General features: G+C 66.3%; 44 protein-coding genes, 6 tRNA genes and 3 pseudogenes (2 of these 53 cut by a window edge). 25 read left to right on the top strand and 28 right to left on the bottom strand.

Annotation, left to right across the window (positions count from 1 at the left end; translation table 11 throughout):
* The 13 genes and pseudogenes from recO to MA09_RS04395 all read left to right on the top strand — a co-directional run.
* Positions 1-276: the end of a DNA repair protein RecO gene (gene recO / locus MA09_RS04455; RefSeq protein WP_036245743.1), read on the top strand. 525 nt of this gene lie to the left of the window's left edge; 276 of the gene's 801 nt are visible here — the last part of the coding sequence; the start codon falls outside the window, past its left edge; it ends in the stop codon at positions 274-276.
* Positions 277-291: 15 nt separating this feature from the next.
* Positions 292-1,071, top strand: a complete 780-nt coding sequence (locus MA09_RS04450) for a pyridoxine 5'-phosphate synthase (protein WP_036245742.1) — start codon at positions 292-294, stop codon at positions 1,069-1,071.
* 24 nt (positions 1,072-1,095) lie between these two features.
* The gene (acpS, locus tag MA09_RS04445; protein ID WP_036245741.1) at positions 1,096-1,509 is read left to right on the top strand and encodes a holo-ACP synthase; all 414 of its coding nucleotides are present in this window, start codon (positions 1,096-1,098) and stop codon (positions 1,507-1,509) included.
* Entirely contained in the window at positions 1,509-3,596 is a 2,088-nt protein-coding gene (gene uvrC, locus MA09_RS04440) for an excinuclease ABC subunit UvrC (protein ID WP_229440557.1), read from the top strand. The genes acpS and uvrC overlap by 1 nt, the downstream gene beginning before the upstream one ends.
* 184 nt (positions 3,597-3,780) lie before the next feature.
* Positions 3,781-4,422 (top strand): PEP-CTERM sorting domain-containing protein, encoded by a 642-nt coding sequence (locus MA09_RS24995; RefSeq protein WP_081897422.1) that lies wholly within the window; start codon positions 3,781-3,783, stop codon positions 4,420-4,422.
* Between the two features lie 153 nt (positions 4,423-4,575).
* Positions 4,576-5,154 (top strand): CDP-diacylglycerol--glycerol-3-phosphate 3-phosphatidyltransferase, encoded by a 579-nt coding sequence (gene pgsA / locus MA09_RS04430; protein ID WP_036245739.1) that lies wholly within the window; start codon positions 4,576-4,578, stop codon positions 5,152-5,154.
* 100 nt (positions 5,155-5,254) lie between these two features.
* Positions 5,255-5,330 (top strand) — tRNA-Gly (locus MA09_RS04425).
* 82 nt (positions 5,331-5,412) lie between these two features.
* Positions 5,413-5,488, top strand: a tRNA-Gly gene (locus MA09_RS04420).
* Between the two features lie 47 nt (positions 5,489-5,535).
* Positions 5,536-5,611 (top strand) — tRNA-Gly (locus MA09_RS04415).
* Positions 5,612-5,651: 40 nt separating this feature from the next.
* Positions 5,652-5,727, top strand: a tRNA-Gly gene (locus MA09_RS04410).
* Positions 5,728-5,801: 74 nt separating this feature from the next.
* A tRNA-Cys gene (locus tag MA09_RS04405) sits at positions 5,802-5,875 on the top strand.
* A 153-nt stretch (positions 5,876-6,028) separates the two neighbouring features.
* Positions 6,029-6,099: transfer RNA gene (locus tag MA09_RS04400), tRNA-Cys, on the top strand.
* Between the two features lie 150 nt (positions 6,100-6,249).
* Positions 6,250-6,992: pseudogene (locus tag MA09_RS04395) on the top strand (YeeE/YedE thiosulfate transporter family protein); the annotation flags it as partial.
* Between the two features lie 11 nt (positions 6,993-7,003).
* Here the strand turns inward: MA09_RS04395 and MA09_RS04390 are convergent.
* A complete protein-coding gene (locus MA09_RS04390; RefSeq protein ID WP_036245738.1) occupies positions 7,004-7,864 on the bottom strand; it encodes an alpha/beta fold hydrolase in 861 nt (286 codons plus the stop codon).
* Positions 7,865-7,995: 131 nt separating this feature from the next.
* Here MA09_RS04390 and MA09_RS04385 point away from each other — a divergent pair, with 131 nt between their 5' ends.
* Positions 7,996-8,817, top strand: coding sequence for a LysR substrate-binding domain-containing protein (locus tag MA09_RS04385; RefSeq protein WP_200883027.1), 822 nt, complete (start codon positions 7,996-7,998; stop codon positions 8,815-8,817).
* A gap of 88 nt (positions 8,818-8,905) precedes the next feature.
* On the top strand, positions 8,906-10,234 hold the full coding sequence (locus tag MA09_RS04380; protein WP_036245737.1) for a hemolysin family protein: 1,329 nt from the start codon (positions 8,906-8,908) through the stop codon (positions 10,232-10,234).
* Positions 10,235-10,260: 26 nt separating this feature from the next.
* Here the strand turns inward: MA09_RS04380 and MA09_RS04375 are convergent, their stop codons facing one another.
* The 15 genes and pseudogenes from MA09_RS04375 to MA09_RS23585 all read right to left on the bottom strand — a co-directional run bounded on the left by MA09_RS04375 (position 10,261) and on the right by MA09_RS23585 (position 25,951).
* Positions 10,261-11,286, bottom strand: a complete 1,026-nt coding sequence (locus MA09_RS04375) for an AAA domain-containing protein (RefSeq protein WP_036245736.1) — start codon at positions 11,284-11,286, stop codon at positions 10,261-10,263.
* Between the two features lie 3 nt (positions 11,287-11,289).
* A pseudogene (locus tag MA09_RS25565) lies at positions 11,290-11,424 on the bottom strand (PAS domain-containing protein); the annotation flags it as partial.
* A 130-nt stretch (positions 11,425-11,554) separates the two neighbouring features.
* Positions 11,555-12,568 (bottom strand): methyl-accepting chemotaxis protein, encoded by a 1,014-nt coding sequence (locus MA09_RS04370; protein WP_036245735.1) that lies wholly within the window; start codon positions 12,566-12,568, stop codon positions 11,555-11,557.
* A gap of 1 nt (position 12,569) precedes the next feature.
* Positions 12,570-12,944 (bottom strand): response regulator, encoded by a 375-nt coding sequence (locus MA09_RS04365; RefSeq protein ID WP_036245734.1) that lies wholly within the window; start codon positions 12,942-12,944, stop codon positions 12,570-12,572.
* Positions 12,941-13,237, bottom strand: coding sequence for a hypothetical protein (locus MA09_RS04360; RefSeq protein WP_051933164.1), 297 nt, complete (start codon positions 13,235-13,237; stop codon positions 12,941-12,943). Before MA09_RS04360 ends, MA09_RS04365 begins: the two co-directional genes overlap by 4 nt.
* Positions 13,234-15,624, bottom strand: coding sequence for a chemotaxis protein CheA (locus MA09_RS04355; RefSeq protein ID WP_036245733.1), 2,391 nt, complete (start codon positions 15,622-15,624; stop codon positions 13,234-13,236). Before MA09_RS04355 ends, MA09_RS04360 begins: the two co-directional genes overlap by 4 nt.
* Entirely contained in the window at positions 15,621-16,013 is a 393-nt protein-coding gene (locus MA09_RS04350; RefSeq protein WP_036245732.1) for a response regulator, read from the bottom strand. Before MA09_RS04350 ends, MA09_RS04355 begins: the two co-directional genes overlap by 4 nt.
* Positions 16,010-16,852, bottom strand: coding sequence for a protein-glutamate O-methyltransferase CheR (locus MA09_RS04345; protein ID WP_036245731.1), 843 nt, complete (start codon positions 16,850-16,852; stop codon positions 16,010-16,012). The genes MA09_RS04350 and MA09_RS04345 overlap by 4 nt, the downstream gene beginning before the upstream one ends.
* Before the next feature lie 3 nt (positions 16,853-16,855).
* On the bottom strand, positions 16,856-17,470 hold the full coding sequence (locus MA09_RS04340; protein WP_036245730.1) for a HEAT repeat domain-containing protein: 615 nt from the start codon (positions 17,468-17,470) through the stop codon (positions 16,856-16,858).
* Between the two features lies 1 nt (position 17,471).
* On the bottom strand, positions 17,472-18,584 hold the full coding sequence (cheB, locus tag MA09_RS04335; RefSeq protein ID WP_036245728.1) for a chemotaxis-specific protein-glutamate methyltransferase CheB: 1,113 nt from the start codon (positions 18,582-18,584) through the stop codon (positions 17,472-17,474).
* 10 nt (positions 18,585-18,594) lie between these two features.
* Complete coding sequence (locus MA09_RS04330) at positions 18,595-20,157, bottom strand: chemotaxis protein CheW (protein WP_036245726.1); 1,563 nt, start codon at positions 20,155-20,157, stop codon at positions 18,595-18,597.
* 14 nt (positions 20,158-20,171) lie between these two features.
* Positions 20,172-22,088: a methyl-accepting chemotaxis protein gene (locus MA09_RS04325; protein WP_036245724.1), complete on the bottom strand. Its 1,917-nt coding sequence runs from the start codon at positions 22,086-22,088 to the stop codon at positions 20,172-20,174.
* Positions 22,089-22,475: 387 nt separating this feature from the next.
* A complete protein-coding gene (locus tag MA09_RS24000) occupies positions 22,476-24,143 on the bottom strand; it encodes a GAF domain-containing sensor histidine kinase (RefSeq protein ID WP_081897421.1) in 1,668 nt (555 codons plus the stop codon).
* A 13-nt stretch (positions 24,144-24,156) separates the two neighbouring features.
* Positions 24,157-24,801 (bottom strand): response regulator transcription factor, encoded by a 645-nt coding sequence (locus MA09_RS04310; protein ID WP_036245720.1) that lies wholly within the window; start codon positions 24,799-24,801, stop codon positions 24,157-24,159.
* Positions 24,779-25,951, bottom strand: coding sequence for a sensor histidine kinase (locus MA09_RS23585; protein ID WP_152594558.1), 1,173 nt, complete (start codon positions 25,949-25,951; stop codon positions 24,779-24,781). The genes MA09_RS04310 and MA09_RS23585 overlap by 23 nt, the downstream gene beginning before the upstream one ends.
* Before the next feature lie 264 nt (positions 25,952-26,215).
* Between MA09_RS23585 and MA09_RS23580 the strand changes: the two genes are divergently transcribed.
* Positions 26,216-29,110, top strand: coding sequence for a diguanylate cyclase domain-containing protein (locus MA09_RS23580; protein WP_081897420.1), 2,895 nt, complete (start codon positions 26,216-26,218; stop codon positions 29,108-29,110).
* Here MA09_RS23580 and MA09_RS04295 read toward each other — a convergent pair.
* Genes MA09_RS04295 through MA09_RS04280 form a run of 4 tightly spaced genes read right to left on the bottom strand, consistent with a single transcriptional unit; the run spans position 29,107 to position 34,745 of the window.
* The gene (locus MA09_RS04295; protein WP_229440556.1) at positions 29,107-30,498 is read right to left on the bottom strand and encodes a DUF3526 domain-containing protein; all 1,392 of its coding nucleotides are present in this window, start codon (positions 30,496-30,498) and stop codon (positions 29,107-29,109) included. The two genes, MA09_RS23580 and MA09_RS04295, sit on opposite strands and share 4 nt — an antisense overlap.
* A complete protein-coding gene (locus tag MA09_RS04290) occupies positions 30,495-31,931 on the bottom strand; it encodes a DUF3526 domain-containing protein (protein ID WP_036245718.1) in 1,437 nt (478 codons plus the stop codon). Before MA09_RS04290 ends, MA09_RS04295 begins: the two co-directional genes overlap by 4 nt.
* Positions 31,928-32,671: an ABC transporter ATP-binding protein gene (locus MA09_RS04285; RefSeq protein ID WP_229440555.1), complete on the bottom strand. Its 744-nt coding sequence runs from the start codon at positions 32,669-32,671 to the stop codon at positions 31,928-31,930. The genes MA09_RS04290 and MA09_RS04285 overlap by 4 nt, the downstream gene beginning before the upstream one ends.
* A gap of 19 nt (positions 32,672-32,690) precedes the next feature.
* The gene (locus MA09_RS04280) at positions 32,691-34,745 is read right to left on the bottom strand and encodes a TonB-dependent receptor (protein WP_036245714.1); all 2,055 of its coding nucleotides are present in this window, start codon (positions 34,743-34,745) and stop codon (positions 32,691-32,693) included.
* A 274-nt stretch (positions 34,746-35,019) separates the two neighbouring features.
* Between MA09_RS04280 and MA09_RS23575 the strand changes: the two genes are divergently transcribed.
* On the top strand, positions 35,020-36,264 hold the full coding sequence (locus MA09_RS23575) for a hypothetical protein (protein ID WP_051933160.1): 1,245 nt from the start codon (positions 35,020-35,022) through the stop codon (positions 36,262-36,264).
* A gap of 25 nt (positions 36,265-36,289) precedes the next feature.
* A pseudogene (locus MA09_RS04265) lies at positions 36,290-36,451 on the top strand (LysR family transcriptional regulator); the annotation flags it as partial.
* Between the two features lie 255 nt (positions 36,452-36,706).
* Here the strand turns inward: MA09_RS04265 and MA09_RS04260 are convergent.
* A complete protein-coding gene (locus tag MA09_RS04260; RefSeq protein WP_036245709.1) occupies positions 36,707-37,765 on the bottom strand; it encodes an AI-2E family transporter in 1,059 nt (352 codons plus the stop codon).
* Positions 37,766-37,923: 158 nt separating this feature from the next.
* Here MA09_RS04260 and MA09_RS04255 point away from each other — a divergent pair, with 158 nt between their 5' ends.
* Positions 37,924-39,903 (top strand): TonB-dependent receptor, encoded by a 1,980-nt coding sequence (locus MA09_RS04255; RefSeq protein ID WP_051933159.1) that lies wholly within the window; start codon positions 37,924-37,926, stop codon positions 39,901-39,903.
* Between the two features lie 59 nt (positions 39,904-39,962).
* Here MA09_RS04255 and MA09_RS04250 read toward each other — a convergent pair whose 3' ends face one another.
* Entirely contained in the window at positions 39,963-41,420 is a 1,458-nt protein-coding gene (locus MA09_RS04250; RefSeq protein ID WP_051933158.1) for a Gfo/Idh/MocA family protein, read from the bottom strand.
* Positions 41,421-41,863: 443 nt separating this feature from the next.
* Here MA09_RS04250 and MA09_RS04245 point away from each other — a divergent pair, with 443 nt between their 5' ends.
* Both MA09_RS04245 and MA09_RS24780 read left to right on the top strand, forming a co-directional pair.
* Positions 41,864-44,782 carry a TonB-dependent receptor domain-containing protein gene (locus MA09_RS04245; protein WP_081897419.1) on the top strand — a complete coding sequence of 973 codons (2,919 nt, stop codon included), beginning with the start codon at positions 41,864-41,866 and terminating at the stop codon, positions 44,780-44,782.
* Between the two features lie 35 nt (positions 44,783-44,817).
* Positions 44,818-44,967 carry a hypothetical protein gene (locus MA09_RS24780; RefSeq protein WP_161783194.1) on the top strand — a complete coding sequence of 50 codons (150 nt, stop codon included), beginning with the start codon at positions 44,818-44,820 and terminating at the stop codon, positions 44,965-44,967.
* 29 nt (positions 44,968-44,996) lie between these two features.
* On the opposite strand, the gene MA09_RS04240 is transcribed toward MA09_RS24780, so the two are convergent.
* The gene (locus MA09_RS04240) at positions 44,997-46,562 is read right to left on the bottom strand and encodes a sensor domain-containing diguanylate cyclase (protein WP_081897418.1); all 1,566 of its coding nucleotides are present in this window, start codon (positions 46,560-46,562) and stop codon (positions 44,997-44,999) included.
* Positions 46,563-46,870: 308 nt separating this feature from the next.
* On the opposite strand from MA09_RS04240, the gene MA09_RS04235 reads away from it, so the two are divergent.
* Complete coding sequence (locus MA09_RS04235; RefSeq protein ID WP_051933156.1) at positions 46,871-48,679, top strand: bifunctional diguanylate cyclase/phosphodiesterase; 1,809 nt, start codon at positions 46,871-46,873, stop codon at positions 48,677-48,679.
* A gap of 94 nt (positions 48,680-48,773) precedes the next feature.
* On the opposite strand, the gene MA09_RS04230 is transcribed toward MA09_RS04235, so the two are convergent.
* Positions 48,774-49,241, bottom strand: a complete 468-nt coding sequence (locus MA09_RS04230) for an Lrp/AsnC family transcriptional regulator (protein WP_036245706.1) — start codon at positions 49,239-49,241, stop codon at positions 48,774-48,776.
* 136 nt (positions 49,242-49,377) lie between these two features.
* On the opposite strand from MA09_RS04230, the gene MA09_RS04225 reads away from it, so the two are divergent.
* Together MA09_RS04225 and MA09_RS04220 are read left to right on the top strand one after the other, a co-directional pair.
* Positions 49,378-52,941 (top strand): indolepyruvate ferredoxin oxidoreductase family protein, encoded by a 3,564-nt coding sequence (locus MA09_RS04225; protein WP_229440554.1) that lies wholly within the window; start codon positions 49,378-49,380, stop codon positions 52,939-52,941.
* A 175-nt stretch (positions 52,942-53,116) separates the two neighbouring features.
* Positions 53,117-53,368, top strand: coding sequence for a hypothetical protein (locus tag MA09_RS04220; protein ID WP_036245705.1), 252 nt, complete (start codon positions 53,117-53,119; stop codon positions 53,366-53,368).
* A gap of 18 nt (positions 53,369-53,386) precedes the next feature.
* Here the strand turns inward: MA09_RS04220 and MA09_RS04215 are convergent, their stop codons facing one another.
* Positions 53,387-54,538 carry a PHB depolymerase family esterase gene (locus tag MA09_RS04215; protein ID WP_081897416.1) on the bottom strand — a complete coding sequence of 384 codons (1,152 nt, stop codon included), beginning with the start codon at positions 54,536-54,538 and terminating at the stop codon, positions 53,387-53,389.
* A 375-nt stretch (positions 54,539-54,913) separates the two neighbouring features.
* On the bottom strand, positions 54,914-55,321 hold the full coding sequence (locus MA09_RS23995; protein WP_081897415.1) for a lysozyme inhibitor LprI family protein: 408 nt from the start codon (positions 55,319-55,321) through the stop codon (positions 54,914-54,916).
* 251 nt (positions 55,322-55,572) lie between these two features.
* On the opposite strand from MA09_RS23995, the gene MA09_RS04210 reads away from it, so the two are divergent.
* Positions 55,573-56,496, top strand: a complete 924-nt coding sequence (locus MA09_RS04210; RefSeq protein ID WP_036245703.1) for an SMP-30/gluconolactonase/LRE family protein — start codon at positions 55,573-55,575, stop codon at positions 56,494-56,496.
* A 17-nt stretch (positions 56,497-56,513) separates the two neighbouring features.
* On the opposite strand, the gene MA09_RS04205 is transcribed toward MA09_RS04210, so the two are convergent.
* Both MA09_RS04205 and MA09_RS04200 read right to left on the bottom strand, forming a co-directional pair.
* Positions 56,514-57,413, bottom strand: coding sequence for an alpha/beta fold hydrolase (locus MA09_RS04205; RefSeq protein ID WP_036245702.1), 900 nt, complete (start codon positions 57,411-57,413; stop codon positions 56,514-56,516).
* Between the two features lie 96 nt (positions 57,414-57,509).
* Positions 57,510-57,671, bottom strand: partial view of a redoxin domain-containing protein gene (locus MA09_RS04200; RefSeq protein WP_036245700.1) — the final stretch only. It continues 444 nt past the right edge of the window; 162 of the gene's 606 nt are visible here — the last part of the coding sequence; the start codon falls outside the window, past its right edge; it ends in the stop codon at positions 57,510-57,512.

Genomic DNA, 57,671 nt, shown 5'->3' with positions numbered 1-57,671 from the left:
GCGGCAGACCTCGGGCGCTCGACCACGACACGCGGCCCGGTGGACCCGGCGCGCGACTACGTGGTCGACCCGGAAAAGGGTGCGCGCGAAGCCGTGCCCGCCGACGGCTGGCCGGTGGTGAGCGGCAAGACCCTGCTCGACATGGAGCGCGAGGACTACGGCGACCCGGTCACGCAGGCGCAGAGCAAGCAGCTGATGCGCTTCCTGCTGGCGCACCACCTGGGCGGCGCGCCGCTGAATACGCGCCAGATTTTGATCGACCTGATGCAGTTATAAGAAACGAGTACACACATGAGCTTCCTGCAACCCCTTGGCTCCGTCATCGACCTGGGCGTCAACATCGACCACGTTGCCACCGTGCGCAATGCCCGCGGCACCACGTATCCGGACCCGATCCGCGCGGCCCTGCTGGCCGAGCAGGCCGGCGCCGACCTGATCACGCTGCACCTGCGCGAAGACCGCCGCCACATCAAGGATGCGGACGTGATCGCGCTGCGCCCGCAGCTCGCGACCCGCATGAACCTGGAAGCGGCCGTCACGCGCGAGATGATCGACTTCGCCTGCCAGGTCAAGCCGCAGGACGTATGCCTGGTGCCGGAGCGGCGCGAGGAAGTCACCACCGAGGGCGGCCTCGACGTGATCCGCTACTATAATGAAGTGGAAGCGGCAGTGAAGCAACTGAAGGAAGAGGGCATCCGCGTGTCGCTGTTCATCGACGCGGACGAGCGCCAGATCGAAGCGGCAGCCGCCGTGGGCGCCACCGTGATCGAACTGCATACTGGCCGCTATGCCGAGGCCGAGGGCGACGAAGCCCTGCGCGAGATCGAGCGCATCCAGGCCGGCGTGCATGCGGGCGCGACGCGCGGCCTGCGCGTGAATGCGGGCCACGGCCTGCACTACACCAATGTTCAGCCGATCGCGGCGATCGCCGACATCCACGAGCTGAACATCGGCCATGCGATCGTCGCCCACGCGCTCTTCGCGGGCTGGGAGAACGCGGTGCGCGAGATGAAGGCCATCATGGTGGCGGCCCGACTTGGGACCTCCCTGGGCACGTCGTACCGGAACTAGACACTTGAAACGCGGGGAGCAGGCATGATCTACGGCATCGGTACCGACATTGTCCAGATTTCCCGTGTCGAGGCCGCGCTCGCACGCAGCGGCCCGCGCTTTGCCGAGAAGATCCTCGGTCCCCAGGAGCTGGAAAAATACCATGCGCGCAGCGCCAGGAGTGCGGTGCGCGGGCTGCGCTTCCTGGCCACCCGGTTTTCGGCCAAGGAAGCGTTCTCGAAGGCGATCGGGCTGGGCATGCGCATGCCCATGACCTGGCGCTCGATGCAGCTGCTGAACGCCCCGAGCGGCAAGCCGACCATCGTGTGCAGCGGCGCCCTCCAACAATTCATGCAAGAACACCGGCTCAGCGCCCAGGTGACGATCAGCGACGAGGCCGACTACGGGGTCGCCTTCGTGATCGTCACCCAGGCGCCGGGCGACACCATGGCAGAGTGATGTCCGAAGCAAAACCCGAAGACAAGCAAACCCCCGAAGTGGCGGAAGCGCCTGCCGCCTACGTGGCGGCAGCGGGCGCGGCCATGCCGGCGCCAGCCCCCGTCGCCGAAAAGCCCGCGCGCACCCGCATGGCCAAACCGAAGGCAAAGGCCGAGGCGCCGGCGCCGCGTCCTCGCCCGGACGGCTGGCAGGCCATGAAGGAAGAACTGAAAGCCACCCTGCAGGGCGATGCGCGCGAGCCGGTCAAGCCGGACGGCGAGGCGCGCGAGCAGGTGCAGGCCACGGTCGCCAAGCTGCCCGGGCTGCCGGGCGTGTACCGCTACTTCGACGCCAACGGCAACGTGCTCTACGTCGGCAAGGCGCGCAACCTCAAGAACCGCGTGTCGAGCTACTTCCAGAAGACCCTGTCGAGCCCGCGCATCGCGATGATGGTCTCGCAGATCGCCAGGCTGGAAACGACCGTGACCAACAGCGAGGCCGAAGCGCTGATCCTGGAAAACAACCTGATCAAGTCGCTCAAGCCGCGCTACAACATCCTGTTCCGCGACGATAAAAGCTACCCCTACATCAAGATTTCCAGCGGCGAGGCGCCGCGCCTGGGCTACTACCGCGGCGCGCTCGACAAGAAGAACCAGTACTTCGGTCCTTTTCCTTCCGCCTGGGCGGCCAAGGAATCGATCCAGTTGCTGCAGCGGGTCTTCCTGCTGCGTACCTGCGAGGACAGCGTGTACAGCAACCGCACGCGTCCCTGCCTGCTGCACCAGATCGGCCGCTGCAGCGCGCCCTGCGTCGACCTGATCACGCCGGACGACTACAAGCGCGACGTCGACAATGCTGCGCGCTTCCTGCGCGGGCGCCAGAGCGAGGTGCTGGAAGACCTCGAGCAGAAGATGCAGGCCTATGCGATGGAGCTCAAGTTCGAGCAGGCCGCCAGCGTGCGCAACCAGATCCAGGCCCTGTCGAAAGTGCTGCACGCGCAGAGCATGGAGACCACCGGCGACGCCGACGTCGACGTAATCGCCGTGGTGGTGCAGGGCGGCCGGGCCTGCGTCAACCTGGCGATGGTGCGCGGCGGGCGCCACCTGGGCGACCGCGCCTACTTCCCGACCCACGTCGGCGAATCGCTGGGTGAGTGCCCGATCGAGGTCGAGGTGCTGTGCGCCTTCCTGGCCCAGCACTATGCGGGCCAGTTCATCCCGGGCACCCTGATCCTGAACATCGAGTTCGACCAGCCGGAACTGATGATGGCCTTGAGCGAGCAGTGCGGCCACCGCATCAACCTGATCTACCAGCCGCAGGGACAGCGCCGCCAGTGGCTGGAGCTGGCCTGCAAGAACGCCGAGATTTCGCTGGCGCGCCTGCTGTCCGAGCAGGGTTCGCAGCAGGCGCGCACGCGCGCGCTGGCCGACGTGCTCGGGCTGGATGCCGAGACGCTCGACGAGCTGCGCATCGAATGCTTCGACATCAGCCATACGGCCGGCGAGGCGACCCAGGCTTCCTGCGTCGTGTTCCACCACCACGCGATGCAGAACGGCGAGTACCGCCGCTTCAACATCAACGGCATCACGCCCGGCGACGACTACGCCGCGATGCGCCAGGTCCTGCAGCGCCGTTACGAAAAGGTGGCCAACGGCGACGGCATCATGCCGGACATCGTGCTGGTCGACGGCGGCAAGGGCCAGGTCGAGATGGCGCGCCAGGTATTCGAGGAACTGGGCCTGGACATTGCGATGATCGTCGGCGTGGCCAAGGGCGAGGGGCGCCGCGTCGGCCTGGAGACCCTGATCTTCGCCGACGGCCGCGCCCCCCAGGAGCTGGGCAAGGAATCGGCGGCACTGATGCTGGTGGCCATGATCCGCGACGAGGCACACCGATTCGCGATTACCGGCATGCGCGCCAAGCGCGCCAAGGCCCGCCAGGCCTCGCGCCTCGAAGAGATCGAAGGCATCGGCGCCAAGCGCCGCCAGCGCCTGCTGGCGCGCTTCGGCGGGCTGCGCGGGGTGATCGACGCCAGTATCGAAGACCTGATGTCGGTAGAGGGTATCTCGAGTACCCTCGCTGAAGAGATTTATCGGCAGCTGCATTGACACAGTGTTGGCGTGTGAGAATGCGGCATGCGCTTCACGTAACTGTCGGTAAACTTTACATTACAACTCCAGATCGGATAGTTGAAGCTTTGTAAGTCTTTGTATTGACAGGAATCCTGGCTCTTGGCACGTTTTATGCATTAGGTGAGACGCACCATCCACCATAACCAGCTAGGGGTCCTGTATGAAAATTTCACTTCGCAAATGTGTCACGACTACCGTGCTCGCCGCAGCAGCCATGGTTTCAACTGCCGCCATGGCAACGCCATTCTCCATCACCTCAGTCAGCTTCTCGCACGAAGGTGGGTACGCGAATTCAAACGCCAATAACGATGGCTATCTTGGCATGCAATTCTTGAATAACGGCTTTACTACGAAGAATTTCGAGTTGAACACGGCTGGACAATACTATGAGTTCGTGTTCGGTACCGCCGAACTGATCGAGGCGAACGCCGGTATCGATGAAAATGAAACCGACCTTCTCAAAGTTTTCGCAAACTTCACCTTTGCCGCGCCCGGCGGCGTTGACCGCACGATCACTGCGACAGCCACGCCGACTCTCGGCGCAATCAACGATGACGCCGTCGACTTGCGACTGACATGGACGCCGCTCACGTTCAACTTCGGCACCACAGGGTCTTACCAGATATCGCTGAACGACCTCGTTTTCGATCAGCGCGAGCTGCTCACCGCAACCGCACGGATCACGTTGATCAACGTTGACACAACTGAAGGCGGAAGCAACGACGTACCGGAACCCGGCACCCTCGCCCTCGCGGGGCTCGGTCTGGCCGCCGCGGGCATCGCTCGTCGTCGCAAGCGCTGAGCGTTACACACACTTCCTCGAACGGGCTGCCTTGGCAGCCCGTTTTCTTTGGCGCCACGATCGCCCGCATACAGACGAGTCACCTAGTCCAAATTGCAATACCCATGTAGACTGTCGCCCAAACTTTTCAATCCCGTAACCAGTGCTTTCCCTATGCCTTTCAACATCCCGATTCTCCTGACTTGGTTACGTGTAGCGCTGATTCCCCTGGTTGTAGGCGTCTTCTATCTCCCGACCCATTGGTTGCCGCTGGCCGACCGCAACCTGGCCGCGACCCTGGTCTTCATCATCGCCGCCGTCACCGACTGGTTCGACGGTTTCCTGGCGCGGCGCTGGAACCAGACCTCGGCCTTCGGCGCCTTCCTCGACCCGGTCGCCGACAAGCTGATGGTGGCCGGCGCGCTGCTGGTGCTGGTGCAGCTGGGCCGCGTGAACGCCATCATCGCCTTCATCATCATCGGCCGCGAGATCACCATCTCCGCGCTGCGTGAGTGGATGGCCCAGATCGGCGCGACCAAGTCGGTGGCCGTGAGCTCGCTCGGCAAGATCAAGACCGCTGCCCAGATGACGGCCATCCCGATGCTGCTGTTCCATGACGTACTGCTCGGGATCGACACCCACTACTGGGGCGAGTACTTCCTGTGGGTCGCCGGCGTGCTGACGGTCTGGTCGATGTTCTACTATCTGCGCCGTGCCTGGCCGCTTATCAAGGAAAAGGCAGGGACACTTTGATTCGCTTGCAAGAAATGTTCAGTGTCATCCTTGACGTACGGAATAGAATCTCTATAATGCCTGCCTGTTGCGACAACAACGCAGCAGAATGAAAGACAAAGCGGGAGTAGCTCAGTTGGTAGAGCGCAACCTTGCCAAGGTTGAGGTCGAGAGTTCGAGACTCTTCTCCCGCTCCAGTTTTTCAAGTGACACGATCAGTTGTACGATTGAGAAAACTTGAGAAAATGTCAAAGTTCTGCGATAATCGTTGTTCTGTACGCGGGAGTAGCTCAGTTGGTAGAGCGCAACCTTGCCAAGGTTGAGGTCGAGAGTTCGAGACTCTTCTCCCGCTCCAGTTATCTTCGGACGGCTGGGTGCGACAGGCGTAAGTAAGACTCCAATGCGGGAGTAGCTCAGTTGGTAGAGCGCAACCTTGCCAAGGTTGAGGTCGAGAGTTCGAGACTCTTCTCCCGCTCCAAAGGTTTTACGGCACGCGTCTGCGTGTGTTTCACTCCTAAGCGGGAGTAGCTCAGTTGGTAGAGCGCAACCTTGCCAAGGTTGAGGTCGAGAGTTCGAGACTCTTCTCCCGCTCCAAATTCAGAGAAGAAAGTTCTTCTCGGTTGATACGGCACATAACCCGCCGGGTCAGCCCTCCTAAGATTACCTCTGGCGAGGTAGCAAAGCGGTTATGCAGCGGCCTGCAAAGCCGTCTAGACGGGTTCGACTCCCGTCCTCGCCTCCAGATCTTTTCAAGCACGGGCCCTGATGGGGCCCGTCTGCTTTTCCGGCCCGGCTTGCTGCCAACCCAGTACGGTGTCAGTTCCTGTCATGACAAGTGTGCACAGCCTTGCGGCAGCGCATAACCGAATGGCGCCATTGGCATAAGATTGGTTCTGGCGAGGTAGCAAAGAGGTTATGCAGCGGCCTGCAAAGCCGTCGAGACAGGTTCGATTCCTGTCCTCGCCTCAAGACTTCTTCAAAAACGGGCCCTTCGGGCCCGTTTGCTTCTTGGGCGGCATGGGTCCTGGCCGATGGCGCCGGACCTGGGGCCATTCCAGGACCGTCCGCCGCCAAGCACTGCAGGAACCGCCAAAACGCGCGAGAATAGCGGGTTACGCCGGCGCGGTGATCGCCACGGCGCATACGCGGTCTGGACCGCCCAGCCGCAGCTGAAGCCGCTGTCGCTGGTGAATGCCTTGGGGCTCGCGCCCGCGCTCGCCCTGAACCTGGCCGTGTTCGCGCTGATTGCCGCGATGACCGTGGCAGTCGAAAAGCGCCGCCATGGGCGCTTGGTCGCCCCGCAGTTGCAGCCGGTGGAGGGGCCGCGCTGGCTGCACGGTCCCTGGCCACTGGTGGCTGGTGCCATCGCCTTGGTCGTGCTGAACTTTGCGACCTTGGCGCTGGCAGGACGGCCGTGGGGCGTGACCTCGGCCTTCGCGCTATGGGGCGCCAAGACGGCATCGCTGCATGGCGTCGACATTGCGAGCTGGCCCTACTGGACCACCAAGGCCAATGCCGCCGCCCTGGCTGCGCCTATCTCGCGCGACGTGACCTCGGTGATGGATATCGGGCTCGTGTTCGGCGCCATGCTCGCCGCGGCGCTCGCCGGGCGCTACGCACCCGTATGGCGCCTGCCGCTGCGTTCACTTGTTGCGGCAGTGGTCGGCGGACTGCTGCTCGGCTATGGCGCCCGCCTTGCCTACGGATGCAACATCGGTGCCTACTTCAGCGGCATCCTCTCCGGTAGCGTGCACGGCTGGCTCTGGCTTGTCGCAGCGGTTGCCGGCAACGTATTCGGCACGCGCCTGCGTCCCCTGTTCGGCCTGGAAGTCGAACGCATGAAACCGACAGCCTGTTGAATCCGCCAGGCTCATGCAGCCTGGTCTCCCAGAAAGGCGCGGAGCAGGCGGTTGAACGCCGCCGCATGCGTGACGTTCATTCCGTGCGACGCCCCCGCCATGGTGCGCTTGTCCACGTGTCCCATCCAGCCTGCCAGGTGTTCGACGTTATCGCGGTACATGCGCGGGCTGCGTTCTCCTGCGACGAGCAGGGTCCTGCAGCGCACCTCGGCCGCGCTCGCGCGGGTGTAGGCGGGCAGGGGATCGCGGAACTGCTTCGGCAGCGTTGCGGCATTGGCCAGCGCCATCGTACGGAACGAGGCCGGGCTCTTGCGCCAGATGCCGGGCATGCTCACCGAGTCGACGAACAGCTCCAGGCCCGCGTCGAGCTCACCTTGCCCGATCAGGTCGGCAACACGCTCGCGAACGGCTTCGGAAGATGAAGGCAGCGGCGCCGCCGCCGCTGCGCCGGTCTGCAGCGGACCGGCGGGGTCCGCCAGGCTCAAGGTTTTCACCAGTTCGGGATAGCCGCGCGCCAGGTTGAACGCGACGGAGGCGCCGCGCGAGTGGCCGACCAGGTGTACCGGGCCGAGGTGCATCGCCCGGATGAACTCGGCCAGTTCCGCGACGTGCTGCCGCCAGCTGAAGGCACTTTGTGCGACGGCCTCGTCGACCGGCCAGTAGTGGCTGAGGCTGACCGAGAAGCAGGAAAAGTGCTGCGACAAGGCGTCCGTCTGGCTGTTCCAGTAGCGGTAGTCGCACAGCGAGCCGTGCACGAACAGCAGCGCTTCGCCGGTCCCGGATGCCACGTAAGGAATACGTACGCCGGAAGGGACGGTGGCGAAGCAAAGCTCGGGGACTGCGAAGATGCGTGGATCGGTGGGTGCGTTCATGTCTGGCCTCCTTTCCAGCACTATGCACCATGGCGCGCATTAAGAAAATCGCATAATATTGAAGGTATCTATCTGGTTTTCTGATACCTGAGCGGAGTCCCGTGAAAGCACTCGACCTGGATGTCCTGGCCATGATCGTGGCGGTGGCCGATACCGGCAACATCAGCCGCGCGGCGGAAGTCGTCCACCGCTCGCAATCGGCGGTGAGCATGCAGATCAAGACGCTCGAGACCGCGCTCGGCAAGCCGCTGTTCGTGCGCAGGTCGCGCAGCGTCACGCCGACGCAGGACGGCGAGGTCCTGCTTACCTACGCGCGGCGCATGCTGGCCCTGCGCGACGAGGCCTGGGCCGCGGTGGTCCGGCCCGACGTCACCGGGAGGGTCGTCCTCGGCGTGCCCGACGACTACGCGTCTTCGCTGCTGCCGCCGATCCTGAAGAAGTTTTCCGCCACCTATCCGAAGGTCGAGATCCAGGTGGTCGGGCTGCCGAGCGTGGCGCTCGCGCCCATGGTGAAGGACGGCTCGGTCGACCTGGTGTGTGCGACGCGCGTCAAGGGCTTGTCGGGAGAGTTCGTGCGCTTCGAACCGATGGTCTGGGCCGCCTCGCCGAGCGTGCACGAGATCTGGCGCGAGCGGCCGCTGCCGATCGCCGTTTTCCTGCCCGGCAGCGTGGCGAGGGAGAACGCGATCCGCAGCCTGGAGCGGGCGAGGATCCCGTACCGGACTTCTTACGAAAGCCCGAGCCTGATGGGACTGCTCAGCATGGTCGAAGCGGGCCTGGCGATCGCGCCGCTGGCACGCTGCGCGGTGCCGGCGCACCTGAGCCAGCTCGGGCAGGCCCAGGGCCTGCCGGAGCCCGATGCGCTGGAGGTCATCCTCGCGCGCAGCAGCAAATCGCGGCGCCCGCCCTGCGACTTCATGGCCGAGAACATCATGTCGGAGTTGCGGCGCTAGCGGCGCAGGCGCGCCTCGTTGCTGCAAACAATTGCTAAACTTATACTAACCAGGGCGGCATGTCGCCCGTGATCAATTCAGGTGTACCGTGAGCTTGTTTCAACATATCGTATTGATGATGCTTCTGGTGCTGGCCGCAGGTTTCCTGTCCCTGACGGAGATCGCATTCGCCGGGGCACGCAAGATCAAGCTCAAGCTGCTGGCGGAAGCCGGTGACGAACGGGCATTGAGGGTCATGGCGCTCCAGGAGCATTCGGCGGAGTTTTTCGCCGCGTCCCAGATCGGCCTGAACGCGATCGCGATCCTGGGCGGCATCCTGGGCGAGGGCGCGCTGCGGCCATTTTTCATCGCATGGATCTCGACGGTCTACGATGGGCCCGCGCTCGAGAACATCGGCTTCGTCCTGTCCTTCCTGTTCGTTACCTTCCTGTTCATCCTGTTTTCGGACCTCATGCCCAAGCGCGTGGCGATGATCGCACCCGAGCGCATCGCGGTCGCCGTGATCAAGCCGGTGCTGGTCTTCATCCGCGTTTGCAAGCCGCTGTCGTGGGCCCTCAACCTGATCGCGAACCTGATCTTCCGTATTTTCAAGGTCGACACGACGCGCGAAGACAACATTACCTTCGACGAGATTTCCGCCGCCGTGGAGGCAGGCGCCCAGGCCGGCGTGCTGCAGAAGCAGGAACAGCACTTCATCGAGAACGTGTTCGAGCTGGAGTCGCGCTCGGTCGCATCGGCCATGACCAATCGCGACAGCGTGGTGTATTTCACCTTGAACGAGACCGAGGAAAGCATCCGCCAGAAGATTGCCACGCATTCGAAATTCCCTGTCTGTGACGGCACGATCGACCGGGTGATCGGCTACGTGGATACGCGCGACATCCTCGTGCGGCTGCTGAACAAGCAATCGCTGCTGCAGTTGAACGAATCGAGCATCCGTACCGTCCTGATCATCCCGGACACGCTCACGCTGTCGGAACTGCTCGACAAGTTCCGCGCCACCAAGGAAACCTTTGCCGTCGTGATCAACGAGTACGCCCTGGTCATGGGTGTGATCACCCTGAGCGACATCATGTTGACCGTCATGGGGAGCTGGGGCAGTCCCCTCGACGAGGACGAGCAGATCATGCAGCGCGAGGACGGCTCGTGGCTGATCGACGGCAGTACGCCGGTCGGCGACGTGAAGCGCACCATCGGGCTCGAGAGCCTGCCGGACGAAGAGAACTACGAGACCGCGGCCGGCTTCATGATGTACATGCTGCGCAAGGTCCCCAAGCGTACCGACAGCGTGGAGTACCAGGGCGTCAAGTTCGAGGTGCTCGATGTCGATCACTACCGGATCGACCAGCTGCTCGTGAGGCACCTGGTGCCGGGAGAGGCGGAGAAAGCCGGCCATTCGGCCGCGCGCACCGGCTGATGCAGACCGGCGGCTTCACCCAGTCACTACACGGCAGGCGCACGCGTGTCGTCGGCGTCGCCGGCGACGGCCTCGTCGAGCATGCCTCCCACAGCGTCGTCGCGTCCTGCCAGCGCTTCCCGTCCCCACTCACGGTACTCGACCAGCGACGGGATGCGCTCCAGCGCCCCGAGCGGCTCGATCCCCATGTTGCTCAGTTGGGGGAGCAGCTCGGCCAGCACCGTTTCGCGCTGCAGCGACCAGGTGGAGGCGAAGCAGCGCCAGAATGTCCATCCGGCCCGTTCCAGCACGCGCTGGCGGCCCATGTCGGCTGCCCACCGGTCCGGCCCGTGGAACTCGTCGCCATCGAGCTCGATCGCAAGACGGCGGTCGTCCGCGCCCTCGACCACCATGTCGATGCGGTAACCTGCCGCCGGCACCTGCAGGATGACGCGGTAGCCACGGTTGAACAGCTCGGTGTAAACGTCGCGCTCGAAACCGGACTCGCACAGGGCGATCAGGCTGCCCGCTTCGTCGTTGCTCTCGACAGGCTTGGCAAAGTGTTCCACTAATGTGCGCCGCAGGTCGAGCGTGGACAGTTCTTCCAGCCGCACCGAGCGCACCAGATACATGCGGTCGCGCGCGCGGGATGCGGCCACGTTGAAGCGCTGGTCATACTGCAGGCCCGACAGCGCATGGTGGTTGCGGCTGTCCGCCACCATGCGCAGGAAGACGATATCGCGCTCGCTGCCCTGGAAGATGCGGGCGTCGCCACAGGCGAAGTTGCGGCGCGCAAGCTCCGCCGCCTCGACGCGGGAACGTACCAGCTTGTCGATCGACAGGGCCTGTTCCGGTCCGAGCAGGGATACGACGCCGAGCGTGCGATGGCGCATCGCCGGGTCGCGGATGATCGCTTCGATTTCGGCTGCGATGAACTCGGCTTCCGGCGGATTCTGGGACTTGGCTGTCCGGTAGCCGTTGGCGACAAACACATCGACTAGCGGCGGGTCGAGCCGCTCGAGATGCAGTTTCGACTGCTTGCGTTCGGTGAGGTCCGAGAGACCACCCACCATCCGGACGAGGGCACCAGCCGCATCGCGGAGGATGAAGGCGCGGCTCAGTACATCGGCATAACTGCCATCCTCGCGCTGGAGCCGGTATTCGGCCGACCATTCGTTTTCCTTGCCGGCGAGCGCGGCCGTGACGCTGGATCGGACCCAGGACTGGCAAGGTGGCGGTCATTTCGGTGGCGAAAAGGAAGCGTGTGGAACAAAAGGACCGCTGACGCATGGCAGCGGGCTGTACGCGCATCGTACGATGCGTGGGCCGCCTTCATCGGTGCTAGAACAGCTCGATCAAGGGCATGCTGCTCGAACCGGCGGCACTGTCGCCGTGCAGTTGCTCGGTGGACAGGTAGTTCGCGGTAATGTCGGCGATCCGCTGTGCGGCGACGTCCGGCCGGCCCGCCGCATTCCCCGAACATTCCTCGCTCAGGGCCGCGTTGCGTTGCGCAAGTGCCTGCTGCAAGCGCTCGACGCACTGGCGCACCACGTCCTGGTATTGCAACTGACCGAGGACGTCGGCACTGGCATGCGCCAGCGCTTCGCCGTGTGCAAGCATCTCGGCCAGCCGCGCATGGTAGTTGCCGCTGACCTGGTCGAAACTCGACTGCAGCGCCGCGACGGTCTCGGACGCCAGGGTGATCTGCGCCAGGTCGTCGGAGGAGTCGGCCGCATTCTGCTCGAGGCCTTCCCTGAGCATGCTGCGGATGCGCTGCAGGCTGCCGCCGATGCGGGCGGCGGCGGCATTGGAGTCGGCCGCCAGCGCACGGACTTCACCGGCGACGACCTTGAATGCCGTGCCGGCGGTGCCCGCACGGCTGGCCTCGATGGCGGCGTTGATCGACAGCAAGTGCGACTGCATGCTGATCGCCTGCACGCTTTCCGCCAGCCCCGACAGGCTCTTGATTTCCGCGGCGATGTCGGAAATGCAGGCAAGGTCGCGCCGCAGCCGTTCCGGCAGGCGCTGCAGGAAGTGCGCGGTCTGCTGCAGGGCCGCCACCCGGTCCGCGGTATCGCGCTCGAAGCGGTCGGCGTCAACGGTCGCGGCCTGCAGTCGTCCGGCCAGCTCGGCGGAACGGTCGCACAAGCCCCGTACCTCGCCCATGATAGCGAGCGCCGAGGACTCGGTGCGGCGTACCGCCTCATCGAGCCTGCTGCTGATTTCGCGATCCAGACTGCAGCTTGCCGCGATGGCCGCGCCGTAGCCCGTGTCGTTTGCTGCCGGGGCGGCGTCGTTGCCGCGTGCCTGCAGCACGCGTCCGACCAGAGCCACCAGGCCATCCCTTGCGCGCATGTCAGGCTCCCGGCAGGACTTGCTTGACGATCTTGAGCAGGTCGGCGCCGCCGACCGGCTTGACCATCCAGCCGGTAGCGCCGAGCTTCTTGGCTTCGTCGCGGCGCGCCTGCTGGCTCTCGGTGGTAAGGACCAGGATGGGCGTGAAGCGGTAGCCCGGCGTCGAGCGGACCTTGCCGATGAACTCGATGCCGTTCATGTTGGGCATGTTGATGTCGGTGACGATCAGGTCGGGCTTGGGGCCGCCCTGCAGGCGCTCCAGGCCCTTGAGGCCGTCGCTGGCCGTGAGCACGGAGAAGCCGGCGATCTCGAGGGTGTTCTTCAGGCTCAGCACCATGGTGCCGGAATCGTCGACAACGAGGATGGTCTTGCTCATGTTGTTTCCTTTGCTTGCTTGTTTGGATATCGTTCGGGGGCGCAGGCCGGCGCCGGCAGGGCGGCGCGCAGCCAGGCGCCGAGTGCGGCATCCGGCGGCCACGCCACGATGCGCACGCCCGCTGCCATCAGCACCTGCAGGCAGGCGGCGTGCACGTGGCCGCATCCCGACAGGTCGGCGCAACTGGCGGCGGAGCCGGCGCGCTGCGCCAGTTCCTGCAGCAGCGCTTCGGCATCGTCGACGGCTAGGGCGCCGTCGCAGGCCAGCACATCGTCTTTCCAGCTGAATGTCATGACAGGAGCTCCTTCGGGTTGATGACCATGAGTACCGAGCCGTCGCCCAGCAGCGCCGAGCCGGCGTAGGCGGACAGGCTGCCGAGGATGCCGCCCATGGGCTTGAGGATCACTTCCACCACTTCGCGGAAGTCGTCGATCACCAGGCCCACGTACTGCCCGTGGAGGCGCAACACCAGGGTCGCCATCTCGTCCTGCTCGTTGTGCACTTGCGGGCGGTCGAGGGCGAGCAATTCGTTGAGCGAGCGCAGGGGAACGATGCGCTCGCGCAGGACCGCCGTGCGGTACTGCTTGATCCCATGGACCGCGTGCGCGGGAATCCGCACGGTCTCGACCACCATGTCCATCGGGATCCCGACCTGCATGCCGCCAGACTCGACCAGCATCACGCTCGTGACGGCCATCGACAGCGGCAGCGACAGGCGCAGGCGCGTGCCCTGGCCAGGGACGCTCGACAGGGCAATGCTGCCGCCCAGCCGGTCGACCGCGCTGCGCACCGCATCCATGCCGACGCCGCGCCCGGACAGGTCGGACACCTGTTCGGCGGTCGAGAAACCGGGCAGGAACACCAGGTTGACCGACTGCTGGTCGTCCAGCCGCTCCAGCGCAGCTTCGTCGATCAGGCCGTTCGCATAGGCCTTGCGCCGGATCGCCGCCGGGTCGATGCCGCGTCCGTCGTCGCTCACCTCGATGACGACCCGGTCCGCCTCCTGGAAGGCGGCGATCACGAGGCGTCCGCAGGCCGGCTTGCCGGCGGCGAGACGCGCGGCCGGCCCTTCCAGGCCATGGTCGAGGGCATTGCGCACGATGTGCACCAGCGGATCGGCCAGGGCTTCGATCACGTTCTTGTCGGCCTCGGTGCTCTCGCCCTGCAGCACCAGCTCGACTTCCTTGCCGAGGCGGTGGGCGATGTCGCGCACCAGGCGCGGGAAACGCTGGAACACGAATGACACCGGCGTCATGCGCACCTGCATGATCGCGTCCTGCATTTCTTCGACGATGCGGTTGATGATCGCGTGCTGGGCCTTGATCTCGCGCGACATCTCGCGCACGCCGTAATGTTCTTCCGCGCGCGCGGCCAGGTAGGGCAGGCCGTTGCGCGCGACGACCATCTCGCCGATCAGGTTCATCAGGCGGTCGACCTTGGCCTGCTCGACCTTGAGCACGCGGTTGGCGCCCTGGTCTTCGCTGCGGCGGCCGAAATTCGGTTCGGCGTCGGATGCCCCGGCCTGTGAAGCGGCATTGGGGCGTGGAGGCGCCACGGCAGCCGGCGCCTCGTGTAGCCCCGCCTTCCCGGACACCTCGTCCTCCCCGGCGGCGGCGAGCGCATGACGTTCGATCCAGGCCAGCACGGGCGCCGCCGAGCCGGATGCCAGCGCCTCGGACGAGCAGCGCTCCAGCTCATCGAGCCCGGCGGCGCGCCCGACCGCCTGCATGCAGGCGCGGATGGTGGCAACCGCAGCCAGCAGGCGGCCCGGCACCCACGGCGCGCCATTGCTGCTCGATAGTGCCGCTCCCTGGGCCTGCACGATGCCCAGGGCCTCGGCCACCAGCTCCAAGTCGGCTGCAGGCGCAGGCGCTGCCTGTGCCGGCAGTATTCCGACCCAGACCTGCTCCGGCACGTAGCGGAAATGCTCGTCGATGGCGGCACGGGATGCGCTCGTGACGGCGTGGAACAGCAGGTTGCAGCGGTAGGGGTCGAGCTCGGGCAGGGCCGGCCAGGCTTCGGCCGGCACCACGCGTTGCCAGAGCACGCCCGGCAGCTGCATCGCCTGGTACAGCGGATCTTCTCCCTTGTAGAAGCATTCGGCTTCCGGGGCGTACTCGACCCAGTGCAGCGGGCCGCTGGCGGCCGCCGCGGCCCAACCCATGCGCAGCTCGGCCGGGGCCAGCGCCAATGCGGCTTCCATCCGGGCAGCGCGCGGGTCGGAACCGGCAGCCACGGCGCCGCCCTGCACGCCGCCGGAAGGGCAATCCGGGAGTGCCGCCTCGTCTTCGCACCGGGCACGCAGGCGCGTGGCCAGCTGTACCGATGCCTGGCCATGGCCGGCGCCGGGGACGCCGTCGACCTCGATTCCGTCGAGCTGCAGGGCAACGAAATCCATGGCGTCGAGCAGGGCATCGGCCATCGCGCGGTCATAGACCAGGCGGCCGTCACGCACGGCGGTCATCAGGTCCTCGGCCGCGTGGATGACACGGAACATGTCGGGGAAGTCGAACAGCCCGCAGTTTCCCTTCAGGGTGTGGACGACCCGGAACAGGCCGTCCATGCGCGCGCTGTCATGCGGGGCGCGTTCGAGGGCGAGCAGGCTGCCGGCAATCCCTTCGAGCGCGTCGCGCGATTCGAGGAGGAATTGCTGCAGCACGGGATTGGACAAATCGTTCATGCGGATTCTCCCAGCAGGAGCCTGACGATCCGCAGCAGTTGCTGCGGACGGATCGGTTTGGCGAGGTAGTGGTTGGCGCCGGCTTCGAATGCCTGGCGGCGGTCGCTGTCCTCGGCCTCGGTGCTGATCATGATGGCGGGCGCCTGTGGCCCTTCGCCGGCGCGCAATGCCCGCAGGAAGCCGTAGCCGTCCATCTGCGGCATGTTGACGTCCACCAGGTAGAGGTCGAATGGCGGGTCGAAGGGCGCCGAGGCCGTCTTTTCCAGGGCCTCGAGCCCGTTGACGGCCTCGGTCACGGCATAAGCCGCTTCTTCGAGGATCGAACGGTGGAACATGCGCACGGTGGCGGCATCGTCCACGATCAGGATGTGCTTGCAGGCCTTGCTCATTGCCCCTCCATGGGCTTCTGGTACACGATCGCTTTCGGAAACTTGCGTATCCTGAACAGCGATGAAATACGGCTCATCGATTCCGAATGGCCCAGGCAGATGAAGCCGCCCGGGCGCAGTACGTCGAAAAACGACTCGGCGGCCTGGCGGCGCGACACGTCGTCGAAATAAATCAGGAGATTGCGGCAGAACACCACGTCGTAATCGCGGTACGCCGCCACCTCGGCGCGTTCGTTCAGGTTGACACGGGTGAAGGCGACCGCCTCGCGCAGCGTGGGGCAGATGCGCCAGCCGCCTTCCTCGCGCGTGAAATACTTCTGCAGCCAGGCGGCAGGCAACTGCTGGACCGCGCGCTGCGAATACAGCCCGGCCTGTGCCTGCGCGAGGATCCGGGTATCGATATCCGAAGACACGATCTCGACATCCCAGTCCTTCAGCTGCGGCCAGCGCTCGAGCAGGAACATGGCGATGCCATAGGCTTCCTCGCCCGAGGACGAAGGCATGACCCAGATGCGCAGCGGCTCGCCCGGGCGCTTGCGCGCGACCAGCTCCGGCAGGATCGACTGCACCAGGCACTCGAACTGGTAGTCCTCGCGCATGAAATAGGTCTCGTTGACCGTCATTTCATTGACCAGGGCCTGCCACTCGCGGCCCGAAGCTTCGAAGCGCAGCATCGCGAAGTAGTCGCGAAAGCCGCTGCAGCCGGTGGCCTGGATCCGGTCGATCAGGCGCTTGTCGACGAAGTAGCGCTTGGACGCTTCGAACTGGATGCCGCTCCTGCGGTAGAAGTACTCGCGAAAGCGCTGGAAGTCGTCCGCGCTGATGCTGGGGGCGTCCATTGCTCAGCCCTCCAGGCGCTCGAGCACCAGCTTTCCGGCGAACGCGATGTAGGGTTCCTCTTGAAAACGCTCCATGACGCGGGTGACCGGGCCATGTGCGGCCTGGCTCGCCACTTCGGCCAGCACGTCCAGGGCAGCGCCGCAAACGTTGACGTCGCCGTCCGCCTCGACCAGCTGCAGCAGCCATTCCTCCAGGCGCTCGTGGCGCAGGGTATCGAGGATGCCGACCGCCAGGATGCGCACGTCGCGGTCCCAGTCCGCCAGCAGGTGTGCGATGGCGCCGGCTACCTGTTCCGGCAGGCCGCGCAGCACGTCGATCGCGGCATTGCGCAGCCAGGTGTCTTCGCTGCGCAGGCACTCTGCCAGCGCCGCCACCGATTCCCCGCTGGCGATGCGGCCGAGCGCGTCGACCAGGGCGCTGCGCACCGCCTGTTCCGGCTCGCCGTCCAGCGCGGCCAGCAGCAGGCCGACCGCGCCAGGAACTGTGCCGAGAGCGGCCGCGGCGCCGCGGCGTACTCCCGCGTCCGGCGAGGCCAGGCGCCGTGCCAGCACCGCGAGGGAGTCCGCTTCGGCGGGTGCGGCGGTGTGTGGGGCTGCGTTGTGTCTGATGAAAGGCATCTCAGTTTCCTTGTTTCGGCTGCGGGCGTGTCCCCAGCCATTCCACGAGCCTGGCGGCGATGTGTTCGGCGGCCAGCACCTGCTGCGCGCCGCCGCGGCGTATCAGCTCGGCGGGCATGCCGAACACGACGGCCGATGCTTCGCTTTCGGCGATGGTGCGCCCGCCGCGGCGGGCGATGTCGGCGAACGCATCGGCGCCGTCGTGGCCCATTCCGGTCAGCATTACCGCCACGATGTCGTGCGCCGCATAGTGCTCCAGCGCGCTGCGGCTGAGCAGTTCGACCGAGGGATGCCACAGATACGCGTCGTTTTCCGGCTTCGCCAGCAGGGTAGGCACGCCCGCGCGCGACGCCACGGTGACATCCGCGCCGCCCTTGCAGATGTAGATTGTCCCCGCTTCGAGCGGCATCGGCCGGGACGCCTCGACCACGCGCAGCCGGCACAGGCCGCCCATGCGGGCGGCGAAGGGCGCCGTGAAATTGGCCGGCATGTGCTGCGCCACCACCACCGGCCACGGAAAGTCGGCGGGCAGTTCCGGCAGGATGCGCTCGAGCGTGCGCGGCCCGCCGGTGGAGACGCCGAACAGCACGATGCCGGCTGCGCTTGCACCCGCGGCGCCCGGACGGGTGGCGGGTGCGCTGCGCACAGGCGCCTGGATGGCCGGTGCTTGCGGCTGCACCGATGCGGCAGGCCTCTTGGCCGGCGCAGGCAGGCTGCGCCGTACGCGGGCACGCGCCGCGCCGCGCACCTTTTCCAGCAGCGGCGCACGGATCGCGTCGAGCCCGAGCGAGATGGTGCCGCCCGGCTTGGCCACGTAGTCCACCGCCCCCAGGTTGAGCGCTTCGAAGGTAGCCAACGCCCCCTTTTCGGTGAGCGAGGACAGCATGATGACCGGCACCGGACGCTCGAGCATCATCTGCGCAAGCGCCGACAGGCCGTCCATTTCCGGCATATTGATGTCGAGCGTGACGACGTCGGGTTCGAACTCGAGGTTCGCGGCCAGCGCCTCGCGCCCGTTGCGGGCGTAGGCCAGCTGGAAACCGCCGGCCTCCCCGAACAGGGCGCCCAGCTGGCGCCGCATCAGCGCCGAGTCGTCCACGATCAGCAGCTTCATGCCTGCCTCCTCAGCCGCGCTGGTCGCCGCCCGGCCCGCCCACGGCCGCCAGGCTGGCCAGGTCGCCTTCGGCCACCAGATAGCGCGGATCGAGCAGCTGCACCATGCGCTTCTGCTGTTCCAGGTTGGCCATGCGCGCCAGCAGGCGCGACTGCTCCTGCGACAGCTGCGGCGCCGGTTCGATGGCGCGACGCTCGACCTTCAGCACCTCGGCCACCGAATCGACGATGAAGCCGGTGCACACACGGTCGATCAGGAACACCATGATGCGCTGGCGGTCGCTGCGGGCCGCCTCGGGCAGGCCGAGGCGGCGACGCAGGTCGATCACCGGCAGCACCGAGCCGCGCAGGTTGATCACGCCTTCGACGAAAGAGGGCGCGCGCGGCACGTGAGTCAGCATCTCCGGCACGCGCACGATCTCCTGTACGCTGTCGATCGGCACGCCGAACTCCTCCTGTCCGAGGCGGAACACGACCAGCTGTTCCTCGTCGTCCTTGCCGGCATCAATGGGGCCGCCACTCATGTTCATGTCGGTGTCCTGTTGCACGTGTCGGTTCTCCAAAATGTCGCGGATCGCGTCCTGGCGGAACAGGCTGTGCGCGTCGATGATCGATACCAGCCGCTTGCCGCCGTCGAGGCGGCAGATGCGCGCGATGTCGGCCATGCCGGACTGGCGCGCCAACAGCGGCGGCACCGGCTCGACCGCGGACAAGGCCACGCGCAGCACCTCGTTGACGCTGTCCATGACTACGCCGACCGCGGCGGCGCCCAGCGACACCACCACGATGCGGCTTTGCTCGTCGGCGGCGCGGGCCGGCAGCCCGAACATGCGGCGCAGCGACACCAGCGGCAGCAGGCGCTGGCGCAGGGTCATGATGCCCAGCACGTGCGGCGCCGACTGCGGCACCTGCACGATCTCGTCCGGCATCTGGACGATCTCCTGCACGTCCTCGATCGCGACGGCATACTCCTGGCCGGCCACGTCGAAGCTCACCAGCTGGAGTTCGTCGGTGCTGCGCTCCTCGTCGTCTTCCTGCGCGCCGCTATCCACGTCGAATGCACCGGCGGCGCGCGCCGCCGCAGCCGTGGCTGCGACCTGTGCGAACTCGGCGGCGATCAGGTGCGCGAAGTCGAGCACCATGATGGTGGCGTGTCCGCCCACGTCCTTCAGCAGGCCCGAGACCAGGTCGCTGCGCACGGTCGCGGCGATGCCGGAGGCGTCCTCGATCTGGCGCACGTCGACGCCGACCACGCTCGCCACGCGGTCGACCACGAAGCCGAGCGGCTGGCCGAGGTCGATGACGACGGCGCGGCTGGCGTCGTCGGCAGCGCGCTCGGCGAAGCCGAAGACGCGGCGCAGGCTGATAATCGGGAGCACCTTGCCGCGCAGGTTGGCCAGGCCGTCAAGGGTCGGCGGAGCCAGCGGCACCCGCACCACGTCCGGCACCCGGATGATTTCCTGGACCGGCGCCATGTCGACGGCGAACACTTCGTCGCCCGCCACGAAGGTGACGAACTGGCGCACTTCCGTATCTAGCTCGTCGCGCTCGGTCGGGTTGATATCGTCTCTCATTGCGGTGGTTCCGTTCAGGCGCTCTGCAGTTCGTCGGCCAGGGACGCGACTTCCTCGACCGCGCTCGACAGTTCGTCGGCGCCCTGCGACTGCTGGCGCGCGGCGGCGGCGGCTTCGCTCGACGCCTTCTCGGCTTCCTGGGCGGCGGCGGCAATCTGGTCGGTGGCGGTCTTGACCTGCACGATGGCGGCCGAGATGTCGTTGGCGGCAGCCAGGATCTCGCCGGTGCCTTTTTCGACGGCCCCGATGTCGCCTTCGATGGCAACCAGGGCGCCGGTGATGGCCCTGGCCTTGTCGGCTTCGGCCAGGGCGGTGGCGGCGATCTCGTCGAGGTCGCGGCCGACCACGCCGATCTGGTCCTGTACCGCCTTGACCAGGTCCTTGATGTTGTCGGCGTTTTCAGCCGAGTCGTGCGCCAGGTTGCGGATGTCGGTGGCGACGACCACGAAGCCCTTGCCGAATTCGCCCGCGCGCGCCGCTTCGATCGAGCCGTTCACGGCCAGCATGTTGGTCTGGATCGAAACAGTGGTGATGGCGTCGACGATCTTGTCGATGCGGCGCGATACCAGTTCCAGCTCCTTGATCTGGCGCAGCGAGGCGCGCGAGGCTTCCACCGAGCTCGAGATGCCGCTGATCAGCTTGTCGACCGCGGACTTGTTCTGGCCGAGCATGGTGCGGATGAGGCCAACCTTGTCGCCGCTTGTGGTGGCGCGGTTCTGGGCCACTTGCAGGCCCTTTTCGATCTGGTTGATGGCGGCGCTCGATTCTTCGCTGGCGACCGACTGCACCTGGGCGCCCTTGCGGATCTGCTCGATGGCGGCCATGACCTGGCTGCCGGCGCGGCTGATTTCCTGCACCGCCGACGACAGTTCCTCGGCGCTGGAAGCGACTTCCTCGGCGCTCTTGGCGACATCGGTCGAATTCTTCAGGTCTTCGGCCAGCTCGGACAGCGTCTGCGAGGTCTGCTCGCACTCGGCCAGCGCCTGGCTCTGCTCGGCGACGGTCTTGGCCGACTCCTCGGCGGCTGCCGACTGCTCCTCGGCGGCGGCGGCGATTTCCTGCGAGCCCTTCAGGGCCTGCTGGGCTGCAGCTGCCGACTGCTGGGCGCCGACGGCGATTTCGCGCACGCCCGCCATGATCTCGGCGGCATCCAGGCGAATGCGGTCGAGCTGGACGCTGATCGCCCTGCCGTTCTCGACTTCGCCCAGCACCGTCTTGGCGGAGGCGCCGATCCCTTCGGCCACCACCTTGACTTCCTGCTGGATCTGGCCAACCAGGTCCTGGATCTGCTTGGCGCTCTTTTCCGAGGTTTCGGCCAGGGTGCGCACTTCGTCGGCGACCACGGCGAAGCCCTTGCCGTGCTTGCCGGCGCGGGCGGCTTCGATGGCGGCGTTCAGGGCCAGCAGGTTGGTCTGGTCGGCGATGCGGGCGACGGCCTTGACGATGTCGCCGATGTTGGCGGCCTGCTTCTCGAGTTCGGCAACCATGGTGACCGAGGCCGCCTGGCGCTCGGCGGCGACGCCGACGTTGCCGACCAGGGCCGTGATCTCGGCGCCGGTCTTGGCGACCAGGGCCTGGGTGGCTTCCATGCGTACCGCGCTGGCGTCCGCATTCTCGAGCTGGCGCCCGATGGCGACTTCGACCTGCTGGAAGGCCGCCAGCGATTCCTGCGATGCGGACGAGGCCTGCTGGGCGCCGGTGGCGATCTGGTCGGAGGCGCGCTTGAGTTCCTCGGCGGCCGAGGACGCCTCGTTGATGCCGGCGGCCAGCTGGGCGGCAGCGGCGGCAATGCGCTCGGCGGCCTGCTGCTGCTTGGCGAGGGTGCGGGCTTTCTTGCGCTGGGCCTCGGCGAGGCGGGCGGCAGACTGGGCCGGCTTGTCGCCGGCTGCGCTGTCGTAGGGTGTGCTGTGGATGGTCTTGACGAGCGCCATGTGCGCCTCCTGGATGAGTTGATCTGCCCTTGCAGGGATGAATCAAGTCTATCCATAAGGAAACACTCTGTGAAAGTAGGAGTAGTCCTACATAAACAAGAGATTTTCCTAGAAGGTCCTAGGCATTTGGCACGATGACGAATCGATTAATCTTGCTTCCCGGGCAAGCCTTGCATGGCTTCGGGGGCCACCGATGCCGCCAGATCCCGCTTCTTCTGCGCCCTTCGGTTCTTGCGCGGCGGCTGGTGCTTGTCTCTTCGTTCACGCCAAGTTCCTAGGTACTTTCCCTAGTCAAGCCAGCATGCCGGCCACAAGGGTGTCCTACCAATTGCGGCAGCATCGGCGGTCTGCGTGGCACCACAGCCACGTTCTGTTCATGGATGCACCTTACTTGGCGCTCAATCTCATCGGTAAAGTTGCTTCGACGCGGGTACCCTGTCCGGGCCGGCTATGGACACTGAATCGTCCACCAAGCAGTTCGACCCGCTCGCGCATCCCGGCCATGCCGCTGGACGCGGTCCCGGCAAATCGCGCTTCCCAGCCTTCCGAATCGAAGCCGCGGCCGTTGTCCCGCACGATGATCTCCAGTTCGACGCCTTCGGCTCCACCATTGATCTCGACGACGACATGGTCGGCCTGCGCGTAGCGCAGGATATTCGTCACGCTCTCCTGGACGATCCGGTAGGCGGTGATTTCGAGCACCGGTGGCAGGCGTCCCGGCGGAAGTGCGCACTCGAACAGGCAGGTCGGCCCGCCGTCGAACTGACGCGCCAGCAACTGGGCGAGCGCCGGCTCCAGACCGAGATAGTCCAGTCCGGGTGGACGCAGGGAAAAGGAAATGTTGCGTACCTGGGCCACCAGTGCCGCCAGTTCACGCTCCGCGTCGCGCCAGACCTGCGCCGCAGGCGTATCGGAGACAGTCGGCTGGAGCCGGTAGAGCAGCATGTTCAGGACACCCAGGCGCTGGCCCAGCTCGTCGTGCAGTTCGCGCGACAGGTTCTTGCGTTCCTGCTCCTGGGCGCCCACCAGTTGTTCGCTTGCCCGGGCGGCTTTCCGGAGCAGGTTTTGCTTTTCGATGGCGTCCCGCTCGGCACGTGCTTGCGCGAACACGGCTTCTTCGTAGAGAAAGACTTTGTTCAGGCCGATCGCTGCCTGTGCCGCAAGCGTTTCCACCAGTTGCTCGTGTTTCGCCTCGAATACGGCTTCTTGTTCATGCCCGAAAAACAATCCCCCAATGACATTTCCGTTTCCCAGTTTGACAGGTACGGCAAGATACGAACGCACCGGCAGGTGCCCCGGCGGCATGCCATAGTAGGGGGGACTTTGGCCGAAACGGGGATCGCGTCGTATGTCCTCGCTGCGGATCGTTCCTTCTCCAGCAAACGTGGGACTGAACAGCGGGGTGTTGTGCGGAACAGGAAATTGTGCGAAGTGCTCTTCTGAAACCCCCGAAATGGCATACAGCGTCAGGGATTTGCCCTCCGGATCGCGGGCGTTGTAAAAGAAGGTGCCGAACTGGGCCCCCGTCAGCCGTGTCGCGGTATCCGTCACGGCCTGTACGATCTTCTTGTGGTCGAGCTCCTGAAGGATCAGGAGGCCGATCTGCTGGAGCGCGTCGCGCTGGCGTTGTTGTTCGTGCAGCGGTCGCGCGTCCTGTACCTCAATGACCGTTCCTACCACCTCGCCCGCGCGCCTGATCGGGCTTGCAGTAAATATTACAGGATAAAAGCTCCCATCCTTGTGGACGAAGACTTCCTCGCCACGCTCCTGCATGTTGCGGGGAGCGGCACGATCGATCGGGCATTCTTGGAGTGGATAGTGACTGCCGTCGAGTCGGGTATGATGGACAAAGTCGTGGAGCGGAGCACCCTGAACTTCTGCCAATGCAAAGCCGGTCAGCCGCTCCGCCGCGGGATTCATGTACACGCAGCGTTGTCGCTGATCCATGACAAATAGCGCAACAGTCGCGTTGCTGCACAGGTCATGCAAATTGAGCAGTTCCTCGCTTCGCAATCCTGTCGGCGTGTCGTTCATCGCTTGCGAGTTTTCTGACATGCCGGCCTTCCGCTCAATCCTGCTTCTTGACGAGGCCATGCTTCACCGCGAACAGGACCAGCCCAACCAGGTCCCTGACGCCGGTGCGCTCCATGATCTGGGCCCGGTGTGCGGCAATCGTCTTTTCGCTCAAATCAAGTTCATAGGCAATCTCCTTGGTTGACTTCCGGTTCGCGATCATCGTGAGGATTTGTTGTTGTCGGGCGGTCAAGAAGCCGAGCGGTTTCTCTGCAGCACTTTTTGGTCGCACGAACCGATCGATCATCTTTTTCGACACGGCCGGACTCAGGTAACTGTCGCCGCGCGCCACCGCCTGCAGGGCGATGTCGAGCTCTCCCGGCGCAGACTCCTTGAGCAGGTAGGCAGCAGCGCCGCGCTGCAGGGCTTCGGCCACCAGTTCCTCCGACGCGTGCATGCTGAGGATGATGACGCGGGTGCCGGGACTGGCCTCCATCGCCGGCGCCAGCAGGTCGAGGCCGCTCTGCTCGCCGATGGTGATGTCGGCCACGAGGACCTCCGGCCGGTGCTGGCGTACCAGTTCCAGGGCCTCCGTATTGGTGCTGGCTTCCCCGACGACCCGGAAGCCGTCGATCTGATTGATCAGGTTGGAAATGCCTGCCCGGACCAGCGCGTGGTCATCGACCAGAATCACGTTCATGTTTGTTCTCCGTGGAATGCAAGGGGAGGGTGGCGGTGATGCGCGTCCCGCGTCCGGGTGCGCTGTCCACCTCGATTTGGCCCTCCAGCAACTGGATGCGCTCGCGCATGCCGGCAAGACCGGCGCGCCCGGTGCGCGCGGCATGCTCGCGCCATGAGGCGGCGTCGAAACCGCGGCCGTCGTCGCGCACGATCAGTTCGATCTCGCTGCCGTCGGCGCCACCGTTGATCTCCACCACCACGTGCTGCGCCTGGGCGTGGCGGACGATGTTGGTCACGCTCTCCTGGACGATACGGTATACGCTGATCTCGATGGTTGGCGCGAGCCGGACGGGCAGGCCCGCGTACTCGAACACCCAGTCCGGCCCACCGTCGAGATGCCGGGCCAGCAACTGCCGGATCGTCGGTTCGAGTCCGAAGAAATCGAGGCCTGGCGGGCGCAGCGAAACCGACATGTCCCGCACCAGCCCCACCAGCGCCCCCAGTTCATGCTCGGCCTGTTCCCACAACACTTGTGGCTCACCCGCCTCGAAATAGGGACGGGCGCGGTGAAGCAGCAGGTTCAGGGCCGTGAGCCGCTGCCCGAGTTCGTCGTGCAGTTCGCGTGCGAGTGCCTTGCGTTCGTTTTCCTGGGCATTGATCAGGTCGCGCGAAAGATGGGCCATGTGGCGCCGCTTCAGTTCGAGCTGGTCGATGAGGCGCGCCCGTTCGCTGGCCGTCTGCGCGAGTTCGGCAAGCAGGTTCTGTTCGCGCGTCACGTCATGCTGCACGCCGACGAAATGCGTTACCTGCTCCGCGGACAGCCGGACCGGGAACAGATAAAGCTTGTTCCAGAACAGTTCGCCGGACTTGCGGTAATTCCGGAACAGGCATTCGCACGAGCTCCCTTCGTGCATGGCTCTGCGGATCAGCTCACGGTCGGGTTGGTCGCGATCTTCCCCCTGGAGGAAACGGCAATTCTTGCCGATGACTTCCTCCATGCCATAGCCCGTCATCTTCTCGAAGGACGGGTTGACGAACACGATCGCTGCGTCGTCAGCGGTGGCATCGGTAATGACGATTGACGAGTTGCTCGCGCGGGCAAACGAGAATAGCGTGCTGAACTGGTCATTCCGGGCGCGATGAGCATTCATTCCGTGCAGTGTTGGCAATACATGGCCTCATGCTAGTGAAAGCCAGGCAGTTCCGTCGCGCGCCAGCAGGAGGAGCCTGGCGCGAGCGGATGCTCGGCTCCAGCGCCGATCTTCATTGTTGCCTTTCTACTAATAAAGTGAATCTCTTTCATTAAATTGTTTCATCTGCGCAACATAAAGTGAGCTGTCGTCGTGTAAAGATCCGATCGGCCGAAGGCAATCGCAATATGGGAAGTGCTGCATGATATTCTGCCGCGCTGCAATATTTTTCCGCGAAGAATCATGCTTTCACTACTGCGCCGAGGGCGTATCGCACTGGCTCCCTCGCTTGCCATCCTGGCCGGGGCGGCCATGCTGCTCCTGACCTTGCTGACACTCCAGGTGGTCGCCCGCACGCTCGCACGCCATGTGGAGGTCGACATCGGCCGCAATCTCGCCGAGCTTGCTTTCCAGACGACGGACAAGCTCGACCGCGGCATGTACGAGCGCTACCGCGAGGTCAAGCTGATGGCCGAGCGCTACGAGATCACCAACCCCCGGGTGCCTGTCGCCGCCAAGCGCAAGGTGCTGGAAGGCATGCAGGAGACGCATCCCTACTACGCGTGGATCGGCCTGACCGATAACCGCGGCATTGTCACGATCTCCACCAAGCAGCTCCTCGAAGGCAAGGACGTCTCGGCGCGCCCATGGTTCGCGGCAGCATATGAGGGTGTCCACCTGCATGACGTGCACGAGGCGGTGCTGCTGGCCAAGCTGCTGCCGAATCCCGGCGGCGAACCGAAGCGCTTCTTCGACATCGCGTTTCCCTTCCGTGATACGAACGGCGTCATTGCCGGGGTCTTCGGGACCCACCTGAGCTGGCAATGGGCGGCGGACGTCGAGCGCTCCGTGCTGCGGCCACTGGCGCAACGCAAGGCGGTCGATACCCTGATCCTGAGCAAGGAGGGCATCGTCTTGCTCGGGCCCCAATCCTACGTGGACAAGCCGCTTGCGCTGGACAGCTTCCGGCGGGCGGCGGTCGACAACGCTGGCTCCCTTGTCGAAACCTGGCCCGACGGCAAGCGTTACCTGGTGGGCTTCAGCAAGAGCCGGGGCCACGACAGCTATGCAGGACTCGGCTGGGTCGTGCTGGTGCGCCAGCCACTCGATGAGGCGTTCAGGCCGGTCGAGGAGCTGCGCAGCAAGATCCTGTGGACTGGAATCGCTGCCGCTGTCGTGGTGTCCCTGCTGGTCTGGATGTTCTCCCGGACGATCGCCAGGCCGCTGGGAACCATCACCCGGCATGCGGATGCCTTGCGCGCCGGCTTGTCGCGGGAAATCCCGCCGATACGCAGCCGCCTGACGGAGGTGGAGATCCTGCAGCAGGCCCTGAACGCGCTGGTCGCGAAGCTGCTGGCGAACGAGCAGGGCTTGCGCGACCTGAATGCGACGCTCGAACGGCGCGTGGCGCAGCGCACGGTCGAGCTTGCCGGCGCCGTGGAGGAACTGCGCAGGGGCGAGCAGCGCGTCCAGGCGATCGTCGACACTGCCCTCGATGCCTTCGTCGGCGTCGATACCGAGGGCCGGATCACCGACTGGAATCCGCGGGCAGAGGAAATCTTCGGCTGGCGCCGGGAGGAAGTGATGGGCAAGACCGTGACCGAGACCATCATTCCGCCCCGTTTCCGCGAGGCGCACGAGGCCGGCATGCAGCGGTTCAAGGTCTCCGGCAACTCGGGTGTCGTCGGCAGGCGCCTGCACCTGTCCGCGCTGCGGCGCGACGGCGCCGAATTCCCGGTCGAGATGACGATCGGCCTGATCGACGCCGGCGACACGCACTTCTTCGGAACGTTCATCCAGGATATCTCGGAGCGCAAGCGGATCGAAGACGAACTGGCGCGGGAGCGCGAGCTGCTCAAGGCCGTGATGCAATCGATCGACGTGGGCGTCGTGGTGTGCTCCGAGGCTGGGGAAGTCCTCATGCTGAACCGCGCGGCGAAGGCCATGCATGCCCGGCGCGATGCGCCGCCGCGGCCGGAGGATTGGGCGGATCACTACAGCCTGTTCCTGGCCGACGGCAGCACACCCATGCCGCCGCAAGACGTGCCGCTGCGGAAGGTCCTGCATGGCGCCGTGGTCGAGGACGCCGAGCTGGTGGTCAGGCCGCCCGGCCACGAGCCGCGCCACCTGCTGGCGAGCGGCCGGCCCCTCCATGCCATGGACGGGGCGGGCATCGGCGCGGTCATCGCGCTCAAGGACGTCACCGCCATGAAAGAAGCGGCACGCCGCCTGGAAGCCAGCGAGCGCAAGCTGCGCACGATCACCGACAACCTGCCGGTGCTGATCGGCTATATCGACAAGGACGAGCGCTACCTGTTCGCGAACGCTACCTACGAGGACTGGTTTTCCCTGACGCCCGCCGATATCGTCGGCAAGACCGTGCGGGAAGTCATGGGCGAGGTGTTCTATCCCGAGCATCAGCGGGTGATGCAAAGGAATCTGACGGGCGAGACCGTCAGCTTCGAGATGGAACTCCCCGGGCCGGCAGGGTTGCGCACCGTCGAGGTCACGCGCATTCCCGACATGGTCGAGGGGAGCTTCAGGGGCGTCTACGTGCTGGGCGCCGACGTGTCCGCCGCCAGGCTGCATGAAGAGGAGCTGAGCAGGCTGGCGCGTATCGATACACTGACCGGCTTGCCGAACCGGCGGGCCTACCGGGAACGCCTGGAGGCGGCGCTGCAGCGCGCCCGGCGGAGTGAGCAGGGTGTCGCCCTGATGTTCCTGGACGTGGACCATTTCAAGCAGGTGAACGATACGCACGGCCATGCCGCGGGGGACACGGTACTCCAGGAATTCGCCCGCCGCGTCAAGGGAGCGGTGCGCGTCACCGACACCGTGTGCCGGCTGGCTGGCGACGAGTTCACCGTCATTCTCGAAGGCCTGAAATCGGCGGACGAGGCGTCGCTGGTCGCGGACAAGATCGTCAAGGCCTTCGCACGCCCGTTCGCGCTCGGTCCGGCGGAACGAAAGGTGTCGACCAGTATCGGCGTCGCCTTCACGACTGCATTTCCGGTCGAGATCGCAAGCCTGGAAGCGGCGGCGGACCAGGCGCTGTATGCGGCAAAGCGGGAGGGGCGCTGCCGCTTTGCGATCCTGCGCTTGCCGGCCATGCAGGCGCCTGAAATGGACGCGGCTTAGCCGTCTCCCGGGGCGCCATTCAAGCCGGTTTTCCCGAGCCGGCGCATGCCGAGCAGGGCGGCCGCGAGCGCCAGCAGCGCCAGGGCCGCGAGCGGGCCGGCGGGCAGCGATGCCGGCGCCGCGGTCGCCGCATAGGCGGGCATGCGCTTGAAGTCTTCCGTGCCGAACGGCCGCTCGTGGAAGAAATACGGATAGAAGAAGCGCCGCAGCTCGGTGTGGAAGCCTTCGATGCGTTCCTGGTAGGCCAGTTGCGCGCGCAGGTCGGTGTCGGCCAGGCGGTGCAGCAGCACTTGCACGTTGACGGGCGCCAGCAGCAAGCCGGCGCGCGCGGTCCAGTCTTCGCGCGCCAGCATGCTGGCGCGGTATTGCGCGACCTGGCGGGCCACGGCCTCGTCGCCCACCTGGTGCATGGCGAAGTACCACTTCCAGTGGAAGCGTCCGGTGACCGGCGGCGTGTCCTTCCACTCGGGGTGGGTGCGGAAGAATTTCTCGAAGGTGGCCGGCTTGGGCAGGTCCCAGCCACCGTGCACCGCCTGGCGCTGCGCCAGCGAGAGCTCGACGCCCTTCGACACCGGCAGGGAGCGCCCGATCGCGGCGTCGATCGCGGTCGGCGCGATCATCGTCAGGCCCACCAGGCAGGCCAGCAGGATCGCGGCGCTGCTGCTCGAGGTGACGGCGCGGCCCGCCACCCAGGCCGACAGGCCGAACCAGAACAGCAGGTAGAGCGAGGCCACCAGCGCCACCTGTCCCAGGGCGAGCGCACCGGCGCCGGCCACCGCTACGCCGGCGGCGAACGGGACCAGCAGGGCCAGCCACACCAGCGCATAGCGCAGGCCGACGCGTCGCCGCCACAGGGCAGTGGTGCGCCCCGGCAGGGAGGACAGCAGGCGCAGCCGGCCCGCCTCTCGCTCGCCCGTCACCAGGTCGTGCATCAGGGCGACGATGAACAGCGGCGCCAGGTACACCAGCAGGAAGGAAAAGTCGAAGCGCCCGGCCATGGCCAGTTCCGGATTGATGGCTTCGGATTCATAGAGCTGGGACTGCAGGCCGAGCAGCTTGACGCGCAGCGCTGCGGGTTGCAGGTCGCGCTGGCCGATGGCCGCGAAGGCGAGCGGCGCGGGCGGATTTGTCGTCAGGTGCGGCGTGTAATAGGCCACCGAACCGGCGTCGGCGCCGCTCGCGTACTTCTCCTGCAGGGCCTGGACCTCGGCGCCGTGGCCGGCGGCGATGCGCGCCAGGGCTTGGCGCTGGCCGGCGACAGCCTGCACTCCACTCCACACCGCCAGCGCCGACAACGCCAGCAGCAGGGCGAGCGCACCCGCCGCCAGGCGCGACTGCAGGACCAGGCGCAGTTCGAATATCAGGCTGGGCATCAAGGTTCGCATCATTGGCCGGTCCTTTCCAGTCGCCGGGCGATCAGGCGCGCTGCCACGCACAGGGCCAGCAGCCAGCCGCCCAGCAGGGCGAAGGCAGGCCATGCATGGCGTGCCGCCACGGTGCCGAAGGGCTCGGGCGCGTAGCCGAAGCGCGGGGTGTCGTCCCAGTGCCTGCGGTCGACGCGCTGGTCGCGGTCGTTCTCGTACTTGATCGCGCTCGTGTGCAGGCGGTTGAGCGACTGCACGAAGGCGTAGCGGTATTTCTCGCCTTCGAACAGGAAGCGCGTGTGGCTGTCCAGGTTGGTGCCTGACAGCGCGGTCGACATGCGGCGCAGCGCGAGCACCGGGCTGGCCAGCGCGGCGCGGTACACGACCGCGTTTTCCGCCTGCTGTCTACGGTAGTCGGCGCGCATGAACTCGTCGAACAGCTCGCTGGTCTGGCGCTCGCTTTCCTGCATCACCAGGCCGCCGTAGTTCACCGGCAGGTCCTCGATGCGGCTGACGCCGTACTGCGCCAGCACCCGCTGCTTGAAGCGGCTGAAGTAGGGGTCGTCCGGATTGTGGCTGTCGCCCATGGCCTTCAGGCGCTCGTGGACCGCCACTTCGTTCTCGATCCGGGTCGGACGTCCGATGCCGGCCATGGCGACATCGGGCATCACGCGCGGCAGCAGGATAGTGGTCACGATCCAGCCGCCCACCAGTACCAGCAGGGCGTCGCGCGCGCGCGGCAGCATGGCCGAGACCAGCACCGCCCCGAGCGCCCAGAGCAGCAGGTAGAGGGCATAGGCAGCCAGCAGCGCCAGCGCCTCCGCCGCCACCGCGCCGTGCAGCACGGCGATGGCGCCCAGGGCGATGAAGGCGGGAGCGGCGAGCAGCATGGCGATGGCGGCGTGTGCCGCCAGCTTGCCGGCCAGCAGGGTGCCGCCCTTGACGCCCTGGGTCAGCTGCAGGCGCAACTGGCCGCGCTCGCGCTCGCGCGCTACGCTGCCGAAGGCCAGGAACACGATCAGGAGGGGCGTGAGCACCTGCAGCACGAAGGCCGGCGTCAGCTGGCCGAAGCGCAGCAGCACCGAGGACTGGCCGGCGTCGCTGAAGTTGGCGCTGTTCTGGCGGTGGCCTTCGAGGAATAGCGTGTGTCCGGTGAAGGGATCGACGCCGAAGTCGAAGAAGGCGAGGGGGCTGAGCGGGCGGAACACGTAATGTCCGTAGTGGACCACGCGGTGCGGGTGGCGGTCGGGCTGGTTGTGCCACTGGCTATCGGCGCTGGACTGGAAGCGCGCGCGCTCGGCGTTCACGGCGCGGACGCGCTCGTGGCTGACCAGGATGGCGGCCAGGGTCAGCGCCAGCATCAGCACGGCGGCCGCGACCGCAACCTGGTTGCGCAGCAGGGCGCGCCACTCGGTACGGACAATGGCGGCGACGGTGCCGCGAAAAGCCGCGCTCATGTGGCCACCTCGGCTGCTCCGCGCGCCCCGGCATAGCGCCGGTACAGCTCGCGCACGTCGAAGCGTTCCACGCCGCTGGCGGAAAACTCGTGCGTGATGCGGCCATGGTCGAGAAAGCCGATGCGGTCGGCTACCTCGGCCGCGCCGAGCAGGTCGTGGGTCACCATGAAAATCGCGGCGCCCTTGGCGCGCAGGGCCTGCAGCAGCGCGTTGAACTCGGTGGTCGCCTGCGGATCCAGGCCGCTGGTCGGCTCGTCCAGCAGCAGCACCGGCACCGCGCGCGCCACCGCCAGGGCGATCGCGACCTTCTGGCGCATGCCTTTCGAGTAGCCGCCGAGGCGGCGCGTCCAGGCCGATTCGTCGAGGCGTACCGCGCGCAGGGCGTCGGCGATGCCGGCGCCGGTCCAGGCGCTGCCCGCCAGGCGCAGGAAATACTCGATGTTCTCGCACGCGTCGAGGTGCTCGTAGAGGGCCACGTTTTCCGGCACATAGGCCAGCTGGGCACGCGCCGCCAACACGTTTGCCGCGACGTCGATGCCGCAGACGCGCACCGCGCCGGCGTCCGGGCGGGTGAAGCCGAGGAAGGTGTTCAGGGTAGTCGACTTGCCGGCGCCGTTCCCGCCGAGCAGGGCGTAGATCTCGCCGCGCCTCACCTGCAGGCTCAGCTCGCGCAGGACCGGATTGCCGTGGTAGGCGACAGTGACGCCGCTCGCTTCGAGCGCCAGGGCGGATGTGGGCATGCTCATCCTGGCTCCCTCCTCAGAGTTTCACGTTGAGCGACAGGTAGGCCGCGCGCCCGATGCCGGGCGAGAAGCTGGCCTGGGCCTGGGCGGCCGGCCAGAAGAAGTTGTCGTACCAGACGTACTCGTACTTGCGGTCGGCGAGGTTCTTCACCTGGAAATCGAGGCTGGTCCGGCTGGACAGCTGGTAGCGCAGGTTGGCGTCGAACAGCACGAATCCGCCGTACTTGCCCTGGCTGTTGGCGTTGTCGATGTAGTAGTTGCCTTGCGCGCGGCCCTGCAGGCCGATGCGCCAGGCATCGGACGCGCGGTATTCCAGGCCGGCGTTCGAGATATGGCGCGGCGTGGAGAACACTTCCTTGCCGGCCAGCGACGCGCCGCCGGCAGTAAAGGCCTTGACCACCTCGGCCTTCTGCAGCGAATGCGATGCCCACAGCTGCAGCCTGTCGGTGAGGCGGGTCGCGACCTGCAGGTCGATGCCCTCGCGCCGGGTTTCGCCGAGGCCGACCGTGGTGCCGGTGGCCGGCATGTTCGCCACTTCGTCGCTTGCATCCTGGCGCCACACGGCAAGGCGCAGGTCGGCCCTGGCTGCCGGCTTGAACTTCACGCCCAGTTCCTTGCCCGTGTTGATCGAGGGCTTGAAGGCGGCCTGGCCGGGCATCAGGTAGGCCGGCGCGCCGGACCCGGTCAGGACCTGGAAGGTCCGGCCCCAGTTCGCATAGACGCTGAGGTCCGGGGTCGGGTTGTAGACCATGCTCAGCTTGGGCTGTTCGATCCAGCCGGAGTCCTGCAGGCCCGCGCTCACCCCCGTGAGCCCGTTGCGGTTGCTGCCGGTGAAGCGGTCGACGCGCAAGGCCGGAACGATCTTGAGCGCCTCGAAGGGCTTGAAAATGGCCTGCACGTAGGCGCCGACGTTGTTGAACGAATAGTCGTCGTCGTTCTGGGTAAAGGCCGGGCGGCTGAAGTCGGTCGGGCTGGCATAGGTGAAGCGATAGCGGCGGTAGCGGTTGTCCTGGCGCTCGGTGTTGATGCCGCCGTCGAGCATCACGCGGTCGCCCAGGCGCCAGGTGAGGGTGCCGAGGTAGCCGAACTGGTCCTCGTCCCACAGGCGGCGCTGGCGCGGTGCATGGCCCGCCGGGTTGCTGGTGAAGGTCACGCGGCGGTCGTCGGCGTAGCTGTTGAAATACAGCTTGTTGCTCCAGAAGGCGTCGGGCGTGATCTGCCAGTCGAGGTGGGCGCTCGCGTGTTTCATGTCGCGGTCGCTGGCGTCGTTGGCGTTCTTGGCCGGGGACTGGCGGCGGTCGGCGCGCAGTTCGGCCGCGGTCAGGAAGCCCGGCTCGCCGGCCTCGTGCCGGTAGGCGCGTACCGCCAGGCCGCCCCTGAGGGAGCGGTCGGCCGAGCTGAGGAACCATTTTGCGCCGACCGAATACTTGTCCGAGCCGCTGCCGCGGTATTCGCTTGAATCCTGTTTCGCGACGAAGTAGTTCTGGGAGAAGCCGTTCGCCTCGCGCCCGATCGCCAGCTGCACTTCGCGGGTGTCAAAGCTGCCGTAGGTGAAGCGGGCATCAAGGTAGTTGCCGCCCTGGCGGGTGCCGAAATTGATGTTGCCCCCGATGTTGTGCAAGCCGTAGCGCGGGTCGTTGGTGCCGCGCACGACCTCGATGTAATCGACTTCGAGCGGGAAGATCATGTCGATGAAGCGCTGGTTGCCGCTGTTGACGTTGCTCGGGATCCCGTCGATCAGCACCTTGATGCCGTTGATGTAGCCTTCGCCGTTGAAGGCGCGGAAGGTCGCCTTGCCGGATTCGGCGCCCATGCGGGTCTCGGTGAGCTGGATGCCCGGCAGCTGGCCGATCAGTTCCCAGCTGTTCATCACGTTCTTGTCCTCGACCTTGTCGGCGCCGAGGACGTCGACCGAGGTCAGGATGCGGTTGCTGACCAGGGGGCCGCTGCTGCGCGCCGCGTTGACGCGTACCTCGCCCATGACGATCGCCGGGTCCTCGTCGGCGAGGACGGGCTGGCTGGGCAGGGAGATGGCCGCGACGACCAGGGAAGTCAACAACTTGCGTTTCATTTCTTCAAACCTTTCCGGATTTCTTGCAAGGACAGGAGGGAGCGCTGCGGCTCTATTCGATAATGATAACGCGTTATCATTAGTGCCTGCAAGCATTTTGGCAACAGGTCTTGACCTGCCTCGACGACCGCATTGCCTCCAAGGCCGGCTTCCGGCCATTGCTGCAAATGCCAGACTCCGCGATAATCCCTGCTGCTGTCCCAGCCGTACCAACCCGTTTCCCTCACTCCCGCCAGTCGCATCGCCGATCGGCGCCCAAACGATGAAAGACCTGATGCCTACCTTTAAGCCGATGTCGCTGGCCGTCCTGGCCGCGCTCCTCGCGGCCCCGGCCGCGCTGCTCGCCACCCCGGCTGCCGACGCCGTTCCCCAGGCGAAGCCGACACAGATCGGCGTCGCCTCCTTCAACATGGCCTGGGCCGGTTCGCAGCAGGATTTCGATCGCCAGAACGCTGTCTGCAAGACCGTGTCGTGGTGCGACACGCGTCCGCGGCGCCAGCCGGGAACGGGCGTCATCACCGAAGAGGCCACGCGCGTGGCGCGCCAGTGCGTCGCCGACACCGAGCGCCTCGCCGGCGGCCCCGCGGGGGCAGCGACGATGGCGCCGTGTAACGCCTACCAGGGCCGCGGCGCCCCGGTGGCGCTGACGAGCGCCGATTACGCAGCCAAGCTGGCCGGCCTGCAGGCCACCATCGCCAGGCTGATCGAGACCGACGGCGTGCGCGTGATCGCGTTCCAGGAAGTGCGATCAAGCGAGGTGGTCAAGCAGGTACTCGGGCGCCATGCCGCGCGCTTCGGCGTCTGCGACGCCCCGCACGAGGGCTTCCAGACGGTGGCCTTCGCCTGGGACCGCAGCCTGGGTAACGAAGCCCGCTGCAGCGTGGACAGCGGCCTGGCCGTGGTCGACAATCCCGCCGACCCGGAGGCGCGCAAGGTGCGTCCGGGCCTGGCGCTCGAGCTGAAGGTAGCGGGGCGCCCCATCAGTTTCCTGAACGTGCACCTCAAGTCCGGCTGCGCCAACATCAAGCCGCACCCGATCTACCAGGCCCGCCTGCTGGACGACCAGGCTCCCGCCTGCCAGGTGTTGAACCGCCAGGTTGCGCCGCTCGAGCGCTGGATCGACGGCATGGCGCAACGCAGCCCCGACTTCGTCCTGCTGGGCGACTTCAACCGCCGCATCGACGAGGAAGCCGCCGCCAACATCCCTTCCGCGCAAGTGCGCGCCGACGGCAGCGACCCGGCCGGCGTACCGGCCCAGGACAAGGATGGCCGGGTGGCCACGCGCTACCTGTGGCAGGAGCTGAACGACGGCAACCCGACCTTGCAGCAGGTGCCGTTGACGGGCGTCGAGGCGGGCTGCAAGGGCTTCTCGGGCCTGGACCACATCGTGCTCAGCGGCCCGCTCGCGGCGCGCCAGCCGGCCAACCTCGGCTCGCGCAAGACGGCCGTGGTGCAGGCGCCGGACCAGCGCATCGAGACCAGCGACCACTGCCCGCGCAGCGTCACGCTGACCTTCTAGGCAGGCGGCGCGCCGCCAAGCGGGCATGGACCGATTCGCCGAACTCGAGGCTTTCTGTCTGGTCGCCGCCGGCGGCGGCTTTTCGCCGGCCGCGCGCCAGCTGGGGCTGGCCACGTCTTCCGTGGCACGCCTGGTGGACGCACTGGAAGGACGGCTCGGCGCTGTCCTGCTGAACCGGTCCATCAGGTCGCCGAGCGGCACGATGAAGAGCAGGCCGAGGGCATAGCCGACCTGGGTCAGGGTGACGATCAGGCCGGCCGAGACGGCGAGCAGGCGGACCATGCCGGGCGAAATGGCGGCGGTGGATGTGGCGGTCTGGCGCATGGCGTTGTCCTTGTCGAGGTGAATTCGACGGGACCGATTCTATGGGGCGACCCGGCGCCCGTTGATGCGCCATGCGCAATACTCATTTCGACATGGCGGTACGCCATGCCCGGCCGCTTCACTCCCCGTGGAACTCGTCGGCGCGCGAAAACAGGCTCCAGCACGCGATGAACAGCGCCGCGATCACCGGCCCGATCACGAAGCCGTTCAGGCCGAACAGCGCCATGCCGCCGATGGTGGACAGCAGCACCAGGTAGTCCGGCAGCTTGGTATCCTTGCCCACCAGGATGGGGCGCAGCAGGTTGTCGACCAGCCCGATGACCAGAACGCCGTACAGCGCCAGCACCGCACCCTGCCAGACGGCGCCCGTGAACAGGAAGTAGGCTGCCACCGGTCCCCAGATGAGGGCCGCGCCCACCGCCGGCAGCAGCGAAAGGAAGCTCATCACCACACCCCACAGCACCGGTCCGGGGACGTCGAGGAACCAGAAGATCAGGCCGCCCAGCGTACCCTGGGCGACCGCCACCAGCACATTGCCTTTCACGGTGGCGCGGATCACGGTCACGAACTTGTCGAACAGGGGTTTCTTGTAGTGCGCGTCCAGCGGCACGGCGTGCTTGATGCGCGCGGCGATCACGCGGCCGTCCCGGAACAGGAAGAACAGCAGGTAGAGCATGATGGTCATGCTGACGATGAAATTCAGGGCATTGCGCCCGACGTTCACCGCATAGCGAGCCGCCAGCTGGCTGGCCTGGGCGATCCCGGCACTGAGCTTGTCCCGCAGCGTGTCCATGATGGTCGATTCGTAGCGGTCGAACAGGGAGCCGGCCCAGCCGGGCAGGCCCGCTATCCCGCGGCGCAGCATCGCGTCGAAGTCGAGCTGGCCGGCGCTGACCATGGCGTACAGGCCGAGTGCCTGGTCGACCAGCGCCGCGGAGATCAAGGTCACCGGCAGGATCACCATCAGGATGATCAGCATCAGGGTGGCGAAGGCCGCGGTATTCGGGCGCTGGCCGAGCGCGGTCCGCAGCCGGTGGTGCACGGGCGCGAACACGATCGCCAGCACCATGGCCCAGAACACGGCGCCCGAGAAGGGCAGCAGGATCCAGAAGAAGGCGAGCGTCACTACGCCCAGCAGGAGCAGGAAGGAGTTTTGCGGCAGCGTGAATTGTGTCATCGGGCGTGTTCGGATTGGACGATACTGTCGATGATACTCTATCAACATTGGAGGGGCTTTGCCGGTGCCGCGCTCTTGGGAAGGCGCGTCCTCATTCATGTTGATAGTAGTCTATCAATACGGGATAATGCCGAGCTTTCCGACTCGCGCACTGCCTCATGCCGAATATCCTGAGCTCGACCGTCCTGCTGGCCCTGGTCGCGGCGCCCGCCTGGGCACAGCCTACCCCTCCCGCAGAAAGCCAGCCCGTCGGGCCGGCAACACCCGGTACCCAGCAGTTGCGCGGGCGGGCCGACGAAAACGTGATGCGCCAGGCCGAGGATGCCTTCGGCACCAGCGTCGGGCGCGAGACCATCGGCCTGTACAACTCCTCGAGCGTGCGCGGCTTCTCCCCCGTTGCGGCGGGCAACGCGCGCATCGAGGGCTTGTATTTCGACCAGGTCTGGGGATTGACGCCCCGCATCCGGCGCTCGACCAACATCCGGGTCGGCATCTCGGCCCAGGGCTATCCCTTTCCGGCGCCCACGGGCATCGTCGACTACAGCTTCCGCAAGCCGGGCGACAAGGCAAGACTGGCCCTGGTGACGGGCGGCGACAGCTACGGCGCGGCCTATGTCGAGGCCGACGGCGAGCTGCCGCTGGCACGCGGCCTCAGCATGGGCATCGGCACCGCCGCCGGCACCAACGAATACCCCAACGGTACCGATTCCCGCTACCGCAATGCCGCGCTGAGCCTGCGCTGGCAGCCCGCCGCGGCGCTCGAGATCGTCCCCTTCTGGCACCGCGCGGAAACCTACGACGACGAAAAGGCGCCGAGCTTCCTGCCGGCCGGCGCCTACCTGCCGCCGCGCATCGAACGGCGCCGCTTCCACGGGCCCGAATGGGCCGACTTCCGCACCACCTCGATGAACTACGGCGGCCTGGCGACGCTGCGCGCAGGGCAGGGCTGGACGGTGCGTGCCGGGGTCTTCCGCTCGCTGTACTACGACCACCGCGCTTTCACCCACCTGCTGACCGGCGTGACGCCCGAGGGAAGCGCCAACCGGCGCCTGATCGCCGACCCGCCGGCGGAGAATGCTTCCACCAGTGGCGAACTGCGCGTGACGCGCGTGGTGCTCGACGGCCCGCGCCAGCACACGCTGCACGCTAGCATGCGCGGGCGCGACCGCCAGCGCCGCTACGACGGCTCGCAGGCTTTCGACCTGGGCCGCACCAGGATCGATGCGCCTTACAGCGCGCCGGAACCCGCATTCGTGTTCGGCGAACAGACCCGCGACCGCACCCGCCAGTGGACCGGCGGCGTCGCCTACGACGGGCGCTGGCGCGATGTCGGCGAGATCGGCTTCAGCCTGCAGAAGACCGACTACCGCAAGCGCCTGCAGAAGCCGTCCCTGCCGCTTGCCAGGGCCGAGGACAAGCCATGGCTGTACAACCTGAGCGCCGCAACCCATCTCGGCCCGCGCCTGGTGGCCTTCGGCAGCTTCACCCGCGGACTGGAAGAGAGCGGCGTGGCGCCCAGCAATGCGCTCAACCGCAACGAGCTGCTGCCGGCGATCCGCACCACCCAGGGCGACCTCGGCCTGCGCTATGCCCTGAGCCCGGCGATGAAGCTGGTCGCGACCGTGTTCGACCTGCGCAAGCCCTATTTCAATTTCGATGCCGGCAACCGCTATGCACAGCTGGGCGACGTCCAGAACCGTGGGCTCGAAGTATCGCTGGCGGGCGCCTTGAGTCCGCGCTTGAATGTCGTCGCCGGCACGGTCCTGTCGCGGCCGCGTGCGACCGGCGAAGGCGTGCGGCTCGGGCGCGTGGGCGAGCGTCCGGTCGGCATGAGCCGGCGCAGCGCCGAGTTGAACCTGGACTGGCGCACGCCCTGGGTGGATGGCCTGTCGCTGGACATGACGGCCTCGCACAGCGGCGCCGTTACGGCCACCGTCGACAACCGGGTTGCGATTCCGGCACGTACCCTGACGTCGCTGAGCGGCCGCTACCGCTTCAGGCTGGGCGAACGTCCGGCCTCGCTGCGGGTCGCGGTGAACAACGTGTTCGATACCGACGGCTGGGAATTGCGGGGGGCTGGCGCCTACGACGTCATCAACGGGCGCGTGGCCTCGGCCTACCTGTCGGTCGACCTGTAAACGGACACCGGCACCACGCAGGTGCCGGGCAGGGAAGGGACAGCTGTCCTCAGGGCGGATCAGGGAATCTTGATCCGGATCGGCATCGGAACCGGCGCGCGCCGGTCCGGCATCGGTGCGCGGTCCGGCGGCGTGAGGCCGGCGACCAGATCGGCGATGCGCACCGTCTGGCCGGTCTCGAAGCATTTGTTGGCCGCCACTCCGACCAGGGCCGACCAGGCGCCGGCGCGCTCGTCCGAGGCGCGCTTGTACTTGTCGGCCGGGCCGTCGCCGAAGATCTCGGTGAGCATGACGTCGTCGCCGCCGCCGTGGCTGCCCTTGCCGATGATCGGCTCGATGTCGCGCGGCTGGCCGCGCAGCGGGATCACGCGGATCGAGACGGCCTCGCTGCCACTCTGGACCTTGGCTGCGCCGGCCGCGCCGCCCGATTCGACGATGCGGTGCTCGATGCGGCCCTTGGTGCCGTTGAAGGCGATGTGGTAGCCCTCCCAGGCGTCATAGGCCGACAGCGCGTAATTCAGGTGCGCGCCATTGTCGTAGCGGACCATCACGTTCATCGTGTCTTCGATGTTGATCTCGGGACGCCACACGCACTGGTCGCGGTAGTAGCCGTCGTACCGCTCGTTGTCGAGGTACAGGGCCTTCAGGCCCGGGTCGGAGGCGAGGTCGAAGTAGAAGTTGCACTTCTGCTTTTCCGGGCAGGTCAGGCAGCGCTCGTGCGGACCGGACAGACCCATGCGGCGCGCCGTTTCCGGGGTATAGAACTGGCGCGAGCCGAAGGCGTGCACGGTCTCCGGCTGGGCGCCGAGCCACCAGTTGACGAGGTCGAAGTGGTGGGTCGACTTGTGCACCATCAGGCCGCCCGACATCGCCTTGTTGCTGTGCCAGCGGCGGAAGTAATCGGCGCCATGCACGGTGTTGAGCAGCCAGGTGAAGTCGACCGAGATGACGTCGCCGATCTCGCCCGACATCAGGAGTTCCTTGATCTGGGTACGCGGCGGCGAATAGCGGTAGTTGAAGGTGACGCGCACCTGGCGGCCGGTGCGCTTGACGGCATCGATGATGCGCTGTGCCTTTTCGGCGGTGGTCGTCATCGGCTTTTCGGTGATCACGTCGCAGCCGGCTTCGAGAGCGCGCACGATGTAGTCGTCGTGGCTCGCGTCGGGGGTGGTGACGATCACGAACTGCGGCTTGGCCTCGCGGATCATGCGCTCGAAGTCGCTTGCCGCGTAGCCGCGCGGCTGGCTGGCGCCGGTCTCGGTGACGAGCTTCACGGCGCGTGCCAGGCGGCCGGCATTCTTGTCGCAGATGGCCACGACCTCGCTGGTGTCGCGGAACTTGCCGGTCATCGCGTTGGTGAACATGCGCGCGCGCGAACCCACGCCGACCACCGCGTAGCGCTTGCGCGGGGGCGCCGCAACAGCGCCGGCGCTGCCTGCGGCAAGCATCAAGCCTGCCGCGCCGGCCGTCTTCAGTACGGTGCGGCGATCGATACCCGCCGAATTCTTTTCATCCATGCTTCGTCTCCAATCTTGTTGTATCCGGCCGGTCCTCCCCGAGCGGGCCGCCCGCGCCGGCGCCCCGGGCTTAAAGCCGAGGCTGACACATGGTCACCTGAAGCGCGACAATTGGCAAGACCAGTTATGTGATTGGTTGGACTGAAGTGCCCCGGTGGTCGCGCACTTTGGTTTATCAAAAACGTCTTGTCCGGTGATTTCGTTAGAAATTTGCAACAGTACCTCGCGTGGCGCAATCGATTTCGGGGCCAAAAAGCATGCGCTGTAAATATTTGTTGCAATAAAGTGGCCTGACCAATTTATAATCCGGTCATATCAATTCTTGCAAAACCTGTAAAGGCAGGTCAAAGGATTGGCAGTGAGGTCTGCGGTTTGAAGCCGAGTGGCCTGGCCAATCAGTAGTGTGGTCATATCAATCTTAGAAAAAAAGATAGGAGACGTGAATGAACCCGTACTTTGTTCCCACCCCACGCCGAGCCCAGCTGGCAACTGCAGTGAGCCTGGCGCTGTTCCAGCTGGCGGCACAGGCGCAGGCGCAGAACACCGATGCCCCTTCGTCGACCCCGGCCGTTCAGGCAGTGGTGGTGACCGGCTCGCTGATTCGCCGTGTCGATGACGAGGGCACGAATCCCGTCACCACCGTCAAGGCCCAGGAACTGGAAGCCCGTGGCCATACCGAACTCAAGGATTTCGTGCTGGAGCAGCCGCAATCGCTGTCGCTCGGCACCAACTCCGGCGCCGCCGGTCCCGTGACCAACCTGCGCGGCCTCGGCCCGATGCGCACCCTGACCCTGCTGAACGGCCGCCGCCTGGCGAACGAGCCGCTGCAGGATCAGTATGTCTCGGTCAACGTGATCCCGCGCATGGCGCTGGAGCGCGTCGAGACCCTGAACGGCGGCGGCGCCTCGATCTATGGCGCCGACGCCATCGGCGGCGTCCAGAACTACTGGACCAAGCGCGGCTACCAGGGCGGCGCGATCAAGGCCGAATACGCCCGTCCGGAACTGAGCGGCGGTGGCCGTACCAAGAGCATCGGCGGCATCTTCGGCTGGGGCGACCTGAACGAGGAAGGCTGGAACGCCTACATCGCGATCGACCACCAGAAGAAGGATGCGCTGTTCCAGGGCGACCGTCCGGAGCAGCACGACCCGGCCGTGCTGCGCAGCCTGGGCCTGGGCATCACGCCGGACGCGCGCAACCCGAACCCGCTGGCCAACTTCGGCTTCGCACGCAACGCCAACTCCAACTACAACCCGAACTTCGGCACCGGTTGCTCCTCGCCATGGTCGCTGCCGACCCTCGGCAACAACAGCCTGGCGAACCCGCCGGTCTACGCGCCCGGCTGCATCCGCAATCCGCTGTTCTGGAACGCCGTCACCGACGGCAGCGAGATCACCACCGTCGCCGGGCGCGCCAGCTGGAACCTGGCGGGCGGCCACAAGCTCGACCTCGACGTGCTGCATTCCCAGTTCACCGTGCAGAAGTTCCGCGGCATGCAGGTGCCGAACGCAACCCAGCCGTTCACGACCTATTCGATGTCGCCGACCAGCCGCTTCTACCCGGGCAAGGGCATCACCCCGCTGCCGCAGGTGGTCGGCAGCAACACCGGCGCCAACACCCCGGCCATGTTCATCGACCCGGCCAAGACCCCGGGTACGGCAACGCCGCTGAACATGAACAACCGCACCATCTACTTCCAGTGGGGGCCAGGCGAACTGGGACCAGCCTACCGCAACGACGAGCAGGGCAACGACCGCATCGTGCTGTCGCTCGAGGGCGAGGTGAAGGGCTGGGACTACCGTCTCGGCGCGAACTACGGCCGTTCCAAGCGCGACACCCGCGTGGGCGAAGGCTACATCCTGTATTCCAAGGCGCAGGCCGGCTTCGACCAGGGCATCCTGAACCCGTTCGGCCCGCAGGACGCGGCGGGCCTGCAGTACCTGCGCAGCATCCAGGCCGAGGACTACACATACCGCCTCAACAAGGCCTTCAACAAGAGCGTCGACGCCACCGTCACCCGTCCGGTCTGGACGCTCGGCGGCGGGGATATGGTGCTGGCAGTGTCGGGCGAACTGCGCGAAGACTCGGCGCGCACCCACAATGCGCCGCTCGACTTCGTGTACAAGCGCGCCAACGGCAGCTATAACATCGACGCGTCCGGCAACGTGGTGCAATCCGACCTGGTGGGCGAGACCCCGCAGGGCGTGGCCAAGGAGCTCAAGCGCAAGATCTCCTCGCTGATGTTCGAGGTCGATGCGCCGATCACCAAGACCTGGCTGGTCAACGGGTCCGTCCGTGCCGACCGCTACGACGACCTGGACCAGACCACGGTCAACCCGGCCCTCGCGACCCGCTGGGCGCCGATGCAGGAAATGGTGTTGCGCGCTTCGGTGTCGAGCGGCTTCCGTGCGCCGTCGATCATGGACATCCAGAACCCGACGCCGGAAGTGCGCAGCCAGTTGATGGACGACCCGGTCCTGTGCCGCAGCACGCGGCCGCTGGAGCCCGGTACCGGCACCCCGTCGACGGGATATACCGCCGACCAGGTCTGCAACGTGCTGACCAACTACTGGACCAAGTCGCCCAACAACACCCACCTGAAGCCGGAGAAGTCGCGCGGCTTCAACATCGGCATCGGCCTGGAGCCGATCAAGAACCTGTCGCTGACGGTCGACTACTGGGGCCTGAAACTGCGTGACGTGCTGGGCGCGGTCTCGATCGCCGAGATCCAGCAGAACCCGGCCAAGTACGAGAGCGTGATCAACCGCCGCGCCGACGGCACCATCGACTACATCATCGCCAGCCAGGCCAACCGCGGCCAGACCCGCATCCGCGGCGCCGACATCTCGGGCAGCTACCGCTTCCCGAAGACCAGCTTCGGCACCTTCGATGCGAAACTCGATGCGACCTGGTACCACAAGTACGAGTTCCAGAGCGAGGCGGGCGGCGCATGGAGCAGCAACGTCGGCATCATCACCAACGAAGGCCGCTTCGGCAGCGCCGGTCCGAACGCAGGCCTGGCCGGCATGCCGCAAGTGAACCCGCGCTGGAAGTATACCGCGGCGGTGACCTACAGCACGGGTCCGTGGCGCGCCACCCTGTCGCAGCGCTTCAATACCGCGCTGACCGACCTGACCCCGCGTGCGGGATCGAACCTGACCGAAGTGGAGTCGTACAGCCAGTTCAACCTGAACGTGCGCTATACCGGCATCAAGAACACCACCGTGTCGCTGGGCGTGAACAACATCACGGAAGAGTGGCCACCGCTGACCGCCAACACCATCTACAGCGGCGGTTACCTGACCAGCCTGGCCGACATGATGGGACGGGTGTATCGCATGTCGGTGGAGTACAAGTTCTAAGCTGACCGCAGTCCGCGCAGGTGCAATGCCTGCGCATGACACGCCGCTGCACGGCTTTCGGTCACCGGCTGGCTGCCGCCTCGATCTTCCTGTCGCTGGCCAGCAGGTGCGCGTCCCGCCGCAGGCCCTCGGCGGCGGGCGGCGCGCCGGAGGGGCAGGGGCAGGAGCAGGAGCAGGGCGGCTAGCGCGGCAGGCGAGACCTGGCGCCGCCGGTTCAGGCAGCTGCGCCGGCGTCGATCTCGCCCGCCGCGACGATATGGTTCTCGCCGGCCGCCTTGGCCCGGTACATGGCTTCGTCGGCTGCATGCAGGAGGTCGCGGATCGACTGGCCGTCGTGCGGGTAGCAGGCGATCCCGATGCTGGCCGCAACCTGCACTTCGGCGCTGCCCAGCGAAAAGGGCAGCGACAGCCGGTCGAGGATCTTGGCCGCCACGAGCGTGGCCGGCCCCGTGCCGGCGCCGGCCAGCACCACCGCGAACTCGTCGCCGCCCAGCCGCGCCGCGAAATCCGCGTCCCGCAGGCCGGCGCGCAACTGGCGCGCGACGTGCACCAGCAGGCGGTCGCCGGCCGCGTGGCCGTACTTGTCGTTGACCGGCTTGAAACGGTCGAGGTCGATATACAGGATGGACAGCTCGGTGCCGGCCCGCGCGGCGATTGCCGCCTGCTGCGCGACGAATTCATGGAACAGGGCGCGGTTCGCCAGTCCGGTCAGCGTGTCGTGGGTCGCCTGGTAGCGTGCCTGCTCGAGCATGCCGGCGGCGCGCACCAGGGCCCGCCCCACCTCGTCGGCCTCCGTCAGGCTCAGCGGCGGGACGTCGACTTTCCGGCCCTCGCCGAGGGCGATGGCGGGCGCCGTCAGGGCCGTGATGGCGGAGGCGATCCGCCTGCCCAGCAGGCGCGCTGCGATGATGCCGGCGGAGAACAGGGCGACGAAGGCGAAGAACAGGCCGGACAGGGTCTGCCTGAGCTGGCTTGCCACGTGCTCGGTCGGGATGCCGATCGCGACCGTCCAGCCGGTCGCCTCCGAGCGCTTGAAGCTGGTATAGGTGGGGATGCCGTCCGACGTCGTGTTCTCGAGCGTGCCTTCGCTGCTCCCGGCGATCGCGGCGCGCAAGGTCCGCGAGACCGGGTTGCCGACGTGCGAGGCCGCGCCGCCGACGCGCGCGACGATGGTGCCTTTCCTGTCGGCCACCACGGCAATCCATTGCGCCGGCAAGCCCTGCTCGCGCAGCATGGCGTCGAACACGTCGGGCGACATGCCTGCGCTCAGGCTGTACGGGATCTGTCCCGAACGACGCACGGGGACGGCAACCGCGATCACCGGCCGTCCCGCTACCTTGCCCCGGAACAGGTCCGATACCAGAGAGGTCTGCGTGTCGCCGAAATGGCTGGTGCGGATGCGGGATCCGTTTTCCGGCAATGCCGCGCCAAGCGGCTGCAAGGTATTCATCAGCTGCTTGCCGTCCGGCGCGGTCAGCACGACGTTGGCGACCCGCTGGGTCGGCAGTGCTTCCCTGGCCTGCCAGTAGAAGGCGGAAATGTCGCCGGTCGACAAGGATGGCGAGGTGGCCAGCGCATGCAGCGTCGACTCCACGTTGGAAAAATGCTTGTCGACCAGGTGCGACATCGTGCGCGCCGCCGTCAGCGCATTCTCCAGTTGCTGCTGCTTGTTCTGGTGGTAGGAGTAGGCGAGCAGGCCGAGGGCGACGCTGGAAGCCGGCAATAGGCAGGCGGCAACCAGGATTGCCAGGTTGGATCGGATCGAAAGGCGGTATGTCATTGGGTGGTGAGGATCGCCAGGACCGACGCGCGGCCTGACGGTGGATGGTCGGCGCGGCCCAAAAAGGATGTACCGCAATCTATCGATTCTAGCAATTCATGATGCATTGGAGCAATCTACTCACGCCACATTATCGGTATTGTTGACCAATGCGCTCGGGCTTTGGCCGAAAAGCCGCGAGCAGAACCACAAGAGGCATTTTTGGTGGAACGCTTCCGTATATAATCGCGTGTTACCCCTTGCGCATATGCAAGGCGGCTCCCGCAGCGCCAGCGCGCTGCTCTTCATCGAGACTTTCCAGAGCAGGTATGTTTGCATCACCAATCCTGACCGATGCCGCCGGCGGGGCAGGGCCGGCGCGCGCAGAGGCAGGCTCCCGTCACGACGCGCCCGCCGAGCACCTGTTGCGCCTGGCCGAGAGCATGTTCGCCCATTCCGGGGAAGGCATCATCGTGACCGCGGCCGACACCCGCATCATCGACGTCAACCCGGCGTTCGAGGCCATCACCGGCTATTCGCGCGCCGAAGCCTGCGGACGCACCCCGGCCATGCTCAATTCTGGCCGCCAGCCTCCCGCCTTCTACGCCGCGATGTGGGCGGCGCTGCTGTCCGACGGTTTCTGGCAGGGCGACGTGTGGAACCGTCGCCGCTCGGGCGAGCCGTATGTGGAACGGCTGACGATCGTCCGGATGGACGACGCCCACGGCGCCACGCTCAACTATCTCGGCATCTTTTCGGACATCACGACGCAGACCCTGCAGGCCGAGCATCTCGAGCGCATCGCCCATTACGACCCCTTGAGCGGCTTGCCGAATCGCTGCCTGCTCACCGCGCGGCTGCAGCATTCGATGGCACAGGCGCGCCGCCGGGGCACCAGCGTGGCCGTGGTGTGCCTCGACTGCGATGACTTCAGGTCCGTCAACGACCGGCACGGACATGGCGTGGGAGACGAACTGCTGGTGGCGCTGGGCGCCCGCCTGAAGGACACGATCCGCGACTGCGACACCATCGGCCGGCTCGGCGGCGATGAATTTTTCGTGGTCATCGACGATCTGCGCGACGTATCCGCCTGCCTTCCGCTGGTGCGGCGGCTGCTGGACGCGGTCGCCGAGCCGCTGCTGGTGGGACCGCATCGCTTCCGCCTGACCGGCAGCATGGGCATCGCGCTCTACCCGGACGGCGGCGACATCGACGCCGACCAGCTCATCCGGCGCGCCGACCAGGCGATGTACAGCGCCAAGGCCCAAGGCAAGAACCGCTATGTGATCTTCGGCCATGAAGCGCTCTCCTGCCTGCCGGACGAGGTCGTCTTCTTCGAGTCCGTGGCCCACGCCATCCAGCATGGCGAATTCGAGCTGTACTACCAGCCCATCGTGCACCTGCGAACCGGCGAGCTGAACTCGGTGGAAGCATTGATCCGCTGGCGCCATCCGCGCCGCGGGTTGCTGGTGCCGGGCGAGTTCCTTCCGCGCCTCGAAGGGCACCCGTTGTCCGCGTCGATCGATGCCTGGGTACTGGACGAAGCGCTGCGCCAGCATGGGCGCTGGCTCGCGGAAGGAATCGACGTCGCCATCAGCGTCAACATCGGCAGCGAGCAGCTGCAGCAGCCGGGCTTCGTGGAGCGGCTCAAGGCCCTGCTGGAGGACACCCCGTCGTTCAAGCCGGGACGCCTCAAGTTCGAAGTACTGGAAACCACGGCGCTGGACGACCTGGCCCGGGTCTCGCGGACGATCGAGGAGTGCGGCAAGTTGGGCGTGCCGTTCGCCCTGGACGATTTCGGCACCGGATACTCCTCCCTGATGTACCTGAAGCAGCTGCCCGCGCGGCGCATCAAGGTCGACCAGGGATTCGTGCGCGACATGCTGGTCGATCCGGAGGACCTGGCAATTCTGGAAGCGGTGCTCGGCATGGGGGCCGCGTTCAAGCGGGAAGTCGTCGCGGAAGGGGTGGAAACGCTGGAGCATGCGCGCATGCTGGTGCAGATGGGGTGTGTCCTCGGCCAGGGCTATGGCATCGCACGGCCGATGCCGGCCGGCCAGTTGAGGCAATGGTCGGCGCAATGGACGCTGCCGGATCTGTCGGCGCCCTCGCCGGAAACGCACTGCGGCGGGCAGTGACGGTCTGCCCGGCAAGCCGGTTTGCGCTGGCCCGGCGCTCCGACGGGCCGATGCCGCGATCGAACCCGGCCGGCCGATAGAACCGATCGGGCGCTCACAGCGGCAAGGCCGTCTCGTACTTCACCTCGCGCAGCGCCACGCTGGTGTTCAGCTGCGACACGCCCGGCAATTTGAGCAGCACGTTGTGCAGCAGGTCGTGGTAGGCATCCATGTTCGCCACCATCACCTTGACGATGTAGTCCGAGGTGCCCGTCATTTCGTAGCACTCCATTACTTCGCGACAGGCCTTCATTTGCGCCTCGAAGGCATCGACCACGCCGGCCTCGTGCCGCGTGAGGGAGACGTGCAGCATGCACACGAGGCCGAGATCGAGCTTGCGGCGATCGAGGAGGGCGGCGTAGCGGCGGATGTAGCCGTTCTCTTCGAGTTCCTTCTGGCGCCGCCAGCAGGGCGAGGCCGACATGCCGACCCGCTCGGCCAGTTCGTTGACGGACAGGCGGGCGTCCTGCTGCAGTTCGCGCAGGATACGCATTGACGCAGCGTCAAGGGAGGATTTTTCCATTGTATGCTCTCTTGGGAAATACTTTTCCTATTCTGCCCCAACATGAGGCAAGTTAGAAAAGTTATTTCCTGTGCATTGACTATCATCTTTCACTAAGAACAAGCCCCGCAGGGGCTGGCATAGTGGAGACGACAAGATGGGATCGATGCATGAGGAGGTCGGTGGCGTTGTGCAGGACAAAGGAACGGCGCTGGCCGATCCCGGCTACCGGCTGGACGACAACCTGAAGCGTGAGCGGGGCCGCGTCTTCCTGACCGGTACCCAGGCCCTGATCCGGCTGCCGATCATGCAGAAGGCGCTCGACGAACGCGCCGGACTGAATACGGGCGGCTTCATCTCGGGATACCGCGGCTCGCCGCTGGGCGCGGTCGACCAGGAAGCCTGGCGCGCGTCGGAGATCCTGCAGCAACATGCCATCGAATTCCTCCCCGCCATCAACGAGGAGCTCGGCGCCACCGCCGTGCTGGGCTCGCAACAGGTCGGCGGCGACCCGAACCGCACGGTCGACGGCGTCTTCGCCATGTGGTACGGCAAGGGCCCCGGCGTGGACCGCGCCGGCGACGCGCTCAAGCACGGCAATGCCTATGGATCCTCACCGCTGGGCGGCGTGCTGGTGGTGGCCGGCGACGACCACGGCTGCGTGTCCTCGTCGATGCCGCACCAGAGCGACCACGCCTTCATGGCCTGGGGCATGCCGATCCTGAACCCGGCCAACATCGAGGAATACCTGGAGTTCGGCCTGTACGGCTGGGCGCTGTCGCGCTATTCCGGCGCCTGGGTCGGCTTCAAGGCGATCTCGGAAACCGTGGAAGGCGGCGCGGTCGTGGAACTGCCCGAACCTCCCAGCTTCAAGACTCCCGAGAACTTCGTGCCGCCCGCCGACGGCCTGCACTACCGCTGGCCCGACCTGCCCAGCCTGGCGATCGAGCAGCGCGTGGCCGACAAGCTGCAGGCCGTCCACGCTTTCGCCGGCGTGAACTCGATCGACAAGCTGGTCGTGCCGGCGCCGATGGCGAAGCTGGGGATCATCGCGGCCGGCAAGGCCTACCTGGATCTGGTGGAAGCCTTCCAGCGCCTCGGCATCGGGCTCGCGCAGCTCGGGGAACTCGGCGTGCGCCTGTACAAGCCGGGGCTGAGCTTCCCGCTGGAGCGAACCCGCCTGCACGCCTTCGCGCAGGGCCTGCAGGAAGTGCTGGTGGTGGAAGAGAAGGGCGACGTCATCGAGGGCCAGCTCAAGAGCCTGCTGTACAACCTGGCGCCTGACCAGCGCCCGCAGGTGCTCGGCAAGACGGATACGGATGGCCATCCCCTGGTGTCTCACCTGGGCGAGCTGCGTCCCTCGCGCATCGCGCCGGTGCTGGTGCGCTGGCTGGCGCCGAAGCTGCCCGCATTGCGCCTCGAAGAATTCCTGCCGCAGTTCTGCCGCGCCGAAGTCCTGTCCAACGGGGCCGATGCGATCAAGCGCACGCCGTACTTCTGCTCCGGCTGCCCGCACAATACCTCGACCCGGGTGCCGGAAGGTAGCCGCGCGCTGGCCGGCATCGGCTGCCACTTCATGGCCAGCTGGATGAAGCGCGATACCTTCACGCTGACCCAGATGGGCGGCGAGGGCGTGCCCTGGGTCGCGGCCTCGCGCTTCTCGCGCGAGAAGCACGTGTTCCAGAACCTGGGCGACGGCACCTATTACCATTCGGGCTCGCTGGCGATCCGCCAGGCGGTCGCCGCGTGCGCCAACATCACCTACAAGATCCTGTACAACGACGCCGTCGCCATGACCGGCGGCCAGCCGGTGGACGGCAAGCTGAGCGTGCCGCAGATCCTGCAGCAGGTGCTGAGCGAAGGCGCGGTGGAGGCGGTCGTGGTCACCGACGAACCTGGCAACTATCAGGGCGTGAGCCTGCCGGCCGGCGTGGCCGTGCACCACCGCAGCGAACTCGATGCGATCCAGCGCCGCCTGCGCGAGGTGCCTGGCGTCACGGTGCTGGTGTACGACCAGACTTGCGCCGCCGAGAAGCGCCGCCGCCGCAAGAAGAACAAGCCGGACAACATCGTCTTCCCGGACCCGCCGCGCCGCATGGTGATCAACCCGGCCGTGTGCGAGGGCTGCGGCGATTGCGGCGTGCAGTCGAACTGCCTGTCGATCCTGCCGCTCGAGACGCCGCTGGGCCGCAAGCGCCAGATCGACCAGGCATCCTGCAACAAGGATTACTCCTGTGCCGAAGGCTTCTGCCCGAGCTTCGTGTCCGTCATCGGCGGGCAGCTCAAGAAGCCGGCCGCCGCCGCGCTCGAACTGCGCCAGCTGGAAAGCATGCTGGCCGCCTATCCGCTGCCCCCGAGCTACGCGTTCGACAAGCCTTTCGAGATGCTGGTGGCCGGCGTCGGCGGCACCGGCGTCGTCACGGTCGGCGCCCTGATCACGATGGCGGCCCACCTCGAGGGCAAGGGCGCCTCGACCCTGGACTTCATGGGCTTCGCGCAAAAGGGCGGGGCGGTAATGTCCCATGTGCGGGTGGCGCCGTCGCCGAAGCTGCTCAACCAGGTGCGAATCGACCTGCAGCAGGCCGACGCGCTGCTGGCCTGCGACCTGGTGGTGGCCGCGATGCCGGACGCGTTGGCCGTGATGCGGCGCGGGCATACCCGGGTCGTCGCGAACGAGAACGAGACGCCGACTGCCGAATTCACGCGCGATCCGGATGCCGACATCCGCAAGGACGACTTGCTGGCCAAGATCACGGAGGCCGGCGGCCCGCTGCTCCGCCTGAACGCGCAGCGGGTGGCCAGCAGCGTGCTGGGCGACCCGATCGGCGCCAACATCCTGATGATGGGCGCGGCCTGGCAGCTGGGACTCGTCCCGGTCGGCCTGGACGCCTTGATGCGTGCGATCGAACTGAACGGCGTGGCCGCCGAGATGAACAAGAAGGCCTTCATGCTGGGCCGCCTGGTGGCTGCCGACGACAAGGCGGCGGCCCGCCTGGCCCAGCCGGCCAAGGTGGTGCAGTTCACGCCCCCAAGCTCGCTCGAGGAACTGGTGGCCTTCCGCGCCGACTGGCTGACCCAGTACCAGGATGCCGCTTACGCGCAGCAGTACCGTGCAGCCGTGGCGAAGGTCGAAGCGCGCGAAGTCGCGATCGACGGGCCTGCATCGAAGCGTGCGGTAGCCAAGGCGGTTGCCCGTTCCCTGTTCAAGGTGATGGCCTACAAGGACGAGTACGAAGTGGCGCGCCTGCACACGCAGACCGGCTTCCTCGAAGGATTGAAGGAGCAGTTCGAGGGCGACTTCCGCGTCGAATACCACCTGGCGCCGCCGCTGTTGGCGCGCAGGAAGCCGGGCAGCGATGTCCCGGCCAAGATGCGCTTCGGTCCGTGGATGCGCTCCGCGTTCCGCATGCTGGCGCCGCTGAAGGTCCTGCGCGGCACCGCCTTCGACGTCTTCGGCTATACCCACGAGCGCCGCGCCGAGCGCCAGCTGCGCAGCGATGTCCTGGCGCTGGTCGACACGCTGGCCGCGGAGCTGACCGCGGAGAACCGCGCGGCTGCGCTCAAGCTGGCCCAGGTGGCGGAGTCGACCCGCGGCTATGGCCACGTGAAGGCGGCGAACCTGAAGCGCGCCAAAGCCGAGACGGCGCGCCTGCTGCAAGAATTCAGGCAGCCTGCAAAGGGGACGATGAAGGAGCTTGCGCTGGTGCGCATGGATCGTTGAAACCGCGCAAGCCCACGTAGGGATGCCGGGCGGAGGATGATGCTGTCAGGCAAAACTCGCGACCTCGGTTATAATGCGCTGCAACATAACCCGAACAATCGCCGGCTTCCGCCGGCGATTTTCATTTCCGGCACCGGCTTTTCATTTTTATCATTGTCACTTTGCGAATACGATCATGGGCCACGACATCAAGACCTTCAAGGAAGCCATCGCGCTGATGCGGCGCAGCTGGCGCGAAGCATCCGGTTTTTTCCTCAGCATCGAGCTCTGGCTCATGGTATTGGCGGCAGCCGGCGCGGTCGGCGGCGCCTGGTTGGCGATGATGGGCGATGCGTGGAGCTTGCCTGTTCTGGTATTTGGATTCGGCTATATCCCTGCGCGCACGGTCCTGCACCTGAAGCGCGTCCTGGCCTGGCCCTTTATCTGAGCCGCCTGTGCCCGGCTCTCAGCGCCGGTGTTTGCCGAAGAACTCGAGCATCATCCGGCTTGCGTCCGGCCCGGCCGGTTCGTTGAACTGCAGGGCCGGATTGCCGCCGCTCCATGCATGACCCAGGCCCGCGATACGGACCACGCGCAGCAGCAGCTTGCGGCCGACCAGGTAATCGTGGATGTCATGGGCGTTGCGGCTGCCGCTCCGTCCCGCGGGCCTGGCCGTGACCCGCGTCGCCGGCCCGGCCGGCACGCCGTTCAATAGCAGCCATTGGCGCGCCAGCTGGAACTGGTTGATGGGACGGACCACCTGGTCCTCTTCGCCCTGGATCATGAGGGCCGGCATCGGCGGCATGGCGTCGGCCGCAGCCGGCAGGGTCAGCATCGAACGGCGCTCCAGCACGGCGCGGATGGCCGCATCGGCATGCAAGGGAGCGCCGTGGCGCATCACCTGAAGCGCCCCCATCTGGCTGTGGCCGGCCCCGAAGACAGGCGCCGAATGCAGGCCGACCGCGGCGATCAGGCCGGGGTGGTTCAGGGCCAGCACGGCCGCCATGCCCGCCCCGGCGGAGAGACCGCAGGCATAGATGCGGCGCCGGTCGATCCGGTACTGGCCGCACACTGCCGCGACCAGCGATGCCAGCGCCACCGTCTCGCCGGCGCCCTGCTGAGTAGCCCGGTCGTACCAGCGCCAGCAGCGCTGTGCCTGCACGGTCTCGCCTTGCTGTGGGTAGAGCAGGGCGTATCCTTTTTCTTCCGCCAGGCGGTTCATGCGCGTGCCCTCGGCAAATTGTGTGGCGCTCTGGTGGCAACCGTGCAGCATCACGACCAGGGGCCAGCCGTTCTGCGCGACGGCGCCGGGCATGTGGCGCGGCAGGTATAGCCAGTAAGGCATGGTCTGGACAAGGGTCTGCCCCGGGGGCGGCGGCAGCGTAAATTGTCCCGCCAGCCATTTGCCGGGCGCGGGTGCCGCACGAGTCCGACCTTCTTGCGCCGTCGGCCGTAGCGAAGCTGGTTTTGACGGAGCCTTGCGGGGCGAGCGCTTGCGCGCTGGCGCCTGCGGCAGCGGCGTGAAGGCGGTCAGCAGTGTTGTCGTGAGAGCACGCTGTGACTTGGCGGCGCGCGCCAGGCTGCGCAGCAAACGGGCCCCAGGAGCAAGTTTGGCCATATGCACTCTGCTGGTTATGTTGCAGTGCAATATAACGAGTCTGTTCCTGGTACTCCGTGCGCTGGCGTACGTCAGGCGGCTGATAGGTGTCTGAAGCCAGTCAGAGCAACACTGCTCAAGTAGGTACAGGTGATGCACGATGCTGCCCCGAGACCATGAGTTCTTGTATGGCGGCCGCTGCCTCTTTGGCGTTGTCCAATGTCAAGAGAACTGGTACCCCCTGGATGGCATGGCGCTTCAATGTACGTACGCATCTTCTGAAGTCACTGCCTGATGCCGAAGCCTCGGCACTCTGGATTTCATGCGAGGCGCAAGGCTGTCCGGTCCGCCGGGCTGTTCCCCCGAACCAGAGCAGACGTCATTGCTGCTGGCTCGTCAACCTGGTGCAGCAACGTGAGTCATGCGGCTGCGAAGCGATGTCGCATACTGATTGTTCAGCTCGGCTTCGCAGTGCAAACGCATATCACCAGCAGCGTTCCCGCCTGCGGCAAGGGAGGCTTCAAACTGACAGTGCGACTCGCGGAACCGTTGGAATAGTTCAAAAGATTGCTGCAAATGAGCGTGTGCCCGTCGCCGGTACACGAATTCCTCATCCCAGCTGTCGATCCGTTTGCCGAGTAATGCGAGCGCCTGCTCAAGTTCAACTCGACTCTGAGACGCCTTCCTTTCGAGGCATTCGCGATAGTCAACATGGTCTTTTTCTCTCCCGCAGCCCGCGGTGGCAGATGCAGGGCCAGTAAACGCAGAACAAAGGAGAGTGACAAGAACGCCTGTTTTCAACATGGGCACCTCACATACCGTATATGGTCATCGTCCGCTCTTGGCCGAACCCGGCCGTTCGACTCAGCATAGCATGCTGCCAAACGGTAAAGATCGTGCACTGTCGCGAGCGGCATCGGCCGATCGAGGCCGGCATCCAATCGGCCTGATCCGAGCTTCGGGTATCATGTTTGCATTCATACACCACCAAAGAACGGTTTGCCGCCTCCCTTCCCATGTCGCCACAGCCTTTACAAGATTTGCATCGCCGACGCTTGTCACTCACTCGCGTAACAGGTCTCGCCTGCGCCGCGCTTGCGCTGGTGGCGCCGAACACCTTCGCCGCATCCTGCGGCGCGCCGCCTTCCGGCGAACTGAAGGCCGAACGCGTCGCCGCGGTCACGCCCTCGCGCGCGGAGCCAGGCTTGTACGAAGGACCGGTGTGGATGGGGGACGCGCTCTACTTCTCCGACTTCAGTTTCGCCAAGGGATTTCCCTCCCGCGTGCGCAAGCTGGCGGCAGACGGCACGGTGAGCACCGCGATCGAGGACAGCGGCAGCAACGGCCTGGCCGTCGATGCCGGCGGCAGGCTGGTCGTCGCGAGCCACAAGGACAAGGCCCTCGTGCGCAGTGACCGGGAAGGCAAGCAGGTGCTTGCCGGCAGTTTCAAGGGAAACGTATTCAACTCACCCAACGACATCGCCGTCGCGCGTGACGGGACGATCTACTTTACCGATCCCGATTGGCAAAAGGCGGCGGCGCCCGGCGGGCAGCCGGTGACGGGCATCTACCGCGTCGCGACGAGCGGCGAGGTAACGCTGGTGGACGGCACGCGTTCCAATCCCAACGGAATCGCGCTGTCGCCCGCCGGAGACGTCCTGTACGTGAATGCCGCCGACGGCTTGCTGGTGGCCTATCCCATCGTCAAGGGCGTGCCGCAGGCGGGACGCACGCTGGTGGGCGGGCTGGAGGGAGCGGACGGCATGACGCTCGATTGCCACGGCAACCTGTACGTGACCGAGCATGGGGCGAAACGGGTGCGCGTGTTTTCGCCGCAGGGCAGGCAGCTGGCGACCATCCGGGTGGACGCCAACGTCACCAATGCGGCCTTCGGCGGCAAGGACGGCAAGACCTTGTACATCACCGGCGCGGGAGCGCTGTGGCGGCTGCCGCTGGCCGTGAGCGGCATGCCTTATTGAGTCACCGGCGCGCCTGTCTAGGGCGCAGCCAGGAAGGCCTTCACTTCGCCCTGGAAGCGCTGCGGCTGGTCCCACATGATGAAGTGGGCGCTGTCCGGGATGCGTTTGAGGGTCAGGTCCTTCACCGGCGCGTAGGCGCTCTTGTAGGCGAAGTCGAACTGCTCGGCCGGAATCGGCACGCTCTTCGGCTGCACGTAGAGCACGGTCACCGGCTTGGTGATTTTCCCGAGTTCCGGGATCAGGTTGGTCACGATCAGCTCGCGGTAGGCGCGGCTGCTGACGTCGAGGTCGCTCGCGGCTGAATCCGAGATGGCGCCGGCGCGCATCGCCTCGGTGTTGACCATGCCGACGATGGTGTCGCTGGTGCTCTTGGCGCGCTGCGCCGCGCTGGCGCCGCGGATGCCCGCCACCACTGCGTTCGCGACGGCTTCGACTTTCTCGGGCGGCGCCCCCGGGCCGGCGAAGAAAGTGCCGAGATAGGGATACATGTCGACCACCATCAGGCGCGACAGCGCTTCCGGATGGCGCGCGGCGAGCATCATGCCCATGGTGCCGCCCATCGAATGGCCGATCACGGCCGGCTGCTTCAGGCCGGTCTCCTTGATGTAGCGGGCGATCTCCTCGGCCACCGGCGCCGCCACATTGCCTTCCGCGTTGCCGCCCGCCGGCTGGCCGGCGAAGCCCGCGACCTGCACCAGGTGGTAGCGGTAGCCCGGCACCGCCGCCACGGTCGAGGCCCAGGCGCGCGGCGAGGAATTCAGGCCGGGGATCAGGACGACGTCGGGACCGGAGCCTTCGGTGCGCACCGTGATGCGCTTCGATTCAAAAGGCGCGGCCAGGGCGCTGGAGAGCGGCAGGACGGCGGCGAAGCCTGCTGCGGCCAGCAGGCTGCGGCGTAAAAGCGATGGTCGGCGCATGTGGATCCCCTTGTTGGTGTTGGACGTCGGGAATCATCATAGCAGCGCCCGCCGTGCATGGCGGGCTGCTGCGGGACATTATCCGAAACGCTTGAATCAGCCGTACTTCACCGAGCAGCCATAAGGCTTGGTGACGGCCTGGCTCAGCGGCTTGCCGGCCAGGGATTCGTCGATCGCCTGCACCATGTAGTTGGTGGAAGTCTTGATGTCGGCCGGGTTGGCGCTCGGCTTGCTGTCGATGGCGCCGGCATACACCAG

This window comes from Massilia sp. BSC265, from assembly GCF_000740675.1.
In the GTDB taxonomy this organism is placed as follows: Bacteria; Pseudomonadota; Gammaproteobacteria; order Burkholderiales; family Burkholderiaceae_D; genus Telluria.
Note: the sequence above shows the minus strand (reverse complement) of the source record. Positions and strands in the feature narration are given on the sequence as shown.

Coding starts and splice junctions, on each gene's coding strand:
- MA09_RS04450 (WP_036245742.1), top strand. CDS start 292: ATGAGCTTCCTGCAACCCCTTGGCTCCGTCATCGACCTGGGCGTCAAC.
- acpS (WP_036245741.1), top strand. CDS start 1,096: ATGATCTACGGCATCGGTACCGACATTGTCCAGATTTCCCGTGTCGAG.
- uvrC (WP_229440557.1), top strand. CDS start 1,509: ATGTCCGAAGCAAAACCCGAAGACAAGCAAACCCCCGAAGTGGCGGAA.
- MA09_RS24995 (WP_081897422.1), top strand. CDS start 3,781: ATGAAAATTTCACTTCGCAAATGTGTCACGACTACCGTGCTCGCCGCA.
- pgsA (WP_036245739.1), top strand. CDS start 4,576: ATGCCTTTCAACATCCCGATTCTCCTGACTTGGTTACGTGTAGCGCTG.
- MA09_RS04390 (WP_036245738.1), bottom strand. CDS start 7,864: ATGAACGCACCCACCGATCCACGCATCTTCGCAGTCCCCGAGCTTTGC.
- MA09_RS04385 (WP_200883027.1), top strand. CDS start 7,996: ATGATCGTGGCGGTGGCCGATACCGGCAACATCAGCCGCGCGGCGGAA.
- MA09_RS04375 (WP_036245736.1), bottom strand. CDS start 11,286: ATGGTGGGTGGTCTCTCGGACCTCACCGAACGCAAGCAGTCGAAACTG.
- MA09_RS04370 (WP_036245735.1), bottom strand. CDS start 12,568: ATGCGCGCAAGGGATGGCCTGGTGGCTCTGGTCGGACGCGTGCTGCAG.
- MA09_RS04365 (WP_036245734.1), bottom strand. CDS start 12,944: ATGAGCAAGACCATCCTCGTTGTCGACGATTCCGGCACCATGGTGCTG.
- MA09_RS04360 (WP_051933164.1), bottom strand. CDS start 13,237: ATGACATTCAGCTGGAAAGACGATGTGCTGGCCTGCGACGGCGCCCTA.
- MA09_RS04355 (WP_036245733.1), bottom strand. CDS start 15,624: ATGAACGATTTGTCCAATCCCGTGCTGCAGCAATTCCTCCTCGAATCG.
- MA09_RS04350 (WP_036245732.1), bottom strand. CDS start 16,013: ATGAGCAAGGCCTGCAAGCACATCCTGATCGTGGACGATGCCGCCACC.
- MA09_RS04345 (WP_036245731.1), bottom strand. CDS start 16,852: ATGGACGCCCCCAGCATCAGCGCGGACGACTTCCAGCGCTTTCGCGAG.
- MA09_RS04340 (WP_036245730.1), bottom strand. CDS start 17,470: ATGCCTTTCATCAGACACAACGCAGCCCCACACACCGCCGCACCCGCC.
- cheB (WP_036245728.1), bottom strand. CDS start 18,584: ATGAAGCTGCTGATCGTGGACGACTCGGCGCTGATGCGGCGCCAGCTG.
- MA09_RS04330 (WP_036245726.1), bottom strand. CDS start 20,157: ATGAGAGACGATATCAACCCGACCGAGCGCGACGAGCTAGATACGGAA.
- MA09_RS04325 (WP_036245724.1), bottom strand. CDS start 22,088: ATGGCGCTCGTCAAGACCATCCACAGCACACCCTACGACAGCGCAGCC.
- MA09_RS24000 (WP_081897421.1), bottom strand. CDS start 24,143: ATGTCAGAAAACTCGCAAGCGATGAACGACACGCCGACAGGATTGCGA.
- MA09_RS04310 (WP_036245720.1), bottom strand. CDS start 24,801: ATGAACGTGATTCTGGTCGATGACCACGCGCTGGTCCGGGCAGGCATT.
- MA09_RS23580 (WP_081897420.1), top strand. CDS start 26,216: ATGCTTTCACTACTGCGCCGAGGGCGTATCGCACTGGCTCCCTCGCTT.
- MA09_RS04295 (WP_229440556.1), bottom strand. CDS start 30,498: ATGATGCGAACCTTGATGCCCAGCCTGATATTCGAACTGCGCCTGGTC.
- MA09_RS04290 (WP_036245718.1), bottom strand. CDS start 31,931: ATGAGCGCGGCTTTTCGCGGCACCGTCGCCGCCATTGTCCGTACCGAG.
- MA09_RS04285 (WP_229440555.1), bottom strand. CDS start 32,671: ATGCCCACATCCGCCCTGGCGCTCGAAGCGAGCGGCGTCACTGTCGCC.
- MA09_RS04280 (WP_036245714.1), bottom strand. CDS start 34,745: ATGAAACGCAAGTTGTTGACTTCCCTGGTCGTCGCGGCCATCTCCCTG.
- MA09_RS23575 (WP_051933160.1), top strand. CDS start 35,020: ATGCCTACCTTTAAGCCGATGTCGCTGGCCGTCCTGGCCGCGCTCCTC.
- MA09_RS04260 (WP_036245709.1), bottom strand. CDS start 37,765: ATGACACAATTCACGCTGCCGCAAAACTCCTTCCTGCTCCTGCTGGGC.
- MA09_RS04255 (WP_051933159.1), top strand. CDS start 37,924: ATGCCGAATATCCTGAGCTCGACCGTCCTGCTGGCCCTGGTCGCGGCG.
- MA09_RS04250 (WP_051933158.1), bottom strand. CDS start 41,420: ATGGATGAAAAGAATTCGGCGGGTATCGATCGCCGCACCGTACTGAAG.
- MA09_RS04245 (WP_081897419.1), top strand. CDS start 41,864: ATGAACCCGTACTTTGTTCCCACCCCACGCCGAGCCCAGCTGGCAACT.
- MA09_RS24780 (WP_161783194.1), top strand. CDS start 44,818: ATGACACGCCGCTGCACGGCTTTCGGTCACCGGCTGGCTGCCGCCTCG.
- MA09_RS04240 (WP_081897418.1), bottom strand. CDS start 46,562: ATGACATACCGCCTTTCGATCCGATCCAACCTGGCAATCCTGGTTGCC.
- MA09_RS04235 (WP_051933156.1), top strand. CDS start 46,871: ATGTTTGCATCACCAATCCTGACCGATGCCGCCGGCGGGGCAGGGCCG.
- MA09_RS04230 (WP_036245706.1), bottom strand. CDS start 49,241: ATGGAAAAATCCTCCCTTGACGCTGCGTCAATGCGTATCCTGCGCGAA.
- MA09_RS04225 (WP_229440554.1), top strand. CDS start 49,378: ATGGGATCGATGCATGAGGAGGTCGGTGGCGTTGTGCAGGACAAAGGA.
- MA09_RS04220 (WP_036245705.1), top strand. CDS start 53,117: ATGGGCCACGACATCAAGACCTTCAAGGAAGCCATCGCGCTGATGCGG.
- MA09_RS04215 (WP_081897416.1), bottom strand. CDS start 54,538: ATGGCCAAACTTGCTCCTGGGGCCCGTTTGCTGCGCAGCCTGGCGCGC.
- MA09_RS23995 (WP_081897415.1), bottom strand. CDS start 55,321: ATGTTGAAAACAGGCGTTCTTGTCACTCTCCTTTGTTCTGCGTTTACT.
- MA09_RS04205 (WP_036245702.1), bottom strand. CDS start 57,413: ATGCGCCGACCATCGCTTTTACGCCGCAGCCTGCTGGCCGCAGCAGGC.